49 protein-coding genes and 3 pseudogenes (2 of these 52 cut by a window edge) are annotated in these 57,671 nt (G+C 69.3%); 21 read left to right on the forward strand and 31 right to left on the reverse strand.

Annotated elements, in window-relative coordinates; translation table 11 throughout:
* The 11 genes from argF to AB0M87_RS09245 form a co-directional block, all read right to left on the reverse strand.
* On the reverse strand, positions 1-64 hold the 5' end (the start) of the coding sequence (gene argF / locus AB0M87_RS09195) for an ornithine carbamoyltransferase (RefSeq protein WP_365851273.1). The gene continues 944 nt to the left of window position 1, outside the view; only the first 64 of its 1,008 coding nucleotides appear in the window; the start codon lies at positions 62-64; the stop codon falls past the left edge of the window.
* Between the two features lie 120 nt (positions 65-184).
* Positions 185-1,411 carry an arginine deiminase gene (locus AB0M87_RS09200; protein ID WP_365851274.1) on the reverse strand — a complete coding sequence of 409 codons (1,227 nt, stop codon included), beginning with the start codon at positions 1,409-1,411 and terminating at the stop codon, positions 185-187.
* A 49-nt stretch (positions 1,412-1,460) separates the two neighbouring features.
* Positions 1,461-4,058: a polynucleotide kinase-phosphatase gene (locus tag AB0M87_RS09205; protein WP_365851476.1), complete on the reverse strand. Its 2,598-nt coding sequence runs from the start codon at positions 4,056-4,058 to the stop codon at positions 1,461-1,463.
* A gap of 11 nt (positions 4,059-4,069) precedes the next feature.
* Complete coding sequence (locus AB0M87_RS09210) at positions 4,070-5,599, reverse strand: 3' terminal RNA ribose 2'-O-methyltransferase Hen1 (RefSeq protein ID WP_365851275.1); 1,530 nt, start codon at positions 5,597-5,599, stop codon at positions 4,070-4,072.
* An 88-nt stretch (positions 5,600-5,687) separates the two neighbouring features.
* Entirely contained in the window at positions 5,688-6,590 is a 903-nt protein-coding gene (gene mmuM, locus AB0M87_RS09215) for a homocysteine S-methyltransferase (protein ID WP_365851276.1), read from the reverse strand.
* 28 nt (positions 6,591-6,618) lie between these two features.
* On the reverse strand, positions 6,619-7,539 hold the full coding sequence (locus AB0M87_RS09220) for an LLM class F420-dependent oxidoreductase (protein ID WP_365851277.1): 921 nt from the start codon (positions 7,537-7,539) through the stop codon (positions 6,619-6,621).
* A gap of 66 nt (positions 7,540-7,605) precedes the next feature.
* Positions 7,606-8,067 carry a DUF6099 family protein gene (locus tag AB0M87_RS09225; RefSeq protein ID WP_365851278.1) on the reverse strand — a complete coding sequence of 154 codons (462 nt, stop codon included), beginning with the start codon at positions 8,065-8,067 and terminating at the stop codon, positions 7,606-7,608.
* 122 nt (positions 8,068-8,189) lie between these two features.
* Positions 8,190-8,540, reverse strand: a complete 351-nt coding sequence (locus tag AB0M87_RS09230) for a nucleotide pyrophosphohydrolase (protein ID WP_365851279.1) — start codon at positions 8,538-8,540, stop codon at positions 8,190-8,192.
* On the reverse strand, positions 8,537-9,661 hold the full coding sequence (locus tag AB0M87_RS09235) for an ATP-binding protein (RefSeq protein ID WP_365851280.1): 1,125 nt from the start codon (positions 9,659-9,661) through the stop codon (positions 8,537-8,539). The genes AB0M87_RS09230 and AB0M87_RS09235 overlap by 4 nt, the downstream gene beginning before the upstream one ends.
* Positions 9,662-9,716: 55 nt before the next feature.
* Entirely contained in the window at positions 9,717-10,115 is a 399-nt protein-coding gene (locus AB0M87_RS09240; RefSeq protein WP_365851281.1) for a cell division protein SepF, read from the reverse strand.
* 111 nt (positions 10,116-10,226) lie between these two features.
* Positions 10,227-11,099, reverse strand: coding sequence for an ABC transporter substrate-binding protein (locus tag AB0M87_RS09245; protein WP_365851282.1), 873 nt, complete (start codon positions 11,097-11,099; stop codon positions 10,227-10,229).
* Positions 11,100-11,541: 442 nt separating this feature from the next.
* Between AB0M87_RS09245 and AB0M87_RS09250 the strand changes: the two genes are divergently transcribed.
* Positions 11,542-11,874 (forward strand): cupin domain-containing protein, encoded by a 333-nt coding sequence (locus tag AB0M87_RS09250; RefSeq protein ID WP_365851283.1) that lies wholly within the window; start codon positions 11,542-11,544, stop codon positions 11,872-11,874.
* 26 nt (positions 11,875-11,900) lie between these two features.
* Here the strand turns inward: AB0M87_RS09250 and AB0M87_RS09255 are convergent, their stop codons facing one another.
* Together AB0M87_RS09255 and AB0M87_RS09260 are read right to left on the reverse strand one after the other, a co-directional pair.
* Positions 11,901-12,743, reverse strand: coding sequence for a DUF1206 domain-containing protein (locus AB0M87_RS09255; protein ID WP_365851284.1), 843 nt, complete (start codon positions 12,741-12,743; stop codon positions 11,901-11,903).
* Positions 12,744-12,881: 138 nt separating this feature from the next.
* The gene (locus tag AB0M87_RS09260) at positions 12,882-14,210 is read right to left on the reverse strand and encodes an ROK family transcriptional regulator (protein WP_365851285.1); all 1,329 of its coding nucleotides are present in this window, start codon (positions 14,208-14,210) and stop codon (positions 12,882-12,884) included.
* A gap of 142 nt (positions 14,211-14,352) precedes the next feature.
* Here AB0M87_RS09260 and AB0M87_RS09265 point away from each other — a divergent pair, with 142 nt between their 5' ends.
* From AB0M87_RS09265 to AB0M87_RS09285, 5 genes are all read left to right on the forward strand, one after another.
* Positions 14,353-15,672 (forward strand): extracellular solute-binding protein, encoded by a 1,320-nt coding sequence (locus tag AB0M87_RS09265; protein ID WP_365851287.1) that lies wholly within the window; start codon positions 14,353-14,355, stop codon positions 15,670-15,672.
* A gap of 11 nt (positions 15,673-15,683) precedes the next feature.
* Positions 15,684-16,688: a sugar ABC transporter permease gene (locus tag AB0M87_RS09270; protein WP_365851288.1), complete on the forward strand. Its 1,005-nt coding sequence runs from the start codon at positions 15,684-15,686 to the stop codon at positions 16,686-16,688.
* Positions 16,681-17,553, forward strand: coding sequence for a carbohydrate ABC transporter permease (locus AB0M87_RS09275; RefSeq protein ID WP_365851289.1), 873 nt, complete (start codon positions 16,681-16,683; stop codon positions 17,551-17,553). The genes AB0M87_RS09270 and AB0M87_RS09275 overlap by 8 nt, the downstream gene beginning before the upstream one ends.
* Before the next feature lie 65 nt (positions 17,554-17,618).
* Complete coding sequence (locus tag AB0M87_RS09280; RefSeq protein WP_365851290.1) at positions 17,619-18,974, forward strand: GH1 family beta-glucosidase; 1,356 nt, start codon at positions 17,619-17,621, stop codon at positions 18,972-18,974.
* Between the two features lie 322 nt (positions 18,975-19,296).
* Positions 19,297-19,848, forward strand: a complete 552-nt coding sequence (locus tag AB0M87_RS09285) for a DUF488 domain-containing protein (RefSeq protein WP_365851291.1) — start codon at positions 19,297-19,299, stop codon at positions 19,846-19,848.
* Positions 19,849-19,869: 21 nt separating this feature from the next.
* On the opposite strand, the gene AB0M87_RS09290 is transcribed toward AB0M87_RS09285, so the two are convergent.
* Complete coding sequence (locus AB0M87_RS09290; protein ID WP_365851292.1) at positions 19,870-20,079, reverse strand: hypothetical protein; 210 nt, start codon at positions 20,077-20,079, stop codon at positions 19,870-19,872.
* A 121-nt stretch (positions 20,080-20,200) separates the two neighbouring features.
* The gene (locus AB0M87_RS09295) at positions 20,201-21,220 is read right to left on the reverse strand and encodes a LacI family DNA-binding transcriptional regulator (RefSeq protein WP_365851293.1); all 1,020 of its coding nucleotides are present in this window, start codon (positions 21,218-21,220) and stop codon (positions 20,201-20,203) included.
* 375 nt (positions 21,221-21,595) lie between these two features.
* Between AB0M87_RS09295 and AB0M87_RS09300 the strand changes: the two genes are divergently transcribed.
* Complete coding sequence (locus tag AB0M87_RS09300) at positions 21,596-24,733, forward strand: GH92 family glycosyl hydrolase (RefSeq protein WP_365851294.1); 3,138 nt, start codon at positions 21,596-21,598, stop codon at positions 24,731-24,733.
* Between the two features lie 123 nt (positions 24,734-24,856).
* Here AB0M87_RS09300 and AB0M87_RS09305 read toward each other — a convergent pair whose 3' ends face one another.
* Positions 24,857-25,816, reverse strand: coding sequence for a 2-hydroxyacid dehydrogenase (locus tag AB0M87_RS09305; RefSeq protein ID WP_365851295.1), 960 nt, complete (start codon positions 25,814-25,816; stop codon positions 24,857-24,859).
* A 179-nt stretch (positions 25,817-25,995) separates the two neighbouring features.
* Here AB0M87_RS09305 and AB0M87_RS09310 point away from each other — a divergent pair, with 179 nt between their 5' ends.
* Both AB0M87_RS09310 and AB0M87_RS09315 read left to right on the forward strand, forming a co-directional pair.
* Positions 25,996-27,381: an MFS transporter gene (locus tag AB0M87_RS09310; protein WP_365851296.1), complete on the forward strand. Its 1,386-nt coding sequence runs from the start codon at positions 25,996-25,998 to the stop codon at positions 27,379-27,381.
* A 72-nt stretch (positions 27,382-27,453) separates the two neighbouring features.
* Positions 27,454-28,215, forward strand: a complete 762-nt coding sequence (locus tag AB0M87_RS09315) for an IclR family transcriptional regulator (RefSeq protein WP_365851297.1) — start codon at positions 27,454-27,456, stop codon at positions 28,213-28,215.
* Between the two features lie 7 nt (positions 28,216-28,222).
* Here the strand turns inward: AB0M87_RS09315 and AB0M87_RS09320 are convergent, their stop codons facing one another.
* The 8 genes from AB0M87_RS09320 to AB0M87_RS09355 form a co-directional block, all read right to left on the reverse strand.
* Positions 28,223-28,591, reverse strand: coding sequence for a nuclear transport factor 2 family protein (locus tag AB0M87_RS09320; RefSeq protein WP_365851298.1), 369 nt, complete (start codon positions 28,589-28,591; stop codon positions 28,223-28,225).
* Positions 28,592-28,640: 49 nt separating this feature from the next.
* Positions 28,641-29,423, reverse strand: a complete 783-nt coding sequence (locus tag AB0M87_RS09325) for an enoyl-CoA hydratase/isomerase family protein (protein WP_365851299.1) — start codon at positions 29,421-29,423, stop codon at positions 28,641-28,643.
* Positions 29,420-30,550: a cytochrome P450 gene (locus AB0M87_RS09330; protein ID WP_365851477.1), complete on the reverse strand. Its 1,131-nt coding sequence runs from the start codon at positions 30,548-30,550 to the stop codon at positions 29,420-29,422. The genes AB0M87_RS09325 and AB0M87_RS09330 overlap by 4 nt, the downstream gene beginning before the upstream one ends.
* Positions 30,551-30,852: 302 nt before the next feature.
* Positions 30,853-32,244 (reverse strand): cytochrome P450, encoded by a 1,392-nt coding sequence (locus tag AB0M87_RS09335; RefSeq protein ID WP_365851300.1) that lies wholly within the window; start codon positions 32,242-32,244, stop codon positions 30,853-30,855.
* Between the two features lie 67 nt (positions 32,245-32,311).
* Positions 32,312-32,917, reverse strand: coding sequence for an ATP/GTP-binding protein (locus tag AB0M87_RS09340; protein ID WP_365851301.1), 606 nt, complete (start codon positions 32,915-32,917; stop codon positions 32,312-32,314).
* Positions 32,892-33,266, reverse strand: coding sequence for a DUF742 domain-containing protein (locus AB0M87_RS09345; protein ID WP_365851302.1), 375 nt, complete (start codon positions 33,264-33,266; stop codon positions 32,892-32,894). The genes AB0M87_RS09340 and AB0M87_RS09345 overlap by 26 nt, the downstream gene beginning before the upstream one ends.
* On the reverse strand, positions 33,263-33,667 hold the full coding sequence (locus AB0M87_RS09350) for a roadblock/LC7 domain-containing protein (protein ID WP_365851303.1): 405 nt from the start codon (positions 33,665-33,667) through the stop codon (positions 33,263-33,265). Before AB0M87_RS09350 ends, AB0M87_RS09345 begins: the two co-directional genes overlap by 4 nt.
* Complete coding sequence (locus AB0M87_RS09355; protein ID WP_365851304.1) at positions 33,664-34,890, reverse strand: ATP-binding protein; 1,227 nt, start codon at positions 34,888-34,890, stop codon at positions 33,664-33,666. The genes AB0M87_RS09350 and AB0M87_RS09355 overlap by 4 nt, the downstream gene beginning before the upstream one ends.
* A gap of 751 nt (positions 34,891-35,641) precedes the next feature.
* Between AB0M87_RS09355 and AB0M87_RS09360 the strand changes: the two genes are divergently transcribed.
* From AB0M87_RS09360 to AB0M87_RS09380, 5 genes are all read left to right on the forward strand, one after another.
* Positions 35,642-37,105 (forward strand): MFS transporter, encoded by a 1,464-nt coding sequence (locus tag AB0M87_RS09360; RefSeq protein ID WP_365851478.1) that lies wholly within the window; start codon positions 35,642-35,644, stop codon positions 37,103-37,105.
* 177 nt (positions 37,106-37,282) lie between these two features.
* Positions 37,283-37,810 carry a DoxX family protein gene (locus AB0M87_RS09365; RefSeq protein ID WP_365851479.1) on the forward strand — a complete coding sequence of 176 codons (528 nt, stop codon included), beginning with the start codon at positions 37,283-37,285 and terminating at the stop codon, positions 37,808-37,810.
* 275 nt (positions 37,811-38,085) lie between these two features.
* A complete protein-coding gene (locus AB0M87_RS09370) occupies positions 38,086-41,295 on the forward strand; it encodes an alpha-L-rhamnosidase (protein ID WP_365851305.1) in 3,210 nt (1,069 codons plus the stop codon).
* Between the two features lie 461 nt (positions 41,296-41,756).
* Entirely contained in the window at positions 41,757-42,782 is a 1,026-nt protein-coding gene (locus tag AB0M87_RS09375) for a glycoside hydrolase family 11 protein (RefSeq protein ID WP_365851306.1), read from the forward strand.
* A gap of 166 nt (positions 42,783-42,948) precedes the next feature.
* On the forward strand, positions 42,949-43,605 hold the full coding sequence (locus AB0M87_RS09380) for a YceI family protein (RefSeq protein WP_365851307.1): 657 nt from the start codon (positions 42,949-42,951) through the stop codon (positions 43,603-43,605).
* A gap of 21 nt (positions 43,606-43,626) precedes the next feature.
* Here AB0M87_RS09380 and AB0M87_RS09385 read toward each other — a convergent pair whose 3' ends face one another.
* Together AB0M87_RS09385 and AB0M87_RS09390 are read right to left on the reverse strand one after the other, a co-directional pair.
* The gene (locus AB0M87_RS09385) at positions 43,627-43,836 is read right to left on the reverse strand and encodes a DUF397 domain-containing protein (protein ID WP_365851308.1); all 210 of its coding nucleotides are present in this window, start codon (positions 43,834-43,836) and stop codon (positions 43,627-43,629) included.
* Positions 43,818-44,659, reverse strand: a pseudogene (locus tag AB0M87_RS09390) (helix-turn-helix transcriptional regulator). The gene AB0M87_RS09385 and the pseudogene AB0M87_RS09390 overlap by 19 nt, the downstream one beginning before the upstream one ends.
* Positions 44,660-44,839: 180 nt before the next feature.
* Between AB0M87_RS09390 and AB0M87_RS09395 the strand changes: the two are divergent.
* The 5 genes and pseudogenes from AB0M87_RS09395 to AB0M87_RS09415 all read left to right on the forward strand — a co-directional run bounded on the left by AB0M87_RS09395 (position 44,840) and on the right by AB0M87_RS09415 (position 51,625).
* Positions 44,840-45,141 (forward strand): annotated as a pseudogene (locus AB0M87_RS09395) (hypothetical protein).
* The gene (locus tag AB0M87_RS09400; RefSeq protein ID WP_365851309.1) at positions 45,138-45,311 is read left to right on the forward strand and encodes a hypothetical protein; all 174 of its coding nucleotides are present in this window, start codon (positions 45,138-45,140) and stop codon (positions 45,309-45,311) included. Before AB0M87_RS09395 ends, AB0M87_RS09400 begins: the two are co-directional and overlap by 4 nt.
* A gap of 201 nt (positions 45,312-45,512) precedes the next feature.
* Positions 45,513-46,067: a MarR family winged helix-turn-helix transcriptional regulator gene (locus AB0M87_RS09405; RefSeq protein ID WP_365851310.1), complete on the forward strand. Its 555-nt coding sequence runs from the start codon at positions 45,513-45,515 to the stop codon at positions 46,065-46,067.
* The gene (locus AB0M87_RS09410; RefSeq protein ID WP_365851311.1) at positions 46,060-48,624 is read left to right on the forward strand and encodes an MFS transporter; all 2,565 of its coding nucleotides are present in this window, start codon (positions 46,060-46,062) and stop codon (positions 48,622-48,624) included. The genes AB0M87_RS09405 and AB0M87_RS09410 overlap by 8 nt, the downstream gene beginning before the upstream one ends.
* Positions 48,625-48,985: 361 nt before the next feature.
* Entirely contained in the window at positions 48,986-51,625 is a 2,640-nt protein-coding gene (locus AB0M87_RS09415; RefSeq protein WP_365851312.1) for a SpoIIE family protein phosphatase, read from the forward strand.
* A 160-nt stretch (positions 51,626-51,785) separates the two neighbouring features.
* On the opposite strand, the gene AB0M87_RS09420 is transcribed toward AB0M87_RS09415, so the two are convergent.
* The 4 genes from AB0M87_RS09420 to AB0M87_RS09435 form a co-directional block, all read right to left on the reverse strand.
* The gene (locus tag AB0M87_RS09420; protein ID WP_365851313.1) at positions 51,786-52,181 is read right to left on the reverse strand and encodes a hypothetical protein; all 396 of its coding nucleotides are present in this window, start codon (positions 52,179-52,181) and stop codon (positions 51,786-51,788) included.
* Between the two features lie 149 nt (positions 52,182-52,330).
* Positions 52,331-53,788: a glyceraldehyde-3-phosphate dehydrogenase gene (locus AB0M87_RS09425; RefSeq protein WP_365851314.1), complete on the reverse strand. Its 1,458-nt coding sequence runs from the start codon at positions 53,786-53,788 to the stop codon at positions 52,331-52,333.
* Positions 53,789-54,055: 267 nt separating this feature from the next.
* Entirely contained in the window at positions 54,056-54,748 is a 693-nt protein-coding gene (locus AB0M87_RS09430; protein ID WP_365851315.1) for a DUF6215 domain-containing protein, read from the reverse strand.
* A gap of 98 nt (positions 54,749-54,846) precedes the next feature.
* On the reverse strand, positions 54,847-55,743 hold the full coding sequence (locus AB0M87_RS09435; protein ID WP_365851316.1) for an NAD(P)H-binding protein: 897 nt from the start codon (positions 55,741-55,743) through the stop codon (positions 54,847-54,849).
* A gap of 67 nt (positions 55,744-55,810) precedes the next feature.
* Here AB0M87_RS09435 and AB0M87_RS09440 point away from each other — a divergent pair, with 67 nt between their 5' ends.
* Positions 55,811-56,620, forward strand: coding sequence for a LysR substrate-binding domain-containing protein (locus AB0M87_RS09440; protein ID WP_365851317.1), 810 nt, complete (start codon positions 55,811-55,813; stop codon positions 56,618-56,620).
* Positions 56,621-56,825: 205 nt separating this feature from the next.
* Here AB0M87_RS09440 and AB0M87_RS09445 read toward each other — a convergent pair whose 3' ends face one another.
* Positions 56,826-57,401 carry a trypsin-like peptidase domain-containing protein gene (locus AB0M87_RS09445; RefSeq protein ID WP_365851318.1) on the reverse strand — a complete coding sequence of 192 codons (576 nt, stop codon included), beginning with the start codon at positions 57,399-57,401 and terminating at the stop codon, positions 56,826-56,828.
* An 85-nt stretch (positions 57,402-57,486) separates the two neighbouring features.
* On the opposite strand from AB0M87_RS09445, the pseudogene AB0M87_RS09450 reads away from it, so the two are divergent.
* Positions 57,487-57,671 (forward strand): annotated as a pseudogene (locus AB0M87_RS09450) (2-phosphosulfolactate phosphatase); its annotated part runs 436 nt beyond the window's last position; the annotation flags it as partial.

Below are 57,671 nucleotides of genomic sequence, written 5' to 3' on the forward strand. Positions count from 1 at the left end.
CGAACTCCTCCGCGGTGAAGTCCAGCTCCTTGAGGAAGTGGCGGCCTGCGAGGTCTATCGCCATGATGACTGCTCCTGGGTCGCGAACGCACGCATAACGGAAGTGTATGCGATCGAGTGCATCACTATACGACATCACCTCCACGCTGCCCCTCCCCGCCGCCCTGCCCGCCCCGCGCCTCCCCTACGCGGCACCCCGTTCGACGGGGCAGCTCATACAGCGGGGCCCGCCCCTCCCCCGGCCCAGCTCGCTGCCGGGGATCTCTATGACCTCGATCCCCTCCTTGCGCAGATGCGTGTTGGTGGTGACATTGCGCTCGTAGGCGACGACCACCCCCGGCTCGACCGCCAGCACGTTGCAGCCGTCGTCCCACTGCTCGCGCTCCGCGGAGTGCACGTCCTGCGTCGCGGTCAGTACCCGGATGTCCTTCATACCCAGGGCTGCCGCGATGGCGCGGTGCATCTCTTCGGGAGCATGGTCGGTGACCGTCAGTTCGCTCTCGCCGTCGCCCGGCTCGATCGTGTACGACCGGAGCATGCCGAGCCCGGCGTACTGGGTGAAGGTGTCCGCGTCGACCATGGTCATCACCGTGTCGAGATGCATGAACGCCCGGCGCTTCGGCATGTCGAGAGCCACGATGGTGTGCGCGGAGCCGGCCGCGAAGAGTCCCCTGGCCAGCATCTCCACCGCCTGCGGGGTGGTGCGCTCGCTCATACCGATCAGCACCGCGCCGTTGCCGATGACCAGGACGTCGCCGCCCTCGATGGTCGACGGATAGTCGACCTGCCCCTGTGACCAGTGATGGAAGGCGCCCGAGCCGGTGAAGAGCGGGTGGTGGCGGTAGATCGCCTCGAAGTGGACGGTCTCGCGCTGCCGGGCCGGCCAGCGCATCGCGTTGATGGAGACACCGTCGTAGATCCAGGCGGAGGTGTCCCGGGTGAAGATGTGGTTGGGCAACGGCCGGAGCAGAAAGTCGTCCAGATCCATCACATGGAAGCGCACCGAGGTCGGCTCGTGGTACCGCTCCAGGAACTCGCGCTTGGTCATCCCACCGACCAGTGCCTCGACGAGTTCGGCGACCGACAGGTCGTCGAAGGCGGTGCGCAGATGGTGGGTGGCGAGCGGCCCGTACTCCTTCTCGTCGAATACCCGGTCCAGCACCAGGGTGCGGGCCTCGGGGACCTCGAGCGTCTCGCGCAGCAGGTCACCGAAGAGGTGCACCTGTACCCCCTGGTCCCGGAGCACGTCCGCGAAACCGTCGTGCTCCTGGCGGGCGCGCCGCACCCAGAGCACATCGTCGAAGAGCAGCGCGTCCTTGTTGCTCGGGGTGAGCCGCTTCAGCTCGAGATCGGGCCGGTGGAGAATGACGCGGCGCAGCGGCCCGGTCTCGGAGTCGACATGGAATCCCATGCCTCCATCCTGTCCCCCGGCCGCTGCGCTCACCCCCCGAACGCTCCGTTCAGAGCCGCGGGTCGACCGGTTCCGACTCCAGGGCCAGCACCGCGAAGACGGCCTCATGGACCCGCCACAGCGGTTCGCCGTCCGCCAGCCGGTCCAGCGCCTCCAGGCCGAGCGCGTACTCGCGCAGGGCGAGCGAACGCTTGTGGCCGAGGAAACGCCCGCGCAGCCGGGCCAGGTTGTCGGGCCGGGTGTACTCGGGGCCGTAGATGATCCGCAGATACTCCCGGCCGCGCACCTTGATGCCGGGCTGGACCAGTCGGCCCTTTCCGTCCCGGGCCAGAGCCTGCAGCGGCTTGACGACCATGCCCTCGCCGCCGCGTCCGGTCATCTCCAGCCACCAGTCGGTACCCGACCGCACGGACTCCTCGTCGCCGGTGTCGACGATCAGCCGCCGGGTGGTCTGCAGCAGACCGCTCTGGTCGTGCTCGACGAGTCGGTCGAGCCAGCACAGCTGCTCGTCGTGCGGTACGGCCGCGAGCGAGCGGCCCTGTACCGCGAGGAACTGGAACGGCGCGATCCGCACCCCCTTCAGGCCATCGGTGGTCCAGCAGTACCGGCGGTACGCCTCGGTGAACGCGATGGCGTCCTCGGCCCGTTCACGCTGCCTCGCGAGCAGCCCGTCCACCTCGACACCACGGGCGGCCGCCGCTTCGAGGGCCCCGGTGACGGCGGGGAAGACGGCGCGCGACGCAGCGCCGACCGGGGCGTACTGCTTGCGCAGCAGACCGGTGGCCTTGAGCGACCAGGGCATCAACTCGGCGTCGAGCAGCACCCAGTCGGTGGCCAGCTCATCCCAGAGTCCGGCTTCGGTGACGGCGGTGCGCAGCCTGGCCAGGATCTCCTCGGTGACTGAGGGCCCCCCGGCGGAACCGCTGACGGGCTCCGTGAAGAACGGGCGCCCGGTACGGGTGTGCAGCGACCCCGTGACCTCGCCGTCCGTACCGAACCGTTCGCGCGCCGCATCGGCGTCCCGGCAGACCAGGGCAACCGCCCGCGAGCCCATGTGCTTTTCCTCGCACACGACCTTCGCCACCCCGTGAGACCGGTACTGGGCGAAGGCCTCAGCCGGATGCTCGAGGTAACCGTCGGCGTGCGAGGTCGCGGTGGGCGACATGGTCGGCGGGAGGTAGGCGAGCAGCCGCGGGTCGACGGCGAAGCGGCTCATGACCTCCAGCGCGGCCGCCGCGTTCTCCTCGCGGACCGCGATCCGGCCGGAGTACCGGGTCTCCACCGCCCGGCGGCCCTGCACGTCCGCGAGATCCAGCGGGCGGCCGTCATGGCCACCGGGCGCCTCGGTGGTCAGCGGCCTGGACGGCTCGTACCAGACCTGCTCGGCCGGTACGTCGACGAGCTCGCGCTCGGGCCAGCGCAGGGCCGTCATCCGACCGCCGAAGACCGCGCCGGTGTCCAGGCAGATGGTGTTGTTGATCCAGCTCGTGCTGGGCACCGGCGTGTGCCCGTAGACGACGGCGGCGCTGCCGCGGTAGTCCTCGGCCCACGGGTAGCGCACGGGCAGGCCGAACTCGTCGGTCTCGCCGGTCGTGTCCCCGTACAGCGCGTGCGAGCGGACGCGGCCCGAGGTGCGGCCGTGGTACTTCTCGGGCAGGCCGGCATGGCAGACGACCAGCTTGCCGCCATCCAGGACGTAGTGGCTGACGAGCCCGTCGATGAACTCCCGGACCTGCTCGCGGAAGGTGTCGTCCTCCTTCTCCAGTTGTTCGACGGTCTCGGCGAGGCCGTGGCTGTGCTGGACCTTGCGTCCCCTGAGGTAACGGCCGAGTTTGTTCTCGTGGTTCCCGGACACGCAGAGCGCGTTGCCCTCGGCCACCATCGACATGACCCGGCGCAGCACCCCGGGACTGTCGGGGCCGCGGTCGACGAGGTCGCCGACGAAGACGGCGGTGCGTCCCTCGGGGTGGGCGCCCTCCACGTAGCCGAGTTCGGTGAGCAGGGTGTCGAGCTCGGAGCGGCAGCCGTGGATGTCACCGATGATGTCGAACGGACCGGTGAGGTGGGCGAGATCGTTGTAGCGCTTCTCCAGGACCACTTCGGCGGCTTCGGCCTCCGCCGCGCTGCGCAGTATGTGCACCTTCCGGAAGCCCTCGCGCTCCAGACCGCGCAGCGAACGCCGGAGTTCGCGGCGGTGGCGCTGGATGACATGGCGGGGCATCCCGGCACGGTCGGGCCGCGCCGCGTTGCGCTCGGCGCAGACCTGCTCGGGCAGGTCCAGCACGATCGCGATGGGCAGCACGTCGTATTCGCGGGCCAGTCGGACCAGCTGCTTACGGCTCTCCGTCTGCACGTTGGTCGCGTCGATCACGGTCAGCCGCCCGGCGGCCAGCCGTTTCCCGGCTATGTAGTGGAGGACGTCGAAGGCGTCGCCGCTGGCGCTCTGGTCGTTCTCGTCGTCGGCGACCAGGCCGCGGCAGAAGTCCGATGACATGATCTCGGTGGGCTTGAAGTGGCGGTGCGCGAAGGTGGATTTTCCGGATCCGGTGGCGCCGACGAGGACCACCAGGGAGAGGTCGGTCACCGGCAGAGTGCGCGCGCCGGGTGTGGTGCATTCGCCGGGGGTGCCGGTCGTGTCCGGTGTCATCGGTGTGCTGTTCATGCCGCCTTCGCCTCCTTCATGGTCGTGTCCTTGGCGGTCGCGTCCTTGGGGGTCGTGTCCTTGGGGGCCCTGCGGAACACGGCCAGCTGGGTCGGCGGGCCGACCTCCGGGTCGTCCGGCCCCACCGGGACGAACTCCGTTTCGTAACCGTGTCGCTGCGCGACCTTCTGCGCCCAGCCGCGGAACTCGTCACGGGTCCACTCGAAACGGTGGTCACCGTGGCGCTTCTGCCCGGCCGGAAGGCTTTCCCAGCGGACGTTGTACTCGACATTGGGGGTGGTCACCAGGACGGTCTGCGGCCGGGCCGCGCCGAACACCGCGTACTCCAGGGCGGGCAGCCGCTCCGGGTCGACATGCTCCACGACCTCGCTGAGCACCGCGGCGTCATAGCGCTTCAGCCGTTTGTCGGTGTACGCGAGAGAGCCCTGCATCAGCTTCACCCGCCCGGACTGGCGCTCGCCCATCTGCTCGAGGCGCAGTCTGCGTGCTGCCACCGCGAGCGCGCGCATGGACACGTCCACGCCGACGATCTCGGTGAAGCGCACGTCCTTCAACAGCTCGCGCACCAGCTGGCCCTGCCCGCACCCCAGGTCGAGCACCCGGCTCGCGCCGCTGGTACGCAGCGCCTCCAGAATCGCCTCGCGACGCTGCACCGCCAGCGAGGCCGGCTTGTCCTCGTCGGCTTCCGGCTCCGCTTCCGACTCCGCCGTCGTCGCCGCGACCGCGTTGTCGATCTCCTCGATCTCGGTGTCGTCGGCCTCGGCGAGCCTGACCAGTTCCAGTGCCTCCATCGCCTGGCGGGTCAGTCCCCAGCGGCGCGACAGGTAACGGCTGGTGATCAGCTGCTGCTCGGGGTGGTCGGCCAGCCAGCCCTCTCCCGCGCGCAGGAGTTTGTCGACCTCGTCGGGCGCGACCCAGTAGTGCTTGGCGTCGTCGAGCACCGGCAGCAGGACGTAGAGCTGCCGGAGCGCGTCGGCGAGCCGCAGTTCACCCTCGAGCAGCAGCTTCACGTAACGCGACTCGCCCCACTCCGGGAACTTTTCGTCCAGTGCGACCGGTTCGGACTTCACCCGCTGCCAACCGAGCGGGCCGAACAGTTTGTGCACCAGCTCCGGTCCCCCGCGCGCGGACAGTGCGGGCACCTCGATCCGCAACGGCATCGGAGCCGCCGCCCGCTCGGGCAGGGCCTTGCAGACCCCGCGCAGGGCGCTCTTGAAAACGGTGGTCATGGCGACGGACAGCAATGAGGAGGCGGCGTACGGGCGGTCGTTGACGTACTGAGCCAGCGCCGAATCGGGAGCGCCACCACGACCTTTCCCCTTGCCTCGTCGCACCAGCGCCACCGGGTCCACCTCCAGCAGCAGCGCCGCCGTGCAGCGCTCAGGGGTGGCCTCGGGATAGAGCACATGGGCCGTGCCGTGGGAGGTGGAGAACGTCTGCGCCTTGTCGGGATGCTTGTGCAGCAAGAAGCCGAGGTCGGTGGCGGGACGGTCGGGGGTGCCGGTGGTACTGATCGTCAGGAACACCCGTACGAGTATCGTCCGCTTACCCCGTCCCGACCAGAGGTTTTCATCTCTTCCCGGGGCGGTGGATGCGCCGTGCCGGGCAGCCCCGTCACCCCGCCGCCAACAGCTCCGCGAGCTCGGCGATCTCCGCGGGGCCGACCCGGCAGCAGCCGCCCACCAGCCGGGCGCCGGCCGCCTCCCACTGCCGCACCCGTTCTGCCTCGTAGGTGGACCCGCCGCGCCAGCTGCGGCCTCGGGCGTCCCACTGCTCGCCGCTGTTGGGATAGACCACCACCGGCTTGCCGGTGGCTGCGGCGAGCTCCACCGCCCGCTCCGTGTCCAGGGGCTCGCAGCAGTTCACCCCTACGGCGATCACCTGGTCATGGCCTGCGGCGAGCGCGAAGGCATCAGCCAGCGGCTGCCCGGCCCTGGTCCGGTCTCCCGTGATGCTGTACGACAGCCAAACCGGGACCCCGCACCCCTCGACCGCACCCAGCAGCGCCTCCGCCTCGTCGGTGTCGGGGACGGTCTCCAAGGCCAGCACATCGGGCCCCGCCGCCGCCAGCGCCTCGATACGCGGCCGGTGGAAGAGCTCCAGCTCACGTACCGAGAGCCCGTACCGCCCGCGGTACTCGCTGCCGTCCGCGAGCATCGCGCCGTACGGCCCGACGGAGGCCGCGATCCAGACCTCCCGCTCCACCGACCCGCCGGCCGCGCGGGCCAGGTCGACGCTGCTGGCGATCAGGGCCGCTGCTTGGCCGCCGGTGATTCCGCGTCGCTCGAAACCTTCGAACGTCGCCTGATAACTCGCCGTGATCAGCACCTGTGCACCCGCCCGGAGGTAGGCCCGGTGGGCCGCCTCGATCTGCCGCGGATCGTCGGCGAGCAACCGGGCCGACCAGAGCGCGTCGGACAGATCGCACCCCTGCGCGCTCAGTTGGTTGGACAGGCCCCCGTCCAGCAGGACGGTGCGCTCGGCGAGCGCGGTGGCGAGTGGGCGGACGGGCTGCACAGGTGTCTCCTACGTCTGCTTCGGCCGTCTACTTCAGCTGGGAAAGGACCTGCGAGGAGATCAGCTCCAGCTGGTCGAGATCACCGAGGTCGAGAACCTGAAGGTAGATCCGGGATGCCCCGATGGCCCCGTAACGGCCGATCTTGTCGACGACCTCGGCGGGCGAGCCAGCAAGGCCGTTCGCCTTGAGCTCGGCCGGTTCCCGTCCGATGACCGCCGCCCGGCGTGCCACCTCCGCGTCGTCCTTGCCGACACAGACGACCAGGGCGTTGGAGTACACCAGATCGCGTGTCCGGCCGGCTGCCTCGGCCGCCAGCTTCACCCGTCCGAACTGTCGCTCGCTGTCCTCGATGGAGGCGAACGGGATGTTGAACTCATCGGCGTACTGCGCGGCCAGCCGCGGGGTACGGGTCGCGCCGTGTCCGCCGATCAGCACCGGCACCCTGGACTGCGCGGGCTTGGGCAGTGCCGGGGAGTCGGTCAGCTGGTAGTAGGTGCCGTCGTAGCTGAACGTCTCACCGACCTCGGTGCCCCACAGCCCGGTGATGATCGCCAGTTGTTCCTCGAGCCGGCCGAACTTCTCCTTCGGGAAGGGGATTCCGTACGCCCGGTGCTCGTCCTCGAACCAGCCGGCGCCCAGGCCCAGTTCGACCCGGCCACCCGACATCTGGTCCACCTGCGCCACCTGGATGGCCAGGACACCCGGCAGCCGGAAGGTGCCGGCGGTCATCAGGGTGCCGAGCCGGATCCGCTTGGTCTCACGAGCGAGTCCGGCCAGGGTGATCCAGGCATCGGTCGGGCCGGGCAGCCCGTCCCCCGGCCCCATGTGCAGATAGTGGTCGGAGCGGTAGAAGGCATCAAAGCCGAGGTCCTCGGTGGCCTTGGCGACGGTCAGCAGCGTGTCATAGCTCGCCCCTTGCTGGGGCTCGGTGAAGATTCGAAGATCCATGCATCCATCCTGCACCTTCACCTGCGACCCGACGGCCCTCGCATCGCCCGCCGTCCCGGAGCCGCATCAGCCCCGCGACCTCTCCGCGTCCCGCGCCTCCAGTCTGCGCAGCATCCCCCGCACCCGGTCGCCCGACTCGTCAGCTGCGTCCATGGCCTCGATGCACTGCCAGTAGACGCCCTCGTCGTCCGTGCCGCACGCGACGCCGACCAGGGCAATGCTCACTTCTCCCAACAGCACCCCGAGCTCGGTCAACACGGCATGGACGTCGGCGACCTCGGTCAGCTGGGCGGCGCGTATCCGCCCGCCCTGCGGCGTCGGAAGTTCGGACCCCCCGCAGCCCCTGCCACCCGCCTCACCCAGCGCCCGGGCCTCCGCCCGCAGCTCCGGCGGACCCCGCAGCGCCAGATGCCCGCCCAAGGCCTGAGCGAGCGCCTGCGCCTGCCAGGCCTCCACCATGGTGCCCAGCTCCGGCAGACTGCGCGCCAGAGCGTCCCGGCTGATCGCGACGAGCCGCACCCCGTCCATCCCGGCCCCCGTTCATAGGACTTTCCGTCTCTCTTTCCATTACCCAGAGTGAGGTCAGGAAGTCCCAAAAGCCAGGGGAATTCGCAAATCTGTGGACTCGCAGCCGGTTGTTGATAACTCACTCACTCCGGAGAGTGACGATCGTCGGTGTCTTTCGCCGGAAACCTCTTCTCATTACGGTCGATTTTGACAGAAAGTGCCCCAAGTACATCGATCTCCAGCACCTCGCAGAACTGCAGCAGATAGGCCAGCACATCGGCGACCTCGTCCCGCACCCGGTGTGCGGTCCCGGGATCGTCCATCACCCGCGCAGACTGCTCGGGGGTCAGCCACTGAAAGATCTCCAGCAGCTCCGCCGCCTCGACGCTCAGCGCCGCCACCAGATTCTTCGGCGTGTGGTACTGCTCCCAGTCCCGCGCCGCGGCGAACTCGGCCAGTCGACGCTGCAGTCGCGCCACATCCAGTTCCGTCACGCGCTCAGGTCTACCACCGTGGCGCCCGCCACCTCGCGGGCCGACGAGTTGTGCGCCGCCGTCCCCACCACGCGGATATGGCCCTGGCCGCAGATCGCCGCCGCCAGCGCCACCAGCTCCCGCGTCTGCCGCCCGTCCAGCGAGCGGTCGAACCCGTCGGCAAGGACGGTGAGTGACTGCATCGCCGGGGGCACCTCACCGGCCGGGTCCACCGCCAGCACGCCGGGCCCGGTGAGCAGCACCAGTGCGAGTGCCAGATACCGCAGCTCGCCCTCGCCGAGTCGGCCGACCGGGGTCGCCGACCGGTCGCCCCGGCCGAGCACCGCCTGTACGGTCCCGTTCAAGAGTTCCTCGGCCTGCACCGCGTCCACCGGTCCCGAGCATCCCGCCCGGGCCGCGGCGACCAACTGCTTGTGCCGGATCGCGCATTCGGACTGGGTCCGGTAGAGCACCTCGGCGAGGTTGTCACAGCCGCGCCGCAGCCGCCCCTCCCCCACCCTCGCCGGACGGCGCATCCGCTGCGGCTGCGGATCACAGGCGAACACCGACCGCAGCGCGACCACCACCTGCTCGGCCGCGGCCAGCACCTGCCGCTGGCCCTCGGTCCTGCCCGCGACGCGCAGCGGGAGGAGTGCGGTGCCGAGCCGGTCGTCGGGCAGCGGAGCCCGGGTGACCGGGACGTTGCCCGCGGTGTGCCAGGCGGCCTGCACCGTCGAGCGCCCCGGATCACGCAGCGCCGTGGAGAGCAGCAGCTTGCCGCCCGCCGTCAGACGTTCGCCGACGATGCGCAGTCCGGGCTCCGCCTGGACGGCGAGATCGAGTTCCACCGGGCCTGCCGGGCCGTCGACGGTGCAGCCGATCCTGAATCCCCGCCGCCCCTGAGCGTCCGCGTCCGCCTGCTCCGGAATGCAGCCGGCCGGATCGTCGAAGACCTCACCGAGTTCATCCCCGGCGCCGAGCCGCGCCAGTGCCTCGTACACCTCGAGGACACTCGACTTGCCGCTCCCGCTCGCTCCCGCGAAAAGCGTCAGGGGAGCGAGCGGGAAAGCGGCGCGCCGGTGCGACTTGAAGGCGGAGAGCCGCAGTTGGGTGACGGTCGGGCGTGCTGGGGATGCATCCATGCTCCGGACCGTATGCGGGCACCGGAGTGATGAACCGTTCCGCCTTCCGACCTTCCTACGATCGGGGGACGGCCGCCGCCGCGATGCCCTCCACTTCGGTGCCCACCGGAGCCAGCAGGAAGACGTTCTTGTCCACTCGGTGCATCCCGCTGCCGAGACCGAAGACCACGCCGCTGCTGAAGTCCAGGATGCGCTTGGCCACTTCGGTCTCCGCACCCGTCAGGTCGAGCAGCACGGGGACCTGCGCGATGAGGTACTGCGCGACTTCACGGGCGTCCGCGAAGACCTGGACGCGCAGCACGACGAAGCGGCGCTGCTCGCTCTCCGCGTAGTCGTTGGGGATCGTCTCGTGGTCGACTCGCGACGGCCATTCATTACGGCCACGCAACGGAACGACCTGGGCGAGCCCCTCCCACTGTTCGTCGGTGACGTCGTACCTGTCGTACCTGCTCACCGGACCACCTCGGTTGGGCTCTCTATCTGCATCAGCCAATTCTGACGCCACTCACCCGTTCAGCCCAACACCGACACGGTCTATACCTTGATCAGCTCGGTTACCGCGGATTCACCGGGTGCCCACGCGCGCCATCGCCTCCGCGACCGAGGTGATAAACCGGGCATGAGCTCGATCGGTACAGGGTGCTTCCGGGTTCCACGGCACCACTTCCGCACCGCTCTCGATGGACCGCCAGTCCGGATTCGCGCCGAGCTCGGCGAGCGGCGTGGCATTGGACCGGACGTCGACAAGCACGACCTCGGGCCGCAGCGCCGCGGCCCGGCTCCAGCTGACGGTGGCCCAGTTCGCTCCGGCCCCCTCGGGCGGCTGCACCATGTTGACGCCTCGCTCCGTCAGATCGGCCAACTGCGGCCAGCCACCGGGGCGGGCGAGGTGCACCTGGTCAGGCCCGGCGGGCGAAAGGGCCAGAACCGTCGGCCGCGAGGGGCCGGTAGCGCTCAGTTGCCGCTGCGCGCCGGCCAGCAGCCGGCCCGCCTCCGGGTCCTCTCCGGCACCGAGCGAGCGCGCCAGCGCGTCGAACCGTGCGTTGATTCCGCTCATGGTGCGCGACCGGCCGACATCGATGACCACCACGGGGACATGTCCCTCGAGGTGTTTGGCGGTGTCCGGATCCAGCCCGTAGACCTGTCCCCCGCCGTAGCTGACGGCCACCACCAGTTCGGTCCCCCCGCTCAGCAGGGTCTCCAGGCCCAGATCACCGCCGGCCCCCAGATACCCGGTCCGGTCGAACGACAGCGAGCCCGCCTTCGCCGGGTCGGGCAGCGCGCCGTCGTGCAGCGAGCCGAAGACCGCCACCGGCGCCCTGCCGAGCTCCCGGAGCGTCGCCCCGGCCTGTATGTAGGCGACCAGACGGGTGGGCGGCCGGCCCGCCGCCGACAACTGACCGCGGTCGTCGGTGAACTGCCACGCGATCTCCTGCATGACGTGATGCACCCCCTCCAGGTGTGCACCGTCCGTCTGTCCGCACGGTGCACACCGGTACCTGCCCAGCTCCCGACGGGACCATTCGGGCACTGCTGCCGTCCGGCAGGGAACCGTGGGGCCGGATCGCCGCCGGCCTGCTGATCCGGGTAGCGGTGGACACCGCGTTCGTCCCGCATCAGGACGCCTCGTTCGCCGGTGTCGAGCCGATCATGTTTCACCGCACCGACCGGCCTGCTCTTCCTGCTAGGGGATCGAGGGCCCGGGCGTCTTCGAGCTGCTCGCCCGGGCGGCGGTGGTCAACTCAATGGTCATCGGCCTGGTCGTCCGCAAGGCCGGCGGCCACCGGACCGGGCGGTCGGCAGGTCCGGTCCCGGCACGCTGAGAGGATTCAGGCGGTCCTTCCACGTGGTTCAGGGGGGTCGTGGGCGAGACTGGTCTCATGCAACGATTTTCGCTCGATGCCCTGGCCCGCCAGCAGATGGAACTGGCGGCTGCCGCCGGGGGCGGCCACACCGCGGACACCGTCTACGGCGGTCATGAGAAGGTGCTGCGCCAGACGGTGATCGGAATGACCAGAGGTTCCCGGCTCGCCGAGCACGAGAATCCCGGCGAGGCGACCGTGCAGGTCCTGCAGGGACGGGTGCGGCTGACGGCGGGCGAACTGTCGTGGGAGGGCCGGCAGGGAGACCTGATCATCGTGCCCGACAGCCGGCACGGCCTGGAAGCGCTGGAGGATTCCGCGGTACTGCTGACGGTCGCCAAGCTGCTCTGACGCCGATCGGGCCCCCGCCCGCCGGCTCAGACCTTGCGCCAGCGGGCGCTCGCCCAGGAGAACACCCCGAACGCCGCCAGCCCCAGTGCGATCAGCCCCAGCAGCCAGGGGCCGGCCGGTGTTTCGGTGAAGGACCGCAGCGTATCGTCCATGCCCTTGGCCTTGCCCGGCTCACGCTGCACCGCCGCGGCGATGGCGAAGCCCCCTGCGGTGGCGAAGACAATGCCCCGGGCCGTACCCCCGGCGACTCCCAAGCAGTCGACGGCCCGGCGGGTGCGCCGCGACATCTCCGCCATTTTCAGACGCTTGCGATATTTACGCATCAAGGCGCGCGCGGCAATCCACAGCCCGGCACACACCACGGCGACTCCGGCGGCCCCGACGATCCACTGACCGGCCGGCCAGCCCAGCACTTCAGCCGTCACATCATTGGAGCGGTGGTCGCTCGACCCGCTGCCGCTGTTCTTGTCCCCGGCCGCATACGACAGCACGGAGTACGAGACGAAAGCGTAGAAGACAGCGCGCCCCGCGGCCAAGGTCCGCTTACGCGCCTTGCCGCCGTCCTGTCCCGACTGCCCGAAGAACGCCTCGGAGAGCCGCCAGAGCGCCATTCCCGCCAGAGCCGCCCCGAGCAGCCACAACAGGGCGCTTCCGAAGGGCTTGTGAGCGATCTCAGCGATCGCGCCACCGCGGTCAGCCTGTTGTCCTCCGCCGTCGGAGAACGCGATACGCAGGGCCAGCACGCCGACCAGTACGTAGATCAGGCCGCGAGCGACGAAGCCGGCACGCGCCCCCGCTTCCACCACCGGACCGTTGGCGGTGCGTCTGGCCCGGCCCTTACCGCTGAATGCCACTGAACGGGTTGTCATAGCTCTTCGGCTGCCCTGTTCACGGGCAGGAACACGTGGTTCCCCCGCAGGAACACCGGTCGCCCTGCGGTGGTGCCCGGCGCGGGTGCACGCCGGGAACGCGGTCGGCCGGCGGGCGCGGCGCGGCGCGCATGCTGTTCAGCCGGGCCTCCGATCGATCACGACCGGCCGCCAGCTCCGCCCGTCCGGTTTGGCCGCGACGCCACCTGCCGCGTCCGGTTCCTCCTGTCGGCGGCGCCTGCCGCCACGGGCGAAGAAGTCGGCCAGTGGCAGCGTGGCGGCGCCCCGGGTGACCGCGTCGGCGCCGAGCCGGCCCAGCTCGATGGTGACGCGCTCGGCCGGATGACGCATCGCGTACTGCGTCGCATAGCGGCGCACCGCCGGCAACAGCGCGGGCCCCAGCAGCAGCCCGGCCCAGCCACCGATCAGGATGCGTTCGGGGCGGAAGAGATTGACCAGATCGGCGATGCCGGCGCCGAGGTATTCGGCGGTCTCGTCGAGGAGCCGCGCGGCAGCGTCGTCGGTAGGCGGCCCGCCTTCGGCGGGGACCGCGGCGGCCAGCAGGGTGGCCAGCGCCGTCTCCTCGTCGGTCGATGCGGGTGGCCTGCCGGTCTCCAGCCAGCGCTCGCGAATGGCCTCGGCCCCGACGTACGCCTCCAGACAGCCCGGCGATCCGCAGCGGCAGCGGCGTCCGCCCACGCGCACGGTGGTGTGGCCCCACTCGATGGCGCGGCTCTGGGCGCCTCCGTAGAGCGTGCCGTCGACCACCACGCACGCGCTGACACCGGATCCGAACAGCACGACGACGGCATCGCTGACGCCACGTCCGCCGCCGAACCACATCTCGGCCTGGCCCAGTGTCTTGGCGCCGTTGTCGATGAAGAACGGCACGTCGGAAGGGAGTTCGGCGCAGTCGCGCAGCATGGCCTCCAGCGGTACGGCGTCCCAGCCGACCGTCTGGCCGTGCACCACGACACCGTCCGGGTCGCTCCGGTCGACGATCCCCGGCACGCCGACTCCCACGCCCACCAGCCGGTCCGTCTCGATGTCCGCTTCCCGCAGCACATCGGCGACGGCGTCGCGGATGTGGGCGACGACCCAGCCCACGTCGTAACCGTGGTGGATCAACGGCCGGTCGGTACGCGCGAGTTCGGTCAGGGCCAGATCGAAGAGCTCGACTCGGACCCGGGTCTCGCCCACGTCGATGCCGATGAGGTAGCCGCTGCCGGGCGCGACCCGGAGCAGGGTACGCGGGCGGCCGCCCTCCGAATCAACGATTCCGGCTTCCTCGAGGAGGCCCTCGGTGGCGAGCTCCGCAACGACATTGCTGATGGATCCCGAGCTCAGCCCGGTGGTGACACCGAGCTCCTGACGGCTGAGCGGGCCCTCGAAATACAAACGTTGCAGAACTTCGGCGCGGTTGCCCCGCCGCAGGTCACGCACGGTTCGCCTGCTCTGTTCAGCCATGTGACTCCTTCCTCGGTTGCAACATACCCTCGCCGGAGGCCTTGACGCGAACTTCCCTTACTACTTAACTCACGATCTGGATTAAGCCATGAAGGCTGTTCGAACACTGAACGCAGCCCTCCCCGGGAAGGGGCCAACGAACATGCGCAGAATCAGAGCCGCAGCAGCAGTGGTCGTCACTGTCTCCACCCTCGCCGGAGCCACCGCGTGCGGCGGAGGCAGCGAAGCCGGCGGTAGCAACGAGTCCCCCAAGACGCTCACGTACTGGGCATCCAACCAGGGGCCGAACATCCCGGCGGACAAGAAGATCCTCACACCCGAGCTGCAGAAGTTCGAGAAGCAGACCGGTATCAAGGTCAAGCTCGAGGTGGTGCCGTGGGCCGACCTGCTCAAGCGCATCCTGGCGGCCACGACCTCCGGCCAGGGACCGGATGTGCTCAACATCGGCAACACCTGGTCGGCCTCCTTGCAGGCCACCGGCGCACTGCTGCCCTGGGACAAGAAGAACTTCGACGCGATCGGCGGCCGCGACAGGTTCGTCGACGCCGCCGTGGCGTCCGCGGGCGCCGAAGACAAGGACCCGTCCGCCGTCCCGCTGTACTCGCTGTCCTACGCGCTCTACTACAACAAGAAGATGTTCGCCGACGCGGGCATATCGAAGCCCCCCGCCACCTGGGACGAGTTGGTCGCCGACGGCCGGAAGATCTCCAAGAACGGCACCAGCGGCAAGTGGGGTCTGGGCGCCGAGGGCGGCAACCTGTCCAACAACATCCACCAGGCCTTCGTGCTCGCCAAACAGCACGGTGCCGACTTCTTCGACGCCTCCGGCAAGCCGACCTTCACCTCTCCGGGGGCCGTCGCCGCGGTGAAGCAGTACGTCGACTTCATGGGCAAGGACAAGATCATCGCGCCCGGCAACGCCGAGTACGCCCAGAACCAGTCGCTCAGCGACTTCTCCAAGGGCAAGACCGCGATGGTGCTGTGGCAGGCCGCGGCATCCACCTTCGCCTCGCAGGGCATGAAACCCGAGGACTGGGGGGCTGCGCCCGTCCCGGTCCAGTCCGGCACCCCCGGCCAGGGCAAGCAGGTCGACTCGATGGTGGCCGGCATCAACATGGCCGTCTTCAAGAACACCAAGAACACCAAGGGTGCGCTGCAGTTCGTCAAGTTCATGACCAGCACCGACGAGCAGCAGATCCTCAACAAAGCGTACGGATCGGTCCCGCCGGTCACCGCCGCGCAGTCGGACCCGGCCTTCAACTCCCCCGGTGTGAAGGTCCTCAAGGACACCCTCACGAACAGCGCGGCGCCGCTGCCACAGGTGGCATCGGAGTCGCAGTTCGAGACGACCGTCGGCACCGCCATCAAGGGCCTGTGGGCGGACGCCGCAGCCGGTAAGGCCATCACGACCGAGTCCGTCAAGGCCGCGCTCACCAAGGCCCAGCAGCAGATGACGCAGTGAGGGACTGAACCATGACGGCCACCGATACCACCTCACAGGTACCGCCCCCGGCCGGCGACGACGTTCTGAGGTCCGGGGTCGCGCGGAGACTCCCGCGCATCCCGGACCGGATCCGCCGGGGCGGCCTGCCCTATCTGCTGCTGCTTCCCGCCCTCGTGCTGGAACTCCTCATCCACATCCTGCCGATGGCCATCGGCATCGTGATGAGCTTCCGCGGACTCACCCAGTTCTTCATCCGCAACTGGAGCGATGCTCCGTGGACCGGGCTGCACAACTTCAAGGTCGCCGTCGATTTCAACGCCCCCATCGGCAAGGCCCTGCTGCACTCCTTCTACGTCACGGTGGGGTTCACCCTGCTCTCCGTCGGCCTCTCCTGGCTGATCGGCACGGGAACGGCGATCCTCATGCAGGAGGACTTCCGCGGCCGGGGCTTCCTGCGGACGGTCTTCCTCGTCCCGTACGCCCTGCCGGCCTATGCCGCCATCATCACCTGGGCCTTCATGTTCCAGCACGACAACGGCCTGGTGAACCATGTCCTGCACGACCAGCTGGGCATCACCGACAAACCGTCGTTCTGGCTGATCGGCGACAACAGCTTCTACGCACTGGTCATCGTCGCCATCTGGAAGTCCTGGCCGTTCGCCTTCCTGATGGTGATGGCCGCCCTGCAGAACATCCCCCGTGAGCTGTACGAGGCAGCGTCGATCGACGGCGCCGGACTGTGGCAGCAGATGCGCAGGATCACCATGCCGTCGCTGCGCGCGGTCAATCAGGTCCTGGTCCTGGTCCTCTTCCTCTGGACCTTCAACGACTTCAACACGCCGTACGTGCTGTTCGGCAGGTCGGCGCCGGAGGCCGCGGACCTGATCTCCATCCACATCTACCAGTCCTCGTTCGACACGTGGAACTTCGGTAGCGGCTCCGCCATGTCCGTGCTCCTGCTGTTGTTCCTGCTCGTCGTGACGGCCGCTTATCTGATCTTCACCTCACGCGGAAGGAAACCTTCCGATGTCTAGCCCCGCCCACGTCCGCCGGTCGCCCACCGCACCGCCGCCGTCCTTCATCTGGACCCGGCGCATCGTGCTCACACTGATCACGCTCTTCACACTCATTCCGGTCTACGTGATGCTCAGCAGCTCGCTGAAGCCGCTCTCCGACGTCTCGGGCAAGTTCAGCTGGCTCCCGCACGGGTTCTCCATCCGCCCGTACATCGACATCTGGAGCACCATCCCGCTCGCCCGGTACTTCCTCAACTCGCTGATCGTGGCGGGCGCGGCGAGCATCTGCTCGGTAGTGGTGGCGATCTTCGCGGCGTACGCGGTGAGCCGCTACCGCTTCCGCGGCAAGCGGGTCTTCACGGTCACCGTGCTCTCCACCCAGATGTTCCCCGGCATCCTCTTCCTGCTCCCGCTGTTCCTGATCTTCGTCAACATCGGGAAGTCGACGGGCATCGACCTCTACGGCTCACGCGGTGGCCTGATCCTCACCTATCTGACCTTCTCGCTGCCGTTCTCGATCTGGATGCTGATCGGGTACTTCGACTCGATCCCCAAGGATCTGGACGAGGCGGCCATGGTGGACGGCTGCGGACCGATCGGAGCGCTCTTCAGAGTCGTCGTTCCGGCGGCGACCCCCGGCATCATCGCCGTCACTCTCTACGCGTTCATGACGGCGTGGGGCGAAGTCCTCTTCGCCTCGGTCATGACGAACGACAACACCAGGACGCTCGCCGTGGGACTGCAGGGCTACTCGACGCTGAACGACGTGTACTGGAACCAGATCATGGCCGCCTCCCTCGTCGTCAGCGTGCCGGTGGTCGTCGGCTTCCTGCTCCTCCAGCGATACCTCGTCGCCGGGCTCACCGCCGGCGCCGTCAAGTGACCGTGGCTTCGCCGGTACCACACAGGGCACCGCACCGAACAGCGCATCAGAAAGGCAGTCCGTCCGTGAACGACTTCCACTCCCTTCCCGCCGACTTCACCTGGGGCGTAGCCACTGCCGCTTACCAGATCGAGGGAGCCGTGGCCGAGGACGGCCGGTCGCCCTCCATCTGGGACACCTTCTCGCACACCCCCGGCAGGATCGACAACAACGACAACGGTGATGTGGCCTGCGACCACTACCACCGCCGGAGCGAGGACATCGAGCTGATGAAGCAGCTCGGGGTCGACGCCTACCGGTTCTCCGTCGCCTGGCCGCGGGTGGTGCCCGGCGGCGACGGACCGGTCAACGACAAGGGCCTCGCCTTCTACGACGAGTTGGTCGACGACCTGCTCGAAGCGGGCATCACGCCCTTCCCGACCCTTTATCACTGGGACCTGCCCCAGGTCCTGCAGGACCGTGGCGGCTGGCCGGCCCGCGAGACCGCCGAGCACTTCGCCGCGTACGCGGCCGTGGTCGCCGAGCGGCTCGGTGACCGGGTGAAGGACTGGACGACGCTCAACGAGCCACTCTGCTCGTCGTGGATCGGCCACCTCGAAGGCCGGATGGCGCCCGGCCTCACCGACATCACGGCGGCCGTCCGCACCTCGTACCACCTGCATCTGGGCCACGGTCTGGCCACTCAGGCGATACGCGCGGCGGTGCCCGGGGCCCGGGTCGGTATCGTCAACAACATCACCACCTGCGAGCCGGCCACCGAACGCGCGGAGGACGTGGCCGCAGCCGTCCGCGCCGACGGGCACACCAACCGCTGGTGGCTCGACCCGATCCACGGCCGCGGCTATCCGCAGGACATGGTCGACCTCTACGGCGTCGACCTGCCGACCCGGTCCGGAGACCTGGACACCATCGCCGCTCCGCTCGACTGGCTCGGCGTGAACTACTACTTCCGCAATGTCGTCACGGACGACCCGACGGGTCCGCTGCCGCAGGCCAAGCAGGTCTATCTGCCGGGTGCGCGGCACACGGCGATGGACTGGGAGGTCAACGCAGACGGCCTGGAGAACATCCTGCTGCGGCTCACCGAGGACTACGGCCCGGAAATGATCTACGTCACGGAGAACGGCTCCGCCTACCCCGACGTGGTCCGCGCCGACCACTCGGTCGACGACCCGGAGCGCTCCCAGTACCTCGATGAGCACCTGGCCGCCTGCGTCCGCGCCACCCGCCGTGGTGTGCCGCTCGCCGGGTACTTCGCCTGGTCACTGCTCGACAATTTCGAGTGGGCGTACGGCTACGAGAAGCGCTTCGGTCTGGTGCACGTCGATTATCCGACCCAGCGCCGCACCATCAAGACGAGCGGTCACCACTACGCGGACATCGTCCGCTCCGCACGCCGGCGCGGCCGCCGGGCGGCCTGAACCCGCCCGGATCGCCGCGCCGGGAGCCCCGGGCAGACGCCTGACCGGTTTGCCCGGGGTTCCCTCGCGACCGCGCCCACCCCTTCGGGGGCTCGGCGTTCCACGTCCGCAGGGGGCCGCTGACCGCGAGCCGCGCCACCTCGTCGAGGACGGCGGCGTTGCGAGCACGTTCGACGGCTGAGCTCCCTCACTCCGATCGGTGCGGTGACTGCCGGTTTTCGCGCATGCCGAGGTTCGCGCAGCCGCGGCTCAAGTCGAACACCGGGGCTCGGGACGGGCATTCCCCCGTGCGTTGTCCGGTCCGACGGGTCAATCTGGAGGTATGTCCCCTCCCGCGCTGATCACCGTCGGTCATGGCACCGCGGACCGCGAACAGCTGGCCGGTCTGCTGCGCGGCGCGCAGGTCGCCGCGGTGGTCGATGTGCGCACCGCACCGGGCAGCCGGCACAACCCCGACGTGGGCCGGGAGCGGCTCCGGGCCTGGCTGCCCGAGTACGGGATCGACTACCGGAGGGAGAAGGACCTGGGCGGCTTCCGTAGGACCGCGCCCGACTCCCCCGACGTCGTATGGCGCAACGATTCCTTCCGGGGGTATGCCGGCTACACCCGTGACCCGCACTTCCTCGCCGCGATGGACCGGCTGCTGGCGGAGGCAGCCGGTACGAGGACCGCGGTGATGTGCGGGGAGAGCGTCTGGTGGCGCTGCCACCGGCGGATCATTGCCGACTTCGCGGTCCTGGCCCGCGGCGTGCCGGCCCTGCACCTGATGCACGACGGCAGGCTCACCCCGCACCGGCCGACGCCCGGCGCACGGCTGCGCGACGACGGCCTGCTCGTCTACGACGACGAAGCGGCCGCTGCGTCCGGCACCTAGGCCGACCGGCCGCGCGGCACCTCACACATAGTCCTTACCGGTCTTCTTCCCTTCCTCTTCGACCTCATCGGGCAGGTCTTCCTCGGCCTGCTCCCGTAGCGCGGTACCGCTCGGCGACTCCGCCTCGATGAGCCGCCAGTGCGCCCGCCGCCGCTCGGCCTCCAGCTCCTCCGCAGCCTTCGCGGGTGCTTCGGAACCGGTCGGGCGCGGGTCTTGGGCCTTGTCGTTCATGGCTACCTCCTTCGTCATGCCAGTGGCGCGGGTTTCCCGCTCGCCGACGCTTACACATGCGGTACCGGAAGGCATGCCGTCCCGTCCCGGTGCCACCGTCCGAAGGGCTGCACCTGCCCACCTAACCGCCCGTCGACCGCCCCCGGAACTCGGCGGAGCCGCGCACGATGAAACGGGTCAGCAGCACCACCGAGCGGGGCGCGGAGCGGTCTCCCGCTATGCGGGCGAACAGCAGGTTGGCGGCGGTACCGCCGAGAGCGACCGGGTCCTGGCTGACCACGGTGAGCGGAGGGCTGAGCCGTTCGGCGAGCGGCAGGTCGTCGAAGCCGACGATGGCCGGCGGGGTGGGATCGTCAAGACCGTCGAGCACCCCCATGGTGATGATGTCGTTGCTGGTGAACAGGGCGGTCGGCGGGTCGGCCAGGGCGCGCAGCCCGGCCAGGGCGGCCCGCGCGCGGTGCGGCGAGCGCAGTTCGTGGCGGACCAGCGAGAGGTCCTGCGGGATCTCGTGGGCGGCGAGTGCGTCGAGGTAGCCGGCGTACCGCTCGGTCTGGGTCCAGATGTCGAAGCGGTCACCGAGGTAGGCGATGCGCCTGTGCCCGTGACCGATCAGATGGGTGACGGCGCGCTCGGCCCCTGCCCGGTTGTCGACGGTGACGGTGTCGACGGCGAGTCCCTTGGCAGGGCGGTCGACGCAGACTACGTGTGTGCCGCCCGCCATGGGCTGCTTGAGGAAGCCGTGTCCACCGATGGTGGGAACTATGATCATCCCGTCCACCTGACGGGCCGTGAAGGCAGCGATGATGTCGCGCTCGCGCGCCGGCTCGTCGTTCGTACTGCCGACGAGGACGACATATCCCCGGCGGTGCGCCTCGTCCTCGACGGAGCGGGCCATGAGGGCATAGAAGGGGTTGGCGAGATCATCGACGACGAGCGCGATCGTGGAGGTGCCGAGGTTCTTCTGGCGCAGGTGACGCGCGGTGTCATTGCGCTGATAGCCCAGCTTGCGCACCGCCTGCCCCACCTTGGCCGCGGTGCCCGGCGAGACCCCCGGCTCGCCCGAAACGACACGCGAGACCGTCATCGGACTGACCCCCGCCGCGCGGGCCACGTCCTTCATCGTCGGGCGCTTCACGGACATCACCGTCAACATCCTCCCGGCAGCTGCCTCGGCCGATGCGTCTCCCGGGCGATCTCACCGGCCCAGCACACCGCCCGATAGGAGTATTCACCACCGGCCGGAATGGTCATGCGTCGCCGTACGTCCACCGGGAGTTTCTTCCGTTTCTTGGTAACGATCCCATCTGCTGTCGACTGCCCCGTGAGTCTGGCGGACCTTCTTCCGCCGCCATCGAACCAACTCGTGCCGCTGGTAGATACCTTGACAAGCAGTCAGGTACGCGTCAACACTTTCCTCGAGTTGGTAACGTTCACACGCGCTCAGAGCAGCCCCCCACCCCAGGCCGCGCGTACGACATCCACCACGGGCGGCCACCGCGAGAAGGTGTGGTCCTCCGTGCTCCCTCCTGTGCTCAGATCCCGAACCGCCGGCGCGGTCAGCTCCCTCCTGCTGGCCACCCTGGGCATCGGCGGTCTCGCCGCGGCCCCGGCTCATGCGGCGACGCTGCCCCTGACCCAGTACGCCGATCCCTTCGTCGGCACCGACGACAGCAACGCGCCCAACCCGGTGGGCGGCGGCGCGGGCGGCAGCACCTATCCGGGGGCGGTAGTGCCCTTCGGCGGGGTGCAGTTCAGTCCCGACACACCGACGGCCTCCCCCTCCGGCTACCGGTACTCCGACAAGACCATCGAGGACTTCAGCCTCACCCACTTCGACGGCGCCGGCTGCCCGAACAACGAGGATCTGCCGCTGCTACCGGTCACCGGTGCGCTGAGCTCGTCCCCCGGCAGCAACTGGACGAGCTACGCGTCGGGTTACACCAAGTCCAACGAGACGGCGTCCCCCGGCTACTACAAGAACCGCCTCGACAAGTACTCCACCGACGTCGAGCTGACCGCCACCACCCGCACCGGTATGGGACGGCTGGTGTATCCCTCGTCCACCTCGTCCCGGCTGCTCATCAACACCGGCCGCAGCGCGACCGGCAACCGCTCGGGCTCGGTGGACGTCAACGGCTCCGAGATCACCGGAAGCGTCACCGCGGGCGGCTTCTGCGGCTCGTCGAAGACCTACCAGATCTACTTCGACCTGCGCTTCGACCGCACACCGACCGGCCACGGCACGTGGTCCGGCGCCACCATCGACTCGGGCTCGTCGAGCGCGAACGGCACCAACACGGGTGCTTACGTCACCTTCGACACCAGCAGTTCCGCGACCGTCCAATTCAAGATCGGCCTCAGCTATGTGAGCGTGGACGGCGCGAAGGCGAACCTCACGGCGGAGAACAGCGGCTGGGACTTCGGCGTGGTGCGCACCGCGGCCGACGCCTCCTGGAACAGCGTCCTCAACCGGGCGCAGGTGACCGGGGGCGCGGCCGCCGACCTGCGGAAGTTCTACACCTCGCTCTACCACGTCTTCCAGAGCCCGAACGTCTCCAGCGACGTCAACGGCGACTACCGGGGCTTCGACGGCGCGGTCCACAACTCCTCGCACCCCGTCTACCAGAACTACTCCGGCTGGGACATCTACCGCTCCTGGGCGGCGCTGATCGCCCTGATCGCGCCGACCGAGGCCGCCGACATCGCCAAATCCATGGTTCTCGACGGGCAGCAGGGCGGTCTGCTGCCCAAGTGGTCACAGCAGACCAGCGAGGACTTCGTGATGACCGGCGATCCGGGACCGATCATCATCAGCAGCATGTACGCCTTCGGGGTGCGGGACTTCGACACCTCGTCGGCGCTGTCACTGATGGAGAAGGCGTCCAACGGCGGTACCGCGCAGGGATCTCCTATCCGCGGCAACCAGTCGACGTACACCAGCCACCACTACATCCCCGGGTCCCCTTCGGACTCGCTGGAGTACTCCGCGTCCGACTTCGCCGTGGCCCGGTTCGCCAAGGCGCTCGGTGACACCGGCAGTTACACGACCCACATGGCCCGGGCCCAGTGGTGGCGCAGCACCTACGGCGCCGATTCCGGCTATGTGCAGCCACGGAACTCCGACGGCAGCTGGAGCTGGCCGCTCGACCCGGCGAGCCAGAGCAACTTCACCGAGGGCAACGCGGCGCAGTACACCTGGATGGTGCCGTACGACTTCACCGACCTGATCAACTCGATGGGCGGCAGCCAGACCGCGGTGCAGCGGCTCGACCACCACTTCACCCAGGTCAACGCCGGACAGAGCCTGCCGTACTACTACATCGGCAACGAGCCGGAGCACGGCGTGCCCTGGGCGTACGACTTCGCCCGCGACCCGGCGGGCGCCTCGGACGCCGTACGCAAGGTGATGACCGAGTCGTACACCACCGGCGCGGGCGGTCTGCCGGGCAATGACGACCTCGGTGCCACATCGGCCTGGTACGTGTGGGCGGCGCTCGGGATGTATCCGGCGACGCCGGGCGCGGACACCCTCGCGGTCAACGGACCTCAGTTCCCCTCGGTACTGCTGCAGCGGCCCGGTGGGAACATCACCATCAACTCCTCGGGCAGCGGCGGCTACGTACAGGCCCTGAAGCTGGACGGAACTTCCACCAGTCACACCTATCTGCGGTACCCGGACGTGGCCGGTGGCGCCACCATCGACTACACCATGGGTGCCACGCCGAGCGCGACCTGGGGCACCGGCGCGTCCGATGTGCCGCCCTCGTTCCAGGACGGCGCCACCCCGGTCCCGGCCGCCCCCGAACTGGGCACCGACCTCGCCCGGGGCAAACCGGTGACGAGCTCCACACCCTGCGCGGCTTCGGAATCCGGTGACAAGGCCGTGGACGGCACCCTGAAGAACAACAGCAAGTGGTGCTCCAAGGACGCGAATCCGTCACTGCAGGTCGACCTGGGATCGACTCGGACCGTCTCCTCGTTCGTGGTCGAGCACGCCGGCCTCGGGGGTGAGAACACCGCCTGGAACACCGCCGCGTTCCAGATCCGGACCAGCACCGACGGCAGCAACTGGTCGACCGCCGTCACGGTCTCCGGATCGCGCGCCAGCCGCACCTTCCACGCGGTCGCGCCACGCCAGGCGCGCTATGTGCGGCTGGACATTTCGTCCCCCACGAACACGGGGGGTGATGGCGCTGCCCGGATCTATGAGTTCCAGGTGTACGGCGGCGCGGACGACCTGGCGGTGGGCCACCCCGCCACGGGATCCGCCTCCTGCAACACCGCGGAGACCGCCGACAAGGCGGTCAACGGCAGCTACACGGGCGGCAATTCCGACAAGTGGTGCTCGACGGCCTCGGGTACGAAGACACTTCAGGTGGACCTCGGCGCAGCCCACGCACTGTCCTCGGTCACCGTCCGGCACGCGGGCGCGGGTGGTGAGAACGCGTCCTGGGACACCAAGGACTTCGACATCAGCACCTCGACCGACGGCAGCAACTGGACCACGGCGGCGCAGATCCGCGGCAACTCCGCCGAGACCACAACCAACACCGTGACCACTGCGGCGCGTTACGTCCGGCTGAGTGTGATCACGCCGGCCCAGAACACCGATCCCGCGGCGCGGATCTACGAACTGGAGGTCTACGGCAGCTGACCGCACTCCGACAAGTCAGGCGGCCGCCGAGCCCGACGGCGGCCGCTCACCGGCGATCGGCCTGGATCGCCTGTACCGGGAGGACCGAGGGCGCGACGTCCGGACGGTCCGCTCCGCGGCCGTTCACCCCGTGAAACGGTTCCGCAGCGGTTCCCCGGCCGCGAACCGCCGTACCTGGTCGGCCACCAACCGCTCCGCACGCGGCCGGAAAGACGCCGAGCCCCCTGCCACGTGCGGAGTGATCAGTACGCCGGGTGCGGTGCGCAACGGGTGGTCGGCCGGCAGCGGCTCGGGGTCCGTGACGTCGAGTGCGGCGCGCAGGCGGCCGGAGGCGACCTCCGGGAGCAGGGCATCGGTGTCGAGTGTCCGGCCGCGGCCGACGTTGACCACGAGCGCGTCGTTCGGCAGCGCCGCGAGTTCGGCGGCGCCGAACATCCCCACCGTGGAGGCGTTTTCCGGCAGCGTCAGGACGACGATGTCCACGTCGGTCAGCAGCTCCGTCAGCTCGCTCACCCCCCGCACGTGCTCCGCCGGGCGAGCTCGCCGGGCGACGCGGATCACCTCGGTCTCGCAGGCCAGCAGCCGGCGCTCCACCGCCCGGCCGATCGAGCCGTGGCCGACGACGGCGACGCGGCAGTCCGCGAGTGAACGCGTGAAATGCGGGTCCCATCGCCCGGCAGCCTGGTCGGCGAGCCAGCGTGGCAGCTCGCGCTGGGCGGCGAGGATCAGGCCGAGGGCGTGTTCGGCCGTACTGGCGTCGTGCAGGGAACGGCCATTGTGCACGGAGACACCCTCGGGCACCCGCGGCACGAGCTTCTCGACGCCCGCGCTCAGCGACTGCACAGCGCGGAGTGCGGGCAGCCGCGGAAGCAGTACCTCGCAGCCGGGCACCGCGTACGGCATCACCCACAGGCCGACCCGGCGCAGGGCCTCGTCCGGCAGGTCGTCCGGTGGAGTCAGCCCGTCCCAGACGTGCACGCGGACGCCGGCGGGCCAGGCACCGTGCCGGTGGTCCAAATCCGGCCACGGCAGCAGGACGTCAACGGCGGGGTCTGCGGCAGTGCTGGGCGCGGCGTCGGTCATGGCTGCTCACCTTCGTGCGGGGACTGCGGGGGTGCTGGGCGGCGGTTCGCCGCCCCCTGGCCTAGGACATTCGTGAGCGGCGCCTCGTCCCAAACCATTGACCGGGTCCGGCCCGCCTCGTAACGTCCTTCCCGCCAAGTGAAACACTTTCCATCACACGGAAAAGAGAGGGTGTGGCGATGACGACGATGTCAGCCACCCGGTCCGGGAGCGGCTTCTGGTCCTCGTCCCGGGCCCGCCATCTGATGCCGGTCGCGTTCGTGACGTACTCGCTGGCTTACCTGGACAAATCGAACTACTCGATCGCCTCCGCCGGTGGCATGGCCGACACCTTGCACCTGTCGGCCGGGCTCGACTCGCTCATCGCCGCGTCGTTCTTCCTCGGCTACTTCCTTTTCCAGATCCCCGGCACGATCTACGCCGAGCAGCGCAGCGCCCGGCGCCTGGTCGCCTCCTGCACCGTGGTGTGGGGCATGCTCGCCGTCCTGCAGGGCGTGCTGAGCAGCCCCGGCCAGCTGATCGCGGTGCGCTTCGCCCTCGGCATGGTGGAGGGAGCGGTACTGCCGTCGATGGTGATGCTGCTCGGCCGCTGGTTCAGCAAGCGTGAGCGCGGCCGGGCGAACACCCTGCTCATCCTCGGCAACCCGATCACCGTCATGTGGCTGTCGGCCTTTTCCGGCTGGCTGATCTCGGTGTCCGACTGGCGGCTGATGTTCATCCTGGAAGGCGTGCCCTCCGTCATCTGGGGGCTGCTCTGTCTGCGGCTGATCAAGGACCGCCCTGCGGACGCCCGGTGGCTGGCCCCGGAAGAGCGCGCCACGCTGGAGACTTCGCTCGCGGCCGAGCAGCGCACGTCCGACCAGCGCACGTCCGGCGGGGCCCCGCGAACGGGCGCGACCACCGCTGACGAGTACCGCAAGGTGCTGCGCGCACGTCCGGTACTGGTGCTGGCCGCGCAGTACTTCTTCTGGTCCTTCGGCATGTACGGCTTCATCTTCTGGCTGCCGGCCATCGTCAAGGACGGCTCCGGTGCGGGCATCGGCGCCACCGGCCTGCTGACCGCCGTGCCCTACGCGTTCGCCGCCGTGGCCATGCTGCTCAACTCCCGCTTCTCCGACCGCAGCGGCCGCCGCCGCATCGCCGTCTGGCCGTGGCTCGCCGCGGGCGCGGTGGCGCTGGGGTGCAGTTACGCGGCGGGCTCGGACTTCCCGCTCGCTTTCACCCTCCTGATCGTCGCCGGGCTCTGCATGTACGCGCCGTACGGTCCGTATTTCGCCCTGGTCTCGGAGCTGGCTCCGGCCGGGGTTTCCGGTGCGGCGGTCGCCCTGGTCAACTCGCTCGGTGCGCTCGGGTCGTTCGCCGGTACCTACCTGGTGGGCTGGGTCCGCGGCACCTCACTCGGCGATGCGGGGGCGTTCGCCTTCATGGCCGTGTGCACCCTGATCTCCGCCGCGCTCATGCTCACCGTCCGCGAACCGCGCCTGCCGGATGCCGACGGCCTCGCTGCCGCTAAGGTGGGGCGATTCACGCCGAATCGGGCCCCGGCCGACGGCGCCCATGGCTGACCGCGCCCCGCGGCGCGAGGGAATGGACCGCGACATGGCGGATCGGGAGCACGAGAGAGAAGGCGGCGCGCGGTGAGCACCCCACCCGGTGACGACATGCTCGGCCGAGGACTGCGGCTGCTGACGGTGCTGGCCGATCTGCCGGCCGGTGCGGGTGTCAGCGCGATCGCCCGCCAGGCGCAGCTCCCGGTCAGCAGCGCGCACCGACTGCTGGGCCGACTGACCGCAGAGGGGTTCGTGGCGTACGACGAGGACGCCCGGCGGTACGCCCTCGGCGTGCGGGTCCTCGAACTGGCCCGGGGCTTCCAACGCACCGAGGCGGGCTGGGCCGGCGCGTCGGCCCCCCTGCGCCGGCTTGCCTCGCGTACCGGGCTGCCCGCGATCGCCGGCGTGCTGGACGGCGACGAGGTACTGCTCGTCCTCACCGCCGAGGGAACCCAGCACCTCCAGCTGCGCAGCGCCGAGGGGACCCGCAACCTCTGGCACGCCACCTCGCTCGGCAAGGCCCTCGCCGCCGCGCTCCCCGACGAGGAGCGCGAGAAGCTGCTCGCCGAGGGGCTGTCCGCCGTCACCCCCCGGACCTGCGTCGATGCCGCGGACTTGCGCGAACAGCTGGTACAGGTACGGGCGCGCGGCTGGGCTGAGGTGGACGAGGAGAACGAGATAGGAGTCCGCTCGGTCGCCGTGACCGTCCCGGACATGGGCCGGGGTGGCCGCCCCCGGCTGGCGGTCTCGCTGGGCGCCGCCGTCGCGCTCACCTCACAGCAGGAGCTCCGGGCGCATGTGCCCGCCCTGCACGCCTGCGCTTCGGACATCGCCGCTCGGCTGGGGTGAAGCCGCTTCAGCTGCCAGGTGTGACGAACTCCGGCTGGTCCAGCAACCGCAGCCACGTGCCGTCCGGCTGCCTGCGTACCACCTGCGCCCGGGCACCCACACGGTCCTTCGGGGGCGTCGAGGTGAGCGCGATGTCCCCGCTGATCAGCGTCGGCAGCGGGGGTTCCGGCTCGAAGCGCACTGCCTGCCCGGACAGTGCCTCCGCCCAGAACGCCCGAATCGCCTCCCGGCCCACCGTCTGAGTGCCGGGCGGGTACGCCATGACGGAGTTCTCCTCGTACAGCGCGGCGATGCCGTCCGCGTCGCCCGCGTTGGCGCGTTCGACGAACAGCCGGGTGAGGTCTTCCGGTTTCCGGGCCTTCTCGGTCTGCGACACGATGTGTTCCTCCGGTTCCGATGGCGGACGGGAGGAACACGCTAAGCCATCAGGTCCTTCGGGTCGCGGCCGCGACACAGGCCATGAGCTCGGCGTCCAGCACGGAGGGGTCGCCGAGCCGGGTCGGGGCGGCGTAGGAGTTGAACACCGCTTTAGTGACGCGCAGGGCGGCCTCCGGGCGGCGGACGATCGGTCTGGTCCAGGCGGCGACCGCCTCGTCGAGGCCGTCCCGGGACACGACACGTTGCAGGACCGACAGCTCGTGGGCCTCGGTGGCGTCGAAGGCCCGGCCGGTCAGGATGAGTTCGCGTGCGCGGGCCGCGCCGACCTCGTGGATCAGGCGCGGGAGGACACCGCCCCAGGCGGTGGGCAGTCCGAGCGCCAGCTCCGGCAGCCGGAAGACGGCGGTGTCGGCGCCGACCCGCAGGTCACAGGCGAGAGCCAGGGCCAGACCCGCGCCGATGGCTCTGCCGTGTACGGCGGCGATGGTCACGGCATGGTTGCCGGAGATGGCCTCGCACACCCGGCGGGCCTTGTCGACCGAAATGCGGATACCGCGCCCGGTGGGGTCCTCGTCGAGCCAGTCGGTGAACTCGGTCCGGTCGCCCCCCAGGCAGAAGTCGTCTCCGGCACCGCTCAGTACCAGTACCCGGACCTCGGGGTCCGGTACCGCCAAGATCTCCAGCAGGCCGTTCAGCATGGCGTCGGTGACCGCGTTGCCGTTCGCCGGGTCGTTCAGTTCCACACGCAGGACAGCGCCCTCCCGCGTGGAGCGCACCGTGCCGGCCCGTCGGCCCTGCGGGTGCAGGTAACCGGGGAGCGAGACCTTCATATCGTCACCCGCAGCGAGGTGACCCGTCTGAAAACCATGCGAGCGGCGTGTTCAGGGGGCGAAAGGGCACGCAAGGTGGGGAAGCGGCGCAGGAGTTGGGTGAGCATGGTGCGGGTCTCCAGACGGGCGAGGGCTGCGCCCAGGCAGTAGTGCGCGCCACCTCCGAAGGTGAGGTGGTTTCCGGCGCGGAGAATGTCGAAGCTGTGCGGGTCCGCGTTACGCCGTGGATCGTGGTTCGCCGCCCCGTACATGACATGGACCATGGTGTCCTTGGCGATCGGGACGCCCGCCAGTTCGGTGTCGGTGGCCGCGACCCGGGTGTTGATGTGTATCGGCGGATCATACCGAAGGGCCTCCTCGATGGCGGCTTCGATGTGCTCGGGCCGCTCCCGCAGCCAGCTCCACCGGCCGGGCTCCCTCAGTAACTGCCAGACCACCGCCGACAGCAGGGTCGCGGTGGTCTCCAGTGAGGCGATGGTGACGAACATCGTGAGCCGGTACAGGGTTTCGTCCGCCGCTTCGCGGTCCGGCTCGAGCGAGTCCCAGGTACGTATCCATCCGCTCAGCACGTCGTTCCCCGGCGCGGCCCGGCGTTGCCGGATCAGGTCGGTGAAATACGTCCGCAGCAGGACGGTCGCGTCGGCGGATACGCCGAGTTGGCTCTTGGTGGGCAGCAACTCCTGGGCGTACACCTGGTTGTGGGTGATCTCCAGGATGCCGGGATAGTCCTCGGGCGGAATTCCGAGCCACGATCCGACGGTGCTGATGGGGAGCTGTTCACTGACGATTTCGGCGAAATCGGCGCTTCCGCCGCGCAGTTCGCCGGCCAGCTCGGCGAGGAGCCGGCTGACGTCCCGCTCGACGTGCGGGGTCAGCCGCTGGATGGTCGAGCGGTCGAAGAGGTTACCCAGGCTGCGGCGTTGGCAGGTGTGCTCCGGAGCGTTGAGACGGGAGAGGGTTTTGGTCATCTCCCGGGTGGCCGGCGCTTCCCAGCGTTCCGTATGCGCCTGACGCTCCTGCCAGGCGAAGTCCGGAGCCAGCCAGTCCCGGCCGCGGAGAACCTGGCTGCAGGCATCGAAGCCGGTGACGAAGTACGCGCCCCAGGGAGCCGGGACGACGTCGCCCATGGCCCTCAGCTCGGCGAAAAGCGGGTACGGATCGGCCTGCCCTGCCGGTGAGTTCAGACGCCGGAGCAGGGAGACGAGGGCGCGGCGGTCGACGGGCGGCCGGTCTAGATCACACAGAGTGCTCACGCAGAGTTCCTTGCCCTGGGCTCCTGGTTATCGCCCAGAACCTACCCCTCCGCATATCTGGGGCATGCGTCGAACTTTGTTGCCCATGTCACAGAAGAGATGCTCGATACAGGGGTTGCGGATGGTGTTGGTGGTACGGACGTTGCCACCGCGGCCGTACCGCGGTGGCCGCCCCGTCACGCGCGGAACACGTCCAGGAAGGAACTCCACCAGCCCTTGGTCTTCTTCTGCGGCTCCACCGGAGCGGCGTGCGCTGCGGAAGACGCACCGGGGGCGGCGGCCGGCAGCGATGAAGGAGTCTGCGGAGTTGCCGCGGAGCGCCGCGCGGCGCTCGGGGTGAAGCGGACCGGCAGGGAGACCAGCGCCCGGTGGAAGGGGCCGCGCCGCCACTCCGCTTCCGCGGCGGGCCGGGCGAGGGTGACGTCCGGCAGTACGTTCAGAATCTTCTCGATCGCGGTGAGGGCGATGAGCTGGGCGGGTGACTTCGCCGGGCAGACATGGGGGCCCGCCCCCCAGGCGAGGTGGGCACCCTTGCTCAGGGTCCGGCGTGCGTCGGTGAGAGCGGGATCGCTGTTCGCGGCCGCGAAACTGATGAGTACGGGGCTGCCCGCCCGGAGCACCATGCCGCCCAACTCGACGTCCTGGACCGGGTAGTGCGTCGCGTAGTTGGCGATGGGCGCGTTGTCCCACAGCACTTCGTTGAGGGCGTCTTCGACCAGCATCCCCGGGCCGCCCCGGGGTGATTCCGGCTCGTCGCCGGCCAGCATGAGGAGCAGCGCGTTGGCGATGAGATTGCGCTCCGGCTCGACGCCCGCGCCCATCAGCATGACCAGCTGATCCTTGAGTTCCTCGTCCCGCAGGCCCGCCGGGTGCTGAATGAGCCAGGAGGTGATGTCTTCCCCGGGCTGCCGCCGCTTCAGCGCGACGAGCTCCATCAGGCAGGCCGTGAGCTCGGCGTTGGCCCGCAGCACGTCCTCGCCGTCGAAGATCGCGGACATGTGGCGGGTCAGCCGGTCACCGATATCGCTGGGGCAGCCGAAGAGCTGGTTGAAGAGCAGCAGCGGCAGGAGCTTCGCGTAGTCGTTGAGCAGGTCGGCGCTGCCGCGTTCGATGAACTGGTCGATCAGGTAGTCGCCGATGCGCTCGACGTCCCGGCTCAGCCGGCTGGAGTTGAGCCGGGCGAGGCTTTCGGTGACGGCCTTGCGCAGGCGCAGATGCTCGGTGCCGTCGGTGAACAGGCAGTTGGGACGGTAGGCCATCATCGGCAGCACCGGGCTGTCGAGCGGCACCTGTCCCTCCTGCAGCGCGTTCCACCGCCGGGAGTCCCGAGCGAAGAGAGCCGGATTCTGCAGCACGCGCAGCGCGGCTTCGTGCTGGACCACCAGCGTGGCGGACACCCCCGGCGCCAGTTCGATCGGCGCGGCGGGACCGTGCGCCCTGAACTCGTCGTAGATGCGCTGCGGATCGGACGCGAACTCCGCCCCGTAGAGCGAGGTCTGCTGCCGCTCCTGGTGCATCGGACACCCAGTGGGGGCGTTGTATGGAGTGGCTCTCGACTGAGAGTCCATGTGTGCTTCCTCTGTGTGATCGCGGTCCGTGCGGGCCACGGGCGGTGGACGGCGGAAGGGAACGGGGTCAGGCCACCCGGGCGAGAAGGTGCCTGACCAGGGTGATCAGTGTCTGTGCGGACGAGTTCCGGTCCCGGGCGTCGCAGTACACGACGGGGGTGTCCGGCAGCAGGTCGAGGGCCTCACGCAGCTCCTCCTCCGCGTGGCGGGTGTGCGGGTCGAAACTGTTGACCGCGACGGCGTATTCGAGGCCGTACTTCTCGACCAGGTCGATGACCGGGAAGGTGTCCGCGAGACGGGCCGGGTCGACGAGGAGCAGTGCGCCGAGCGAACCCCGCGCCATGTCCTCCCAGAGCTCGACGAAGCGCTGCTGGCCGGGTGTGCCGAAGAGGTACAGCACCAGCTCGTCGCTCAGTGTCAGACGGCCGAAGTCCAGCGCGACCGTGGTGGTTTCCTTGCCCGGAGCTCCCCGGAGGTCGTCGATGTCGGCGGCGGCCTGCGTCATCCGCTCCTCGGTACGCAGCGGAGTGATCTCGGAGAGGGTGCCGATCAGCGTCGTCTTGCCCACGGCGAAGTGTCCGACGACGAGAATCTTCACCGCGCGCTGCACCGCGTCCGGCACGTAGATGCTTTCGATCGGACGGAGCTCAGCCGAACCGGGCATGGAGTCCATGCAACACCTCCTCGAGGATCTTCCTGTCAACCAGCTGCGCGGTGGGCGGTACCTGGCGGCGCAGTAAGTGACCCTGGTCGGCCAGATCCTGCAGCAGGAGCCGCACCACACCGACGGGGAGTTCGAGTCGGCCGGCGACTTCGGCCACCGACAGATAGCCGCCGGAACACAGGTCCCAGATCGCCTGGATCTCGGGGCTCGGATTCCGGTAGGGCTGCCGGTCGGGTGCGATGGTGACCAGCGTGACGAGGGTGAGGTCGTCCGCGTCCGGCAAGCCGCGGCCGCCGGTGATCACGTACGACCGGACGAACCCGCTGTTGACCGGACGCTCCTCCCCCGACGCCGTCACGTGCTGCTTCCCGCACTCTGGCGCGGAGGTGTGGTCATCGCCTTTCCGAGGGCGCTGACTAGCTGCTGCATCCGGAAGGACATGGCCTCCATGTCCACCTCGGCCGCGGCGGCGGCGGCGAGGTAGGCGCCACTGCCGGCCGCGATCAGGAAGATCCAGCCGCCCTCGTACTCGAGGAGTGTCTGCCGCCACCGTCCGGGCGTCTGCTTGCCCACGAAGGGGGCGACAGCCCGGCTCAGTGACTGCATCGAGCTCATGGCGGCGGCGACGGTCTCCGCGTCGTCCCTGCCGATGTCGTCGGAGCTGGCCAGCAGGAGGCCGTCGGCGGAGACGAGGATCGCGTGTTGCGCGCCGGGTACCTGGAGTACGTCGTTGAGCACCCAGGACAGATCGGGGTTCACTGGCTCTCAGGTCCTTCCATGGTCGTCATGTCACGCCCCGACCGGGTGCCGCGCTGGAACGCGCCCAATCGGGAAGCGGTCGCCTCGTTGCTCGGCACCGGCTCGGGATCGGCTGACGGCACCATCGACACGGGGCTCTGGCGACGACGTTTCGGCAGGCCGCCGGGGGTGGTGTCGTGCACCACGGGCTGCGGGGCCGGAACGGCCGGCTGTGCGACGGGGGGAAACAGCGGAGTGGGGGCCGGGGCGGCAGGCTGCGGCTGCGGTGCGTCGGCCTGGTAGGTGTGGCCGGCTGCGGGCGACGGGGGGACGTCGCCGGTCAGAAGCTCATCGGGCAGGAGAACCACCGCGCGCACGCCTCCATAGGGGGATACCGAGTCGACCGAGACCTTGAACCCGTAACGGGCTGCCAGCACGCCGGAGACGGCGAACCCGAAGCGTGGCGGGATGCCCAGACTGGACACGCTGATCGCGGCCTGCGGGGCGAGCAGTTCCGCCGCGCGATCCTTCTCCTCCTGGGCCATGCCGAGGCCGGCGTCGTCGACGATGAGGCAGACGCCCTTGGGGACGGCCTGGATGTTGATCTCCACCGGGGTGCCGGGAGCGGAGTAGTTGGTCGCGTTGGCCAGCAGCTCGGCGAGAACCACCGCCACGGGTTCCACGGCCCTGCTGACGACCGAGAAGTTCACCTGCCCGTTGATGCGTACCCGGTCGAACTGCCGGATACGGCCCTGAGCACTGCGGGCCACGTCGAAGGCCGACGCCACGGTCTCCCGGCGTCCGAGCCAGCCACCGCAGAGCACCGCGATACCTTGCGCGCGCCGCCCGAACTGGCTGTTGGTGTGATCGATGGCCATCAGGTCGGCGAGGATCCGCGGGTCGTCGCCGTACTTGGTCTGCGCCTTCTCGATGACCACTTGCTGCTCGTCCGCGAGGCCCTGCAGGGTGCGCACCGCGGCCTTGAGGACTGCCTTGGTCTCCTCCTCGGCGTCCTTGCGGACTTCGGCCAGTTCGAATGACTGACGCTTCGTCAGGTCGGAGTTGACGGCATGGAGTTCGTCCCGGTGCCGCAGCAGCGTTTCGCGCTCCCGCTGCAGTTGGTCGTTCCGCCTGCGCAGCCCGGCGTTGGTCGTGCGAGCCCGCAGAACGGCGCCCACTGTGACCAGTGCGATCAGCGCTACGACAACCAGCGCCCAGGCGACGAGGCTGTGGGGAAATGTCATGAGACTCACTTCAAGTGCCATGGCTATGGATACGGCTCGGTACCCGCTCGGCATGCCGCACGGACCGTGGCTGGAAATGCCGCGGAGCGGGCATGGCCGGGAGGGCCACTCCAGGAGTGGAACTGCGGAATGCATCCCTCCGGAATGCCCCCGCACGCCGTCAGCCCAACTGGAAGTCAGATGATCTTATCATTGGGTGGAAGGCCAATCCCCGTTCCCTACTGGCCGGTTACACCGAATTGGGAGCCCACAGCCCCATCCACACAATGTGAAGATTTAGCGGTGGTCGCGGCCCCTGCCGTACACGGGACGGCGCCGGGGGCCGGGGACGGCTGTCAACGAGCAACGGTTCGCCGCCCCGACGAGCCGAACGTCCCGGCCGAGCCGGCCTCCGGCTTCACGCCAAACCTCATGTTCCGGCAGCCGACGGGCAGCACCCCGCCCTTCATCCAGCCGCAGAGGAACCTGTTGCGGCTGGACAGCGAAGCCTGGACCGTCGAGGTCGGCAAGACCGGGAAGACCCTCCCTCCGGCTCGGCCCGCATTACGCCGGCTGCCCAGCAGCCCCGGCGAGCGGGTGCGCCCCTGGCGGTGCGGCCGTTCGGCGTATCGAGGCATGTCTCGATGACCAGCGGGTACACAGCGCCGCAGCATGACATCCCGGAACGCCGCACGGCCGAGCGGAGGAGGTACACGTGGGCCCTTCGTCCCGAGAGCCGTCCGAGTCCCCCACCGGCTCCACCGGTCCCTCAGTGGCTGACGGCCACGGAGGGGGCCGGGGCCGCGACAACCCGGAGCCCGACCCGCACCGTTGGCAGGCGCTCGCCGTCTGTCTGATGGCCGGTTTCATGACGCTGCTCGACGTCTCCATCGTCAACGTCGCCCTGCCGTCGATCCGTGAAGGGCTCGGCGCCCACGAAGCCCAGTTGCAATGGGTGCTGTCCGGCTATGCCCTCGCCTTCGGACTGTTGCTGATTCCGGCGGGGCGGATGGGCGACGCCCGGGGCAGACGCGCGGTCTTCATGACGGGGCTGGCCCTGTTCACGCTGGCCTCGGCGGCCTGCGGCGCGGCCCAGTCGAGTACCTGGCTGGTGGTGGCGCGGGTGGCACAAGGGCTGGCCGGTGGCCTCGTCTCCCCGCAGATCTCCGCGCTGATCCAACAGATGTTCTCCGGCGCGGAGCGCGGTCGCGCGTTCGGGATGTTCGGCACCGTGGTAGGCATCTCGACCGCCGTCGGTCCCGTGCTGGGCGGTCTGCTCATCCAGGTCGGCGGAGCGCAGGAGGGGTGGCGGTGGGTCTTCTACGTGAACCTGCCGCTGGGCGTCGTCTGTCTTTACCTGGCTCGCCGGCTCCTGCCGGACACCCCCTCCGCCGGCCGGGTGACACTGCGCAAGCTCGATCCGGTGGGGGTCCTCCTGCTCGGCTTCGGCGTGCTCGCCCTGCTGCTGCCCTTCGTACAGGCGCAGCAGTGGCACAGCAGCCTCAAGTGGCTACTGGTGCTGCTCGCGGCGGTCCTGCTGGGGGCTTTCGTCGCATGGGAGCACCGCTGGGGGGCGCGTGGCCGGGACCCCGTACTCCACCTCTCGCTCTTTCGGGTGCGGAGCTATTCGGCCGGCTGCCTGCTCATCCTGCTGTACTTCGCCGGTTTCACCTCGATCTTCTTCATCACCACCCTTTACCTGCAGAGCGGCCTGCACTACAGCGCCTTGCTGGCCGGCCTTTCCGTCACCCCCTTCGCCCTGGGTTCCGGGTTCGCGGCGGCGGTCGGCGGCCGGCTCGTGGCGCGATTCGGGCGTCCACTGGTGGCCGCCGGGCTGACCATGGTCGCCGTCGGACTCGGTGGGACCGCGCTGGCCGTTCACCTGGTGCCGGGCAAGGGGGCCGGCTGGGCGATGGCCCTGCCGTTGCTCTTCGCCGGCCTGGGCAGCGGACTGGTCATCGCCCCCAACCAGGCCCTGACCCTCTCCCGGGTGCCCGTGGCGTCGGCCGGAAGCGCCGGCGGGACCCTGCAGACGGGACAACGGGTGGGATCCGCCATCGGCATCGCCGCCGTCGGGTCGGTGTTCTTCGCCCAGGTCGCCGGGGCCGGATGGGCCGTCGCGTACGACCACGGCCTCATCGTCTCCCTCGCCTTCGTGGTCGCCGCGCTGCTCGTCGCCCTCGTCGACGTCCGCGTCCGGCACCACACGGATCCGGCCGACAGCCCCCTCGACTGAACCGTCGGGCCGAACATCGGGTGGTCCACAGACGGTTCACAGGTGAGCTTGAAAGTTGAAGCACATCCCTGGAGCGGTTAGTTTGAACTTTCAAGTTCATTGGACGGACGCCGCTCAGCGCAGCGTGGCACCGGCCGCCCCCACACGAGGAGACCCCACGTGACCTCAGGAACGATCCTGTCCCGCTCGGCCGCCACCGCCGGCGCGCAGGCAGCATCCCCCCACGCGCACGACACAGGACTGCTGGTGCTGCGCCTGGCCCTCGGCCTCACCATGGCCGCCCACGGTGCCCAGAAGCTCTTCGGCTGGTTCGGCGGAGGCGGCCTCCACGGAACCGGACAGTTCTTCGCGGCCTCCGGCTACCCCTCGCCGCACGCGTTCGCGGCCGTGGCCGGACTGACCGAGACGCTCGGCGGGCTCGGGATGGCCCTCGGCCTGCTCACCCCGCTCGCCGGCGCGGGTCTGCTCGGCACCCTCGTCAACGCGATCGCGGTGAAGTGGGGCGGCGGCTTCTTCGCCCCCGCCGGCGTCGAGTACGAACTGTTCCTCGCCCTGGCCGCGCTGGCCGTCACCCTCACCGGCCCGGGCGCGTTCGCCGCGGACCGGCTGCTGCCGGGCCTGCGCGCGCACCGCTTCTCCTACGGCATCGCCGCGGCCGTCCTCGGTCTCGTCGTGGCCGGCGTCACCCTGATGCTGCGCGACTGACGCCTGCCCTCCCCGGCTCACGGCCGGACGGGACGCACCCGCGCGGAGGGGGCGGCACACGGATCACCGCCCGATTGCCCGTCCGCCTCCGCGTACGGGGCGACCTGCGGTCGATAGGCTGAAACCATTCACCCGGCACTATCCGAACACCGGTGGTCGCCCGCCCGCAGACGACTACCTGCCAAGAAATACCCGCGCGCTCCATTGACCCCTTCGACACACACCTCTACCTTCACGCCGTGAATCGATTCACCACTACTACGTGAGGGGTCGCAGTGATCAGTAGGAGAAACGTCCTGGCGAGTGGAGCGGCAACGGTCGCAGCCGTGGCCGCCGGAGCCGGATCGGCCACTGCCGCACCGGCGTCCGCACCCGACCGGGCGCCTGCACGGCGCGCCGCCCTGCGCTTCACCACGCCCACCGTCGAGTACGTGCAGCACCCCCTGGGCCTCGACGTCCGGCACCCGCGCCTCAGTTGGCCGATGGCCTCGGACACGCCGGACGTACGCCAGAGCTCGTATCAGATCCGCGTTGCCTCCAGTGCGTCGGGCCTGTCGCACCCGGACGTCTGGGACAGCGGGAAGGTGACGTCCGCCGAGTCCGTCCTCGTCCCGTACGCAGGCCCGGAGCTCAAGCCGCGGACCCGCTACTTCTGGTCCGTACGCGTGTGGGACGCCGACGGCGGTGCCTCCGGCTGGAGCACCCCGTCATGGTGGGAAACCGGCCTCATGGACGCCGCGCAGTGGACCGCGGAATGGGTCTCCGCTCCCCCGGCCCTCACTGACGCGCCGTCTTTCGAGGGCAGCGCATGGATCTGGTTCCCCGAGGGCGAACCGGCCAACAGCGCTCCGGCGGCCACCCGTTGGTTCCGTCGCACCCTCGACATCCCGGACGGTGTCACGGCGGCGACGCTGGCCATCAGCGCGGACAATGTGTACGCGGTCTCGGTGAACGGCACCGAGGTGGCGCGCACCGACCTGGCGACGGACAACGACGGATGGCGTCGCCCGGCCGTCCTCGACGTCCTCGCCCAGGTGCGTTCCGGCCGGAACGTGCTCGCGGTCTCGGCGACCAACGCGACCGAGGGACCTGCGGGCCTGGTTGCCGTCCTCACCCTCAGCACGGCCTCCGGCGAGCAGCGGATCGTCACCGACTCTTCGTGGAAGTCGACGGACGCGGAACCCGCCGACGACTGGCGCGGGGCCGACTTCAATGACAGCGGCTGGCCGGCGGCGAAGGAGGCAGCCGCGTGGGGCGCCGGACCCTGGGGAAAGGTCGTCCCGACGTCGTACGCCGCCCCTCAGCTGCGGCGCGCGTTCACGCTGCCGGGCAAGAAGGTGTCCCGAGCGCGCCTGTACGCCACGGCTCTCGGTCTGTACGAGGCCCACCTCAACGGCCGCCGGGTGGGCCGCGATCAGCTCGCTCCCGGCTGGACCGACTACCGCGAACGCGTCCAGTACCAGACCTACGACGTCACCACGCTGCTGCGCCCGGGCGCCAATGCCATCGGCGCTCACCTGGCCCCTGGCTGGTATGCGGGCAACGTGGGCATGTTCGGGCCGCACCAGTACGGTGAACGACCGGCGCTGTTGGCACAGTTGGAGGTCGAGTACGCCGATGGGACGAGCGAACGCATCACCTCGGGCACCGACTGGCGGGCCGCCGCCGGGCCGATCGTCGCCGCCGACCTGCTGGGCGGCGAGACATACGACGCCCGCAAGGAGACCCCCGGCTGGACCTCGCCCGGCTTCGACGACCGCGACTGGCTGGACGTCCGCGGTGCGGGCGACGCCGCTCCCGACCTGATCGTCGCGCAGGTGGACGGCCCGGTGCGGGTGGCGAAGGAACTCCCGGTCCAGCGGGTGACCGAACCGGCCCCGGGCGTCTTCGTCTTCGATCTGGGCCAGAACATGGTCGGATCGGTCCGGCTGCGCGTCTCCGGCGATGCGGGTACGACCGTGCGGCTGCGGCACGCCGAGGTACTCAACCCGGACGGCACCCTCTACACGGCGAACCTGCGCACCGCCGCCGCGACCGACCGATACACCCTCAAGGGCGGCGGCGAGGAGACGTACGAGCCGCGCTTCACCTTCCACGGTTTCCGTTACGTCGAGGTGACCGGGTTCCCCGGCACTCCCTCAGCGAAAGCCGTGTCCGGTCGCGTCATGCATACGTCCGCGCCCTTCACCTTCGACTTCGAGACCAACGTCCCGATGCTCAACAAGCTGCACAGCAACATCACCTGGGGCCAGCGCGGCAACTTCCTCTCCATCCCGACGGACACGCCTGCGCGCGACGAACGCCTCGGGTGGACGGGCGACATCAACGTCTTCGCGCCCACGGCCGCGTACACGATGGAGTCGGCCCGCTTCCTCACCAAGTGGCTGGTGGACCTGCGCGACGCCCAGACCAACGAGGGCGCCTTCACGGACGTGGCCCCCATGGTCGGCACGGTCGGCAACGGCGTCGCGGGCTGGGGTGACGCAGGTGTCACCGTGCCCTGGTCCCTTTACCAGGCATACGGGGACCAGCAGGTGCTGGAGGATGCCTGGCCGTCCATCAGGTCCTGGCTGCAGTACCTGGAGCAGCACAGCGACAACCTGCTGCGGCCGGCCAGTGGATACGGCGACTGGTTGAACGTCTCCGACGAGACCCCGAAGGACGTCATCGCCACCGCGTACTTCGCACACAGCGCCGACCTCGCGGCCCGGACGGCCACGGAGCTCGCTCAGGACCCCACCCCCTACCTCCACCTCTTCACCCGCGTCCGCACGGCATTCCAGAACGCCTATGTCACCGCCGACGGCAAGGTGAAGGGCGACACGCAGACGGCCTACGTCCTCGCTCTGTCGATGAACCTGCTGCCCGATTCGCAGCGGAAGGCGGCAGCCGACCGACTCGTCGCCCTCATCGAGGCCAAAGACTGGCATCTGTCGACGGGCTTCCTCGGTACGCCCCGGCTGCTTCCGGTCCTCACCGAAACGGGGCACAACGACGTCGCCTACTGTCTGCTCCAACAGCGCACCTTCCCCAGTTGGGGCTACCAGATCGACAGGGGCTCCACCACGATGTGGGAACGGTGGGACTCCATCCGGCCCGACGGCAGCTTCCAGAGCCCGGACATGAACTCCTTCAACCACTACGCCTACGGTTCGGTGGGCGAGTGGATGTACACCAACATCGCCGGCCTCTCGGCGGGCCGGCCCGGGTACCGCGAGATCGTCGTACGCCCCCGTCCGGGCGGGGACGTGACCTCGGCCCGCGCCACGTTCACCTCCGTCTACGGTCCGATCTCCACGCACTGGCAGCAGCGGCCCGGCGACTTCGCCCTGACGTGCACCGTGCCTCCCAACACCGCCGCCGAGGTGTGGATCCCGGCCGATGTCCCGGCCACGCGCACCCCCGCCCACGCGACCTTCCTCCGCAAGGAGGACGGCTGCACGGTGTACCGGGTCGGCTCGGGCAGCCACCACTTCACGGCCTGACCCGTATCACGGCCTGACACGCATGGGGCCTGACACTCATCGGGGGCCTGCTCGCAGCACCTTGCTGCGGGCAGGCCCTTCGCCGTTTTCGGCGCCTGGTCGACGGGCGCGTTCCAAGAGAACGGTTCGAAACTTTCGAAGAAAGCAGTCTTCGTGCGCGATCCAAAGATCCTGGATTTCGCCAAGAAACTCGGAACCTCACTCCCCATATACGCGCGGCCAGCATGAATGACTTGATCAAAGAGCCGTCACCCATTCGGCAGTTTCGTAGTACGTGCCGAAATTATTGACAGTTGATGAGGTCAGATCAACACTGTTCCCCGTTGACGGATCTCAGTCACTGTTCGGGCGACATCACCTTCCGGTCGCCTCATCGCCCGTTCGAAGGCGCTCCCCCCGCAGGGGCGTGTCACGCTGCCTGGCCCCCACCGGCCTCACGAGGACGAGGAGGAAGCACGCACATGAACGATGCACCCGCCACACATCCGAGGACCTCCCGACGCGGTCGCTTCGCGCCGCTCACCCGCTTCAGGCTGCTCATCAGCAGTGTCGGCGCCATGGCGATGGTCGCTATGGCCGCGCTCGCGGTGCCCGCCACCGCCAGCGCCGACACGACCATCTCGTCCAATCAGACCGGCACCAACAACGGTTACTACTATTCGTTCTGGACCGACGGCGGCGGTTCGACCTCGATGAATCTGGGATCCGGCGGCAACTACAGCACGTCGTGGAGCAACGTCGGGAACTTCGTCGCCGGAAAGGGCTGGAGCACCGGCGGGCGCAAGAGTGTGAACTACTCGGGCAGCTTCAACCCGTCCGGAAACGCTTACCTGTCCCTCTACGGATGGACGACAAATCCGCTCGTGGAGTACTACGTCGTCGACAACTGGGGCACCTACCGGCCCACCGGAACGTACAAGGGCACCGTCACCAGCGACGGCGGCACGTACGACATCTACGAGACGACGCGCGTCAACGCCCCCTCCATCGAGGGCACTAAGACCTTCAACCAGTACTGGAGCGTCCGGCAGTCGAAGCGAACGGGCGGCACCATCACCACCGGCAACCACTTCGACGCGTGGGCCCAACACGGCATGAACATGGGCAACTTCAACTACATGATCTTGGCCACTGAGGGTTACCAGAGCAGCGGGAACTCCAACATCACGCTGGGCAGCTCATCCGGCGGTGGCAGCACCGGCGGTGGCGGCGGGAGCAGCGGTGGCTGCACCGCGACCCTGTCCGCAGGCCAGAAGTGGAACGACCGCTACAACCTCAACGTCACCGTCACCGGCTCCAACAACTGGACCGTCACCATGAACGTCCCCACCCCCGAAAAGATCACCGCCACCTGGAACACCAGCACAAGCTACCCCAACGCCCAAGTCCTCACCGCAAAACCCAACGGCAACGGCAACACCTTCGGCGTCACCCTCCAAACCAACGGCACCACCACCTGGCCCACCGTCTCCTGCAGCGCCACCTGACCCCCACCGACGTAGTCCACGACGGCCCCGTCCATCAGGCGGGGCCGTCCACGTCCACCCGCCTCGTGGGCCGGCACCTCCAAACTGTGGAGATCCACTCAGGGGATGGCGGGTTTCCTGACCACGCCTTGCGTGGACCACCCGCGCTGAAATAGCTAATTGGTCCATGAACCTTTTCAGCCGCAGCACCTCAGCCCGACGCGTGGCGGCATCCGCCGCTCCCGCAGCTCCCCAGGGTGCTGCACCCCATGGGGCCGCCCTGCCGGACCCGGCCATGGCGGCGCTCACCGGAGAGTGGATCGTCGACCCGGCGCACAGCAGGATCGGGTTCTCCGTACGACACGCCATGGTGACGACGGTGCGCGGTGCTTTCACCGAGTACGAGAGCCGTCTCTACTTCGACGGCCACAATCCCGCCCGCTCCCAGGCCAGGATCGCTCTGTCCACCGCCAGCGTCGACACGGGCGTGGAGCAACGAGACGCCCACTTGGTCGGCCGTGACTTCCTCAACGCCGCGAAATACCCCCGACTGACCTTCAACAGCACAGCCGTGCAAATCGCGGAGCCTGACGTCTTCCGCATGATCGGCGATCTCACCATCAGGGACACCACCCGTCCCGTCGTCCTGGAACTCACCTACATCGGTCACGTCACCGACCCGTTCGGGTACGAGCGCGTCGGCTTCGACGGCACGACCACCATCAACCGTTCCGAGTGGGGGCTGACGTACAACGCCCGGCTGGCCGAGGGCGGAGCCATGGTGAGCGAGAAGGTCCGCCTTCAGTTCGACATCGCCGCCATCCGCACCACCGGCGCCGAGTGATCAACGTCCTCCCGGCACGTCTCAGGCGCTCACGTCGCCGTCCTTCACGGCGGACACGAACGACGACCAGCCGTCCGTCGTGAAGGTGAGCACGGGGCCGTGCGGGTTCCTGCTGTCCCGGACGGGAACGACGGTGGCCAGGTCATGGGAGACCTCGATGCACGCGCCACCGTCCGAGTTGCTGTAGGAGCTCTTGCGCCAGTTAGCGGCGCTCAGGTCGAGGGATCGCAAGGTACTTCCTCCAACATGCTCAGGATGAACTTCCGTGACTCGGCCGGAGACAAGGCCAGATCACGCACCGCATCGTAGGCACGTTGAAGCCGTTCAACCGGCACGTCTGCCTCGATGAGTTCACCCCTGTAGGCGTTCTCTGTGTAGGCCACGGTACGCCCGCCTGCCAGGCGCAGGAACCAGACATCGGTGCTGTCCAGTCCGTGCGGCCCCGCACTGAACGGGAGCACCGGAACCGTCACCTCGTCCCGCTCCCCCATCTCTTCCAGATACTCCAACTGCCCTCGCCACTCCTGGAGGTTACGCAACTGCGTCCGAAGCACCGCCTCGGACACGATGGTCCGGAATGCCGGTGCTCCTGTGCCCTCCAACAGCTCCCGCCGCCCCACCCGCGCTTCCACCTGCTGCGTCAACTCGGGCTCCTTGATCCCGCCCGCCGCCAGCACCTCCCTCGCGTACCCCGGTGTCTGCAACAGCCCCGGCAGCACGCTCACCGCGAAGTGCCACAGGCTTGTCGCCTCCGCCTCCAGCGCCATGTACCGCCGGTATCGCTCCCGGACTGTGTCTGGGCGCTGACCGCCAGTTCCCACAGCGCCAGCAGCAACCCCGGTGTCCCGTAGTACTGGTCCAGTGCCTGGACGACCTCCGGGCCGCCGACCGTCTCGCCCTTCTCCATCTTGCCGAACAACGACCAGTCCCAGCCCAGCCGTTCGCCCAGCTGCCGCAGACTTTCTCCGCGCGCGGTACGCAGGAGCCGCAGCTCCTCCGCGAACCGCGCGCGTGGCTCCCTGCTGCGGCGCGTTACCGCCCGCCTCGTCGGCATCGCGCCCTCCGTGGAACGTGTGGAACTTGGTTCGCGGAGCGGGGAAGCACACCGCGCCCTCGGTGTGTCGCGCCGCCGACCGGGCCATTGTCGTAACGACCCCCTCACGCACCGTAGTCCAGGGCGTGTGACCAGGCCGGGGATTCCGCGAAAGAGCAACCGAAGGAAGAAGACGCACCCATGACGCCGTCACCGCAGAAGCCGCCCCTGCCCCGTAGGAGTCCACGGGCCGTCCTCACCCGCACGGCCAAGATCCAGGAGGCCGGTCGAGGCGCGCGATGCCCTGGCTCTCGCCCTGAGTGCCGCCGGGCATCCAACTGCCCGTGATGGACGTCCGCACCCCGGGGCCGGATCAGGACACCGGCGCGTGCGACGGCGACAGCGCATGGCAGCACCGTTACGCCCTCGTCCACCTCGGCGTTTGCTCCGCCCCCGTCGCCCTGGCCCTCGCCGCCGTGATCACGGACGGGGCGACCCGGTGACGGACGTCGACGTTCCCCGGGTCGGGACGGCCGTGCACGACGGCGGCAGCGGCCGGGCGGGGCTGGTGATGGGCCACGAGGGCCCGTACCTCCAGCTCCGGCCACTCGGCGGGGGCCGTGAGTGGGACGCGGACCCCGCCCGCGTACGGCCGATCGGCCCGGCCGAGTAACTGAGCGCCCGCGTCGCCGAGACCAACGCCCGCAGCCGCACCGGCATCGTCGGCGGGCGGGAGACCCCGCCGTCCCGGCCCGAGGACGGCGCCCGGTGAGCGCGGCACAGAGGTCAGGAGGGGGCTGAGTTGCCGGACCGGCCCGGGGTCATACAATCACTTGCTAGGCACAAGCAATCATGTGAATGTGGAGGCGGGAGGATGGGCAAGGGGACGGTCCGTGATCGCACAGCGGTGGCGATCCCGGCCACCGGCAGCTCCAGTGCCGAGGAGGCTGCGGCCGGGCTCGGGAGCCAGATTATGCGGTTCTCCCGGCTGCTCACAGCCCGCAGACACCGGGCCAAGCTCGAGCAGGGCGCCGGCGAGCGAGTGCTGCTGGCCCGGCTGGTGCTCGACGGCGAACAGCGAGCCACCGATCTGGCGGCGGACACCTTCCTGGACCTCTCGACCGTCAGCCGTCAGGTGCGGTCGATGGTGGATCGCGGTCTGGTCGAGCGTCGCCCGGACCCGGAGGACCGGCGTGGTGCCTTGCTGCGCGCGACCGAGGCCGGAAAAACTGCGTTCGGGGCGTACCGGCGCCAGCGCGACGCGGAGCTGGCGGAACTCCTCGGACCATGGCCCCCGGAGGACCGGTATCAGCTCATCCGGCTGATGGCCCGCCTCAACGACGACCTGGCAGAGCATGAACACGCACGCCACTACTCGGGAAACCCCTCCGAAGCGGCGGCGAAGCAGGGAGCAAGCAAGAATGACTGAGGCCGTGTCCGCACCACGCGGAGACACCGCAACACAAGCAATACCCACCAGCCCGGGCGGCCTGAGCCACCGGCAGATTCTGACCATCCTGAGCGGCCTCATGCTGGGCATGTTCCTGGCTGCGCTCGACCAGACGATCGTCTCCACCTCGATCCGCACCATCGCGGACGATCTGCATGGCCTGAGCCAGCAGGCGTGGGCGACGACCGCCTATCTGATCACGTCGACGATCGCCACGCCGCTCTACGGCAAGCTGTCCGACCTGCACGGACGCAAGCCGTACTTCCTGACCGCGATCACCGTGTTCATCGTCGGCTCGGTGTTGTGCACCTTCTCCACCTCGATGACCGAACTGGCCTCATTCCGCGCCCTGCAGGGCATCGGCGCAGGCGGTCTGATGTCGCTGGCCCTGGCGATCATCGGCGACATCGTGCCGCCCCGCGAACGGGCCCGTTATCAGGGCTACATGCTGGCCACCTTCGCCACCTCCAGCGTCGCGGGGCCGCTGATCGGCGGCTTCCTGGCCGGACAGACCACCATTCTGGGGGTCACCGGCTGGCGCTGGGTCTTCCTGGTCAACGTCCCGATCGGCATCATCGCACTGTTCGTCGTCGCCAAGGTCCTCAACATCCCGCACACCCGCCGCGACCGCCGTATCGACTGGTGGGGCGCGCTCACCATCGCGATCGGCGTGGTGCCGCTGCTGCTCGTCGCCGAGCAGGGCCGCGAGTGGGGCTGGGGCTCGACGCAGTCGCTGACCTGCTACGGCATCGGGGTGCTGGGCATCCTCGCCTGGATCCTGGTGGAACGCCGGACGGGCGACGACGCGCTGATCCCGATGCGCCTGTTCCGCAACTCGATCTTCAGCAAGACCAGCCTGCTGTCCGTGCTCATCGGTGCGGGCATGTTCGGCGGGATGCTCATGATCCCGCAGTACCTGCAGATCGTGAAGGACGCCAGTCCCACCCGGTCCGGCCTCGAAATGCTGCCGCTGATGCTCGGCATGATCATTGCTTCGGTCGTGACCGGTCAGCTGACCGCGAAGACCGGCCGCTACAAGATCTTCCCGACCATCGGCACCGCCCTGATGGTCGTGGCGCTCCTGCTGTTCCACTACAAGGTCCAGTGGGACACGCCCCTGTGGGAAACCATGATCTTCATGCTCGTCTTCGGTCTGGGCCTGGGTGGCTGCATGCAGACACTGGTCCTCGCAGTGCAGAACGCCGTGCCGCCCCAGGACATGGGCGTGGCGACCGCATCGTCCACGTTCTTCCGCCAGATGGGCGCCACGGCCGGTACCGCGATCTTCTTGTCCGTGCTGTTCAGCGATGTCGGGGGCAAGATCTCTTCGGCGTTCAGGTCGGCTGCGCAGACCCCGCAGTTCCAGGCCGCGCTCCATGATCCGAAGGTGCTGTCGAACCCGGCCAACAAGCCGGTGCTCGACATGCTGCATCACCCCGGCGCGAGCGGCGGGCCCAGCGTGCTGAGCGACTCCTCGTTCATCCAGCAGCTGGACCCGCGCCTGTCGGAGCCCTTCAAGCAGGGCTTCGCCGACTCCATGCACCTGGTGTTCCTGATCGCCGCGGGGGTGATCGCGCTCGCCTTCCTGATGGTCCTGTGGACCAAGGAGGTCCCGCTGCGCAACCTGTCGGGCCTGCAGGCCCGCGCCGCCGAGGAGGACGGCGCATCGAGTGCCGCCGCCGAAGCCGCCCCCGAACCCGTCCCGGCCACCGCCTCCGGACACCTGGAGGCGTCCCCGTACGAGACGGCCGTGACCGCCGGGACCACCATGGTGGACGTTTCGGGCACGGGCGTCGGGGGATGTATCCGCGACGGCGACGGCTCGCCCGTGCCCCAGGCCGTGGTCACCCTGATCGACCTGCGCGGGCGCCAGCTCGGCCGCACGACGACAGGGCCGGACGGCCGGTACTTCGTCGCGGCGCCGGCCGACGGGACGTACGTGCTGATCGGCTCAGGGGGCACGCGGCAGCCGCAGGCGACGACCGTGACGGTCGGTGACGGCCCTACCGACTACGACCTGGTGCTCAGCGGCTCCGTGGGACTCACCGGCACGGTCCTGGCGACGCCCGGCGACCGGCGGCTGCCGGGCGCCCTCGTCATCGCGACCGACGTGCGCGGTGAGGTCGTCGCCTCCGGCACCGCCGACGAGGCCGGCGACTTCGGCTTCGAGGACCTGGTGCCCGGCGGCTACACCCTTGCGGTGAGCGCCGCCGGGCACCGGCCGGCGGCCATGCCGGCGGAGGTCGTCAGCGGCTCTGCCAACCGTTACGAGGTGCGGCTCCACCCCGGCGCCCGGATCCACGGCACCATCCGCGACAGCGCGGGCCGGCCACTGGACGACGCCCGGGTCACGCTGCTCGACGCCGCCGGGAACACCGTGGGGTCGACCGTCACGGTTGCGGACGGCGTGTACACGTTCAACGACCTCGACACCGGCGCCTACACGGTGGTGGCCAGCGGGTACGCGCCCATCGCCATTCCGCTGCTGGTGGACAGCGAGGGCGGGCACGACGTCGACCTGGACCTGAGCCACTGAGGCGGCCCCGTCGGTGAGACCAGACCGGGTACAGCCGTAGATCCGTCCTGAGCCTTGCGAGTCGGGGCGGTCGGGGCAGGGGCCTGCCGGAGGCCGTGGGGTGAGACAGGGGTCTCGCACCACGGCCTCAGGTGGGGAAGCCACGCCTGCCGGGCCGGGTTATCGGCCGGGCCGGCGACGTCCGGATGGCCGTCCTCCGCAATGACTTCGCTCCGGGGCCACTCGGTCTCCACGCCGAGCGGTGATGCAGGCGGCCCCCGGGAGCGCCTCACCCGGTTGGCGGACGCTCAGCAGCGCGCCGGCCGGCATGTCCGGAGGCGAGGGCGGAGCGCCCAACGGCCACGGGCAGCAAACTGGGGGCATGGGCAACCCCAATGCGCCGGGGGCACCGTCCCGCCGCTTTCCTCAGCGGACGGAGAGCGTGTCGCTGGCTCGGCGTTTCGTGCGGGCCGCTCTGGACGGTCTCGCGTCAGAGGTGGTGGACACCGCTCAGCTGCTGGTCAGCGAGCTGGTGACCAATGCGGTGCTGCACGCGTGCACTGAGGTCGAAGTGTCGGCTTCGGTCCTTGACGGCAGGGTTTGTGTGCGGGTCAGCGATCATCAGCCGTGCCGCGTATTGATGCCGCAGTACAGCCATCCGTACGCCGGTACGGGATACGGCCTGGACGTGGTCGAGCAGCTGGCATCCCGCCACGGGGTCGATACCGGCGAAGAGGGCAAGACGGTGTGGTTCGAGCTATGGCCCGAAGGACCGCCGCCGCCGCCATCCGCATGGGAGACCGCTGTGTCGCCCTCCTGCCCCACCGGCACCGTGGTGCTGATCGACCTGCCGCGCGCGCTTTACTGGACGTCCCAGCAGCACTGGCACGCGCTGCTGCGCGAGCTCACTCTCGCCGCATCCGCCGGAGACCGGTTGGGTGTGCTGCCGGAGGACCTTGTCACCGCTGTCGACATGAACAACGTGATCAGCGCTTCCGTGACGGCCGCGCTGGAGAGGCAACCGTCCGACTCCGCTCCCCGCTCCCTGCTCCTGCCGGTCACGGCGGATGTCACGCTGGCAGTGCTCACCTTGCGCCGCGTGCTCGACCTGGCCGAGGAGGCGGCCCGGGACGAGCGCCTCCTCACCCGGCCGGCTCTGCCGCAGAGTCGCGCCTTCCGCCAGTGGCTGTTCGACCAGATCATCAGCCAACTCGCCGACGGACCCCTCACAGCATGGACGATGGCCCCCCGCGAGTCGGCCGCCAGCTCCTCGGAGCTGGTGCCTTGGGACGCCGACCACGTGCAGGCCAGCAGGATCCCGACCGTCGCCGCCGATGACGGGAATCGGATCATCGCGGTGAACAGAGCGGCGGCGGAGATGCTCGGCTGGCAAGCGGACGATCTCGTCGGGCGGCGGCTCACCACCCTCATCCCGGAGCATCTGCGGCAACGTCACAGGGCGGCGTTCGACTCCTTGCTGCTCACCGGCCAGCCCCGCATCCTGGGTCACTCGGTGCCACTCCCGGCGCTGCACCGTGACGGCCGGGTCGTCCCCGTCCGCCTGTTCATCCAGACTCAGGAGACGACCGACGGCCGTACCGTGTTCGTCGCCCAGCTCACCCCCCGGACGACTGCATCCGCCTCCTCGCCGCCCACGCCCGGAAGCGGCTGGCGCGAGGGGCCGCAGAAGCCGGACAGACCGTATCCACCGACCGCTCCGCAGCGCGACACAAGGACCAGCGGGGCTGAAGTGGGCGGCATGTCGGCAATCGAGCGGCTCTCCCTGCTGGCCGACACCGGAGACGTACTGAGCAGCGCCCCGGACCTGGATGAGGCGCTGCAGCGAGTGGGCCGGACCCTGACTCAACGGCTGGCCGACTGGTGTGCGGTGGACCTGCTCGATGAGCACGACCGGCTGGACCGGGTTTGCGTCGTCTTCCGCGATCCCGTGGGGCTGATTCCCGAAGCCTACGAGGGCAGGCTCCCGCCGGTATCCGAGGCCGCGCGCGGGCCGTTGGCCCGGGTGCTGCGCGGTGCGGGTCCGCTACTGCTCACTGCACCCGTACCGCCGAGCCAGGCCGAGAGCCCACTGGACGCCCGCCACCTGGAGCTGTTCGAGCAACTGGGTGGAAGCAGTGCCGTAGTCGCCCCGCTGAGGGCTCGCCGAAAACTCTTCGGGGCCCTGACCGTGGCCCGCGTCAGCGGTGAGCGGCCGTTCACCGACGAGGATGTGTCGCTGATCGACGGCCTGGCCCGCAGCATTGCCATGGGAGTGGACAATGCCCGCCTGTACCACGAGACCCGGAACATCGCCGAACGCCTCCAGCACTCACTGCTGCCCGTGCTGCCGGACATCGAACACCTGCAGCTGGCCGCCCGCTACGTGCCCTCATCCACCACCGCGGAGGTCGGCGGCGACTGGTACGACTGTTTCAGCCTGCCCAGCGGCGACACCGCAGCGGTCATCGGCGATGTCACCGGGCACGACCTCGATGCGGCCGTCACCATGAGTCAGCTCCGCAGCATGCTGCGCGGCATCGCCATCGACCGCCAAGAGCCTCCCGGAGAGGTCCTGCGCCGCGTGGACATGGCCAACCACAGCCTGTTCCGAGAGGCCACCGCCACCTGTATCTACGCTGTCATCAAGGGCCCCGAGGCTGGCTGCTGGAAACTGGAACACTCCTCCGCCGGGCATCTGCCACCGCTACTGACCACCGAGGAAGGCGACACCGACTACCTCGAGGATGGCGCGGGCCTGCTGCTCGGCGTGGACCCCGACCTGCCCCGCCCCCAGGCGAAAGATCCACTCCCAGCCGGCTCGACCGTGCTGTTGTACACCGACGGCCTCATCGAACACCGCGGCGAATCTCTCGACCACGGCATGGCCCGGCTCCGCCATCACACCGCTGCCCTGGCACGCGAACCCCTCGACGTGTTCTGCGACGAACTCCTCATCAGACTGGGCGCCGACAACGCCGACGACATCGCCATCCTCGCCATCCGTCCTACGCCGCCCTCCTGATCAGCGGCTGCTGTCACCGGGAGTTGAGCAGGCCAACGGCCTTGCCCCGGGCGGCAAGCGGCCGCTCCGATCCCGACGTGATATCAGCGCTGCATGGCGTCGGCTACGCGACAGCAGGATTCGACGCAGTTCTGCTCCGCCAGGGACGCCCGGGGGCGGGTCAGTCAGCGGGGCGGCACCTGACGAACGAGAGGGCCTGGCCCTGTTGGCCGTTGGTTCCGGTGTCGGTCCGGTGGGCCTGCGCGAGGAGCTTTCTGCAGGTGTCCTGGGCCGCCGCGCCGGGGCAGTCGTTCTCGACTCGCTGCTCGCACACGGCTTGCGGGTCTGCGTGTCCGGACGGCTGCGGCGAACTGCCGGTCTCCCAGGAGCCGATGCCGTAGGAGACGCCGACCACCATCAGGACGATCACGGCGAACACCATGAGCGGCCGGAGACGCCAGGCTGCTTCGCGTATCCGCCGCCTTCGGGTACGGGCCGGGGCGGCTCCCCCCGGTATCCCGCGAGCCAGTCTTCGTTTCCAGTACACAAGACGGTAGTAGTGCTTGAGCACCGTCACCCCTCCTCCTTGATCGGTGCCGGAGCGGTCACCGTACAAGGGGCTGGTGACAGTGCGGCCCCCTGCCCAGGTGTGGGCAGGGGGCCGCAACGGCCTGCAGGAAAGGCGGAGTTACTGTCGCGTGCCGAGTGGCCGCACGGTGTCGGTGCTCAGATCGCCGGGGCCGGGTAGGTCGGGTACTCCACCCCGGAGACGTACTGGACGACGCGGATGACCTGGCAGGAGTAGCCGAACTCGTTGTCGTACCACAGGTAGAGGATCGCGTTGTCGCCCTCGACCTTGGTGGCGCCGGCGTCGACGATCGAGGCGTGGCGCGAGCCGATGAAGTCGCTCGAGACGGCGTCCGGGGCGCTGGTGAAGTCGATCTGACGCTTGAGCGGCGAGGACAGCGACACCTTGCGCAGGTAGTCGAGGACCTCCTCGCGGGTCGCCTCACGCCCGAGCCGCAGGCTGAGGATCGCGATGGAGACGTCCGGCACCGGGACCCGGATCGAGCTGCCGGTGATCTTCGCGTCGAGGTCGGGCAGCGCCTTGGCGACGGCGGAGGCGGCACCGGTCTCGGTGATGACCATGTTGAGCGGCGCCGAACGGCCTCGGCGGTCGCCCACGTGGTAGTTGTCCAGCAGGTTCTGGTCGTTGGTGAACGAGTGGATGGTCTCCACGTGACCGCGCAGGACGCCGTACTCGTCCGCCATGGCCTTCAGCGGGGGGACGATCGCGTTGGTGGTGCAGGAAGCGCAGGACAGGATCTGCTCGTCCGGCTTGATCATGTCGTGGTTGACGCCGTGGACGACATTGGGGACGTCACCCTTGCCCGGCGCCGTCAGGACGACCTTGTCGATGCCCGGGCGGAGGTGCTGCGAGAGGCCCTCGCGGTCGCGCCACTTGCCCGTGTTGTCGATGAGGATGGCGTTCCTGATGCCGTACGCCGTGTAGTCCACCGAGGTGGGGGCGTCGGAGTAGATCACCTTGATCTCGTTGCCGTTGGCGATGATGGTGCTGTTCGCCTCGTCGACGGTGATCGTGCCCTGGAACTGGCCGTGTATGGAGTCGCGGCGCAGCAGCGAGGCGCGCTTGACGATGTCCGAGCCGTCCTTGGCCGCGCCACCCCGGCGGACGACGATGGCGCGCAGCCGCAGGCCGTTGCCGGAGCCGGCCTTCTCGATCAGCAGGCGGGCGACGAGGCGGCCGATACGGCCGAAGCCGTAGAGGACGACGTCACGGGGTTCGCGCCGCTCGATCTTGTCGGCACCGGTGGCGCCCGCGACGGCCTCGGCGGTGAACTCCTCCACCGACAGACCGCGGTCGTCGGTCTTGTACGTCGCGGCGAGCATGCCGAGGTCGATCTGCGAAGGGCCGAGATCGAGGGTGGTGAGGGCATGCAGGAATGGCAGCGTCTCGGTGACGGAGAGTTCCTCACCGGCGATCTGCCGGGCGAACCGATGGGTCTTGAGGATGCTGACCACCGACTTGTTCACCAAGGAGCGGCTGTGCAGCAAGACCGTGACGTCCCGCTCCCGGTGCAGCTTCCCGATGATGGGGATCATCGACTCCGCGATCTCCTCGCGGGTCTTCCAATTGGTGAACGAGTCGTCGTTGACAGTCACAGGTTTATCTTTCGAGCTAGGCGGTGCTCATATGCTAACCGGCGGCTCCCTCGGTCGGTCCGGCAGGCCCATGACGACGCCGACGGCCGTCTGCTCCCGCCCTGACCGCCGTCGTCACCCGCGCCTGCGGCCTCGGCGCAGTCGGCCCTCGGCCTTGTCGTAAGCACCGGCAATCGACAGGAACCACCGGGTTCCGTTGTGGAAGGGGACGGGGCCTCGGGAAGCCGAGCCCACACAGTGCGTCGGCCTCGGGGCGGGCACCGGCCGTCACCCGCCGGCGGCCCACCCCGGGACCGTCGGCAGCACCTTCTCCGCGACGCGGAGCAGTACCGCGTCGTCCGGCACCCGGCCGTCCGCACGCCACAGCGTCACATCGAAGGAGCCACCGCTGTCTTTTGCGTCCTGGGCCACAGTGAGGGCGCCGGCCGGGACACCGGGCCTGCTGTCGCTGTCGCTCCCGTCGAAGCGGAAGGTGATCTTCGTAGTGCGGTCGGAGTAGAGGACCGCCGGGCGACCCAGAAACTTCTGCTGCCGCGCGCCGTACCCCAGAAGTGCGGCGGACCCGTCCACCCGAAGACGGTCGTAGGTGGCCGACAGCGTCACCGTGTAGGTCCCGAACTCGACCCGGGCAGAGGGAGTGGCGATCTCCTCGCCGCCGAACGTGACGGACCCACCGCTGCCGCCGGCGGTCTTCGCGATCTCCCCCGGCGTGCCCAGCAGTTCAGCAAGGTTGGGGCGGTTCAGCGCCTCGCACAGCTGAGCCCCGGAGACCCCGCGAGCCGCCTTCCCCGTCTTCTCCGCCTCCCCGCCCGAGCACGTGGCGGGCGACGGGTCACCGTCCGAAGCCGACGTGCCCCCGAGCGCCCAGGTACCGACCCCGAGCGCGCCTATGAGGACCACGGCCGCGACGGCCTGCCTCCACGCGCCCGCCTTCGTGAGCGCGTCTGTTTCGTCGGCCATGTCCCCCACCTGCTGTGATCCCCCGATACGTGCCCGGGCACCTTAACCGTGCCGGGCGCGGGCGCGGGATGCCCCGACGATGAGAGCGGCCTTGGCACTCATGCCCGGGTCGCCGGCTTCAGGACCTCTTCGCACCATGCGCGGAAGGTCGTCGGGCTCGCAGTCCGCGAGGTGCGCGGTACACCGACGTCAATGCCCTCGTCCTTGGAGCGCATCATCTCGACATAGCCGTCAATGACCGCCTCCCCGAAGCCGTATCCGGTGAGTCCGGCGCGGAAGTCGTCGAGCGACTGCCGCTCGTAGCGGACCGGGCGGCCGAGCACGTCGGACATGATGCGAACCATGTCGTTCGCCGAGAGGTCCTCGGGGCCCAGCACCGGGACCTCGTCCGTCCCCGTCCACGAGCGGTCGAGCAGCAGACCTGCCGCGGCTGCGGCGATGTCCCCGGTGGCGGCCATCGGTACCTTGCGGTCGGCGGCGACGGTGTCGGTGAACACGCCGTCGTCGCGGATCGAGGTCACCTGCCGCAAGAGGTTGTCCATGAAAGTCGGGTTCGCGAGCGCCCGGTAGGCCACGCCCGTACTCGCGATGAGGTCGTCCATCGCCAGCGACGCCGTCACGTGCCCGGCGTGGCCCGCGGCCGCAGTGCCGCGGCCGAGGGCCGAGACGCCGACGACGTGTCCGACTCCGTGCTCCGTGAACGCCTTCGCGGCGGCGCGGGTGAACCCGGAGTACGCGGCGTCCAGGCTCGGTGCCCGCGGGGCCGGCGGGACCACCCAGAAGACGGCGTCCGTGCCGGCGAACGCCCGGTCGACGACCTCGGGGTCGCCGTGCGAACCGGTGAGGATGTCGACGCGGCCGCGGACCGTGTCGGGGAGCTTTTCGGGGTCGCGCACGATGACGCGCAATTCTTCGCCGCGAACGGGGTTCTCGTTGAGCAGGATGTCCAGGAGCCGGCTGCCGATCCTGCCGGTGGGGGTGGTGATGAGGATCATGCTTCGAGTCTCGGTGCGGCCGCCTGTGGCGTCCAATACCCTTCCCGGCGATTGATACCTTCAGGGCATGGATCTCGATCTGCGCAAGCTCCGCTACTTCGTCGCGGTGGCCGAGCACCGGAACTTCGGGCGAGCGGCGGACCAGCTCTACATCGCCCAGCCGGTACTCAGCCGTCAGATCAGGGCTTTCGAGCAGGAGTTGGAGTGCACCCTGTTCGTCAGGACCACCCGCAGCGTTGAGCTGACCACCGCCGGGAAGCAGCTCTACGAGGAGGCGCAGGGCGTCCTCGCGACCGTCGCCGCGGCGGTGCGGCGCGTGCACGACGTCGATCGGGGCGTCCAGCGGCTCATTGTCGCCTTCTCCCCCGGGCTGCACGTGTCTGATGCGATCCGGGCGTTCACGTCGCGCCACCCTGACGTCGAGACCGATGTCGTCCCGGCGCCCTGGTGGGAGCAGGACGCACCGCTCCGGAACGGCCGGGCCCAAGTCGGTTACCTGCGGCGGCCGTTCGACGACTCGGGCTTGCACACCATCCCCATCGGTCACGAACCACGGGTCGCCTGCATGCCCGCGGCGCACCCGCTGGCGTGTCGCCAGGAACTCACCTCTGCGGACCTCGACGGCGAGCGTTTTCTCGACGCACCGGAACGGCGGACGTCTTCACTCGAGGAAAAGCTGGAGCTCATCGCCCTCGGGCATGGCATCGCGCTCATCCCGCTGAGCGTCGCGCGGTCCTACTCCCGCCCCGACCTCGTCCACCTCCCCGTCACGGACGCACCGGGGATCGAGACGTGCCTTGCGGTCGCCGCGGGCCGGCGCGAGAAGCTGCTGCGCGATTTCCTGGAGATCGCCACGGCGACGCTGCGGCCCGCCTGAGCGGCGGCCGGGCCGGCAAGACCGCCCCTCCGCGGTTCCCGGCGTGAGCGGTGCGCGGCTGGTCCCGTCGTCGCCTGCAAGGGAACGCTCACGCAGGTACAACGCCGCCGTGCGACGCACAGGGCCGCTGAACGTTGCGCAAGGCAATCGAGCCATGCTTCCGGTCAGCCGCCATGTACTCCGCCCGGTCCTTGGAAGGGCGGCACTACCAGTACTCACCCGGGATGCAGGACAGGGACCTCGCGTGTGCCTCATCGATCTCGGCCGGACTGCCGTCAGCACGTCTACTCACCCGGAACCCGAGGATGATCCCGACCACTTTCCCGGTCCGGACGTCCGTGACCGCAGCACCGCTGAATCCAATGGAAGGAGCCGCGCCCTTCAATACGAGCAGAGACTCTTCATCAGACCCTTGACATATGTAGTCCTGCACTACCCGGAACGCTCTGTCGGGCCCGTTGCCATGAGGGTCTTCGATGACCCAGCCAGTAACCTTCACCGGGGACCCGGAATCCGGAAAATTCATCGAAATCCGAGCCTGCCAAGGCCAGTCCTTGTCGGCTACCAACAGCGCAAAGTCGAGTTCCTCGTCACGGTGGATGACGCGCGCCTGGGACCAGGCATCACCGAGTTTCAGCTTGATAGCGGCTTCCGCAGACACCGCGTGCGAAGCCGTCACCCAGCGTCTCGGAGCGATCTGCAGTGCGCTGCCTGTTTGATAGGGGCGCCCCTCACGCGTCCCCGAATACAGGCGCACAGTGGCACCGACTTCAAACGCCACGGGATCACAACTTCTCTGTTGATTACCTGCGTTCCGCTCACCCCGGCAGCGACGGCCGCGGCGATGGCCACCCAGGTGTCGAGCCCTGCGCGCGTTCACGGTGGCTGCCTGGGCCTTCAACCAGGGGGCGGAAAAGATCGTTCTTACTGAATCGCTGGACGAAGTCCTGGCGCTCAAGGCGCACCATCCGGATTGGGCGGCGCTCAAAGACGGTCCGCCCGCGCCCGGGTTCGACACCGTCAACTCGCCGGGTCTGCTGCGGTCCCTCGA

Source organism: Streptomyces sp. NPDC051320 (assembly GCF_040682175.1).
GTDB lineage: Bacteria > Actinomycetota > Actinomycetes > Streptomycetales > Streptomycetaceae > Streptomyces.

What these genes read in the sequence shown, in the direction of transcription:
- AB0M87_RS09285 (WP_365851291.1), top strand. Translation starts at nt 19,297, where the DNA reads ATGTCCCCTCCCGCGCTGATCACCGTCGGTCATGGCACCGCGGACCGC.
- AB0M87_RS09305 (WP_365851295.1), bottom strand. Translation starts at nt 25,816, where the DNA reads ATGACCGACGCCGCGCCCAGCACTGCCGCAGACCCCGCCGTTGACGTC.
- AB0M87_RS09250 (WP_365851283.1), top strand. Translation starts at nt 11,542, where the DNA reads ATGCAACGATTTTCGCTCGATGCCCTGGCCCGCCAGCAGATGGAACTG.
- AB0M87_RS09290 (WP_365851292.1), bottom strand. Translation starts at nt 20,079, where the DNA reads ATGAACGACAAGGCCCAAGACCCGCGCCCGACCGGTTCCGAAGCACCC.
- AB0M87_RS09310 (WP_365851296.1), top strand. Translation starts at nt 25,996, where the DNA reads ATGACGACGATGTCAGCCACCCGGTCCGGGAGCGGCTTCTGGTCCTCG.
- AB0M87_RS09380 (WP_365851307.1), top strand. Translation starts at nt 42,949, where the DNA reads ATGAACCTTTTCAGCCGCAGCACCTCAGCCCGACGCGTGGCGGCATCC.
- AB0M87_RS09410 (WP_365851311.1), top strand. Translation starts at nt 46,060, where the DNA reads ATGACTGAGGCCGTGTCCGCACCACGCGGAGACACCGCAACACAAGCA.
- AB0M87_RS09235 (WP_365851280.1), bottom strand. Translation starts at nt 9,661, where the DNA reads ATGGATGCATCCCCAGCACGCCCGACCGTCACCCAACTGCGGCTCTCC.
- AB0M87_RS09265 (WP_365851287.1), top strand. Translation starts at nt 14,353, where the DNA reads ATGCGCAGAATCAGAGCCGCAGCAGCAGTGGTCGTCACTGTCTCCACC.
- AB0M87_RS09245 (WP_365851282.1), bottom strand. Translation starts at nt 11,099, where the DNA reads ATGCAGGAGATCGCGTGGCAGTTCACCGACGACCGCGGTCAGTTGTCG.
- AB0M87_RS09270 (WP_365851288.1), top strand. Translation starts at nt 15,684, where the DNA reads ATGACGGCCACCGATACCACCTCACAGGTACCGCCCCCGGCCGGCGAC.
- AB0M87_RS09335 (WP_365851300.1), bottom strand. Translation starts at nt 32,244, where the DNA reads ATGGACTCTCAGTCGAGAGCCACTCCATACAACGCCCCCACTGGGTGT.
- AB0M87_RS09340 (WP_365851301.1), bottom strand. Translation starts at nt 32,917, where the DNA reads ATGGACTCCATGCCCGGTTCGGCTGAGCTCCGTCCGATCGAAAGCATC.
- AB0M87_RS09260 (WP_365851285.1), bottom strand. Translation starts at nt 14,210, where the DNA reads ATGGCTGAACAGAGCAGGCGAACCGTGCGTGACCTGCGGCGGGGCAAC.
- AB0M87_RS09200 (WP_365851274.1), bottom strand. Translation starts at nt 1,411, where the DNA reads ATGGGATTCCATGTCGACTCCGAGACCGGGCCGCTGCGCCGCGTCATT.
- AB0M87_RS09205 (WP_365851476.1), bottom strand. Translation starts at nt 4,058, where the DNA reads ATGACACCGGACACGACCGGCACCCCCGGCGAATGCACCACACCCGGC.
- AB0M87_RS09225 (WP_365851278.1), bottom strand. Translation starts at nt 8,067, where the DNA reads ATGGACGGGGTGCGGCTCGTCGCGATCAGCCGGGACGCTCTGGCGCGC.
- AB0M87_RS09430 (WP_365851315.1), bottom strand. Translation starts at nt 54,748, where the DNA reads ATGGCCGACGAAACAGACGCGCTCACGAAGGCGGGCGCGTGGAGGCAG.
- AB0M87_RS09355 (WP_365851304.1), bottom strand. Translation starts at nt 34,890, where the DNA reads ATGACATTTCCCCACAGCCTCGTCGCCTGGGCGCTGGTTGTCGTAGCG.
- AB0M87_RS09275 (WP_365851289.1), top strand. Translation starts at nt 16,681, where the DNA reads ATGTCTAGCCCCGCCCACGTCCGCCGGTCGCCCACCGCACCGCCGCCG.
- AB0M87_RS09325 (WP_365851299.1), bottom strand. Translation starts at nt 29,423, where the DNA reads ATGAAGGTCTCGCTCCCCGGTTACCTGCACCCGCAGGGCCGACGGGCC.
- AB0M87_RS09220 (WP_365851277.1), bottom strand. Translation starts at nt 7,539, where the DNA reads ATGGATCTTCGAATCTTCACCGAGCCCCAGCAAGGGGCGAGCTATGAC.
- AB0M87_RS09330 (WP_365851477.1), bottom strand. Translation starts at nt 30,550, where the DNA reads ATGGGCGACGTCGTCCCGGCTCCCTGGGGCGCGTACTTCGTCACCGGC.
- AB0M87_RS09255 (WP_365851284.1), bottom strand. Translation starts at nt 12,743, where the DNA reads ATGACAACCCGTTCAGTGGCATTCAGCGGTAAGGGCCGGGCCAGACGC.
- AB0M87_RS09415 (WP_365851312.1), top strand. Translation starts at nt 48,986, where the DNA reads ATGGGCAACCCCAATGCGCCGGGGGCACCGTCCCGCCGCTTTCCTCAG.
- AB0M87_RS09440 (WP_365851317.1), top strand. Translation starts at nt 55,811, where the DNA reads ATGGATCTCGATCTGCGCAAGCTCCGCTACTTCGTCGCGGTGGCCGAG.
- AB0M87_RS09375 (WP_365851306.1), top strand. Translation starts at nt 41,757, where the DNA reads ATGAACGATGCACCCGCCACACATCCGAGGACCTCCCGACGCGGTCGC.
- AB0M87_RS09435 (WP_365851316.1), bottom strand. Translation starts at nt 55,743, where the DNA reads ATGATCCTCATCACCACCCCCACCGGCAGGATCGGCAGCCGGCTCCTG.
- AB0M87_RS09405 (WP_365851310.1), top strand. Translation starts at nt 45,513, where the DNA reads ATGGGCAAGGGGACGGTCCGTGATCGCACAGCGGTGGCGATCCCGGCC.
- AB0M87_RS09295 (WP_365851293.1), bottom strand. Translation starts at nt 21,220, where the DNA reads ATGTCCGTGAAGCGCCCGACGATGAAGGACGTGGCCCGCGCGGCGGGG.